At 72.1% G+C, this 57,087-nt stretch carries 52 protein-coding genes and 1 riboswitch (2 of these 53 running past the window's edge); of the genes, 28 read left to right on the top strand and 24 right to left on the bottom strand.

Annotated features, from left to right (window positions below):
* From OHO83_RS33450 to OHO83_RS33440, 3 genes are all read right to left on the bottom strand, one after another.
* Window positions 1-473 carry the 5' portion of an enoyl-CoA hydratase/isomerase family protein gene (locus OHO83_RS33450; RefSeq protein WP_116502821.1) on the bottom strand. Its footprint begins 340 nt before the window's first position, so the window shows 473 of its 813 coding nt (coding positions 1-473); it begins with the start codon at window positions 471-473; the stop codon falls past the left edge of the window.
* A gap of 129 nt (window positions 474-602) precedes the next feature.
* Window positions 603-827, bottom strand: a complete 225-nt coding sequence (locus OHO83_RS33445) for a helix-turn-helix domain-containing protein (RefSeq protein WP_189492003.1) — start codon at window positions 825-827, stop codon at window positions 603-605.
* A gap of 393 nt (window positions 828-1,220) precedes the next feature.
* Window positions 1,221-2,819, bottom strand: coding sequence for an ABC-F family ATP-binding cassette domain-containing protein (locus tag OHO83_RS33440; RefSeq protein WP_116502819.1), 1,599 nt, complete (start codon window positions 2,817-2,819; stop codon window positions 1,221-1,223).
* A gap of 224 nt (window positions 2,820-3,043) precedes the next feature.
* On the opposite strand from OHO83_RS33440, the gene ypfJ reads away from it, so the two are divergent.
* Complete coding sequence (gene ypfJ / locus OHO83_RS33435) at window positions 3,044-3,922, top strand: KPN_02809 family neutral zinc metallopeptidase (RefSeq protein ID WP_329435772.1); 879 nt, start codon at window positions 3,044-3,046, stop codon at window positions 3,920-3,922.
* 90 nt (window positions 3,923-4,012) lie between these two features.
* Window positions 4,013-4,423 carry a VOC family protein gene (locus OHO83_RS33430; protein ID WP_383998780.1) on the top strand — a complete coding sequence of 137 codons (411 nt, stop codon included), beginning with the start codon at window positions 4,013-4,015 and terminating at the stop codon, window positions 4,421-4,423.
* A gap of 15 nt (window positions 4,424-4,438) precedes the next feature.
* Here OHO83_RS33430 and OHO83_RS33425 read toward each other — a convergent pair whose 3' ends face one another.
* The 3 genes from OHO83_RS33425 to OHO83_RS33415 all read right to left on the bottom strand — a co-directional run bounded on the left by OHO83_RS33425 (window position 4,439) and on the right by OHO83_RS33415 (window position 7,909).
* Complete coding sequence (locus OHO83_RS33425; protein WP_266669089.1) at window positions 4,439-5,854, bottom strand: hypothetical protein; 1,416 nt, start codon at window positions 5,852-5,854, stop codon at window positions 4,439-4,441.
* A gap of 180 nt (window positions 5,855-6,034) precedes the next feature.
* Window positions 6,035-7,162 (bottom strand): alpha/beta hydrolase, encoded by a 1,128-nt coding sequence (locus OHO83_RS33420; RefSeq protein WP_329435768.1) that lies wholly within the window; start codon window positions 7,160-7,162, stop codon window positions 6,035-6,037.
* Between the two features lie 69 nt (window positions 7,163-7,231).
* Window positions 7,232-7,909 carry a class II aldolase/adducin family protein gene (locus OHO83_RS33415; protein ID WP_266669093.1) on the bottom strand — a complete coding sequence of 226 codons (678 nt, stop codon included), beginning with the start codon at window positions 7,907-7,909 and terminating at the stop codon, window positions 7,232-7,234.
* A gap of 203 nt (window positions 7,910-8,112) precedes the next feature.
* On the opposite strand from OHO83_RS33415, the gene OHO83_RS33410 reads away from it, so the two are divergent.
* From OHO83_RS33410 to cobI, 10 genes are all read left to right on the top strand, one after another.
* A complete protein-coding gene (locus tag OHO83_RS33410) occupies window positions 8,113-8,856 on the top strand; it encodes a lysozyme (RefSeq protein WP_330280170.1) in 744 nt (247 codons plus the stop codon).
* 189 nt (window positions 8,857-9,045) lie between these two features.
* Window positions 9,046-10,320, top strand: a complete 1,275-nt coding sequence (locus tag OHO83_RS33405; protein WP_266669097.1) for an inorganic phosphate transporter — start codon at window positions 9,046-9,048, stop codon at window positions 10,318-10,320.
* A gap of 15 nt (window positions 10,321-10,335) precedes the next feature.
* Entirely contained in the window at window positions 10,336-10,557 is a 222-nt protein-coding gene (locus OHO83_RS33400) for a hypothetical protein (RefSeq protein WP_100592482.1), read from the top strand.
* 110 nt (window positions 10,558-10,667) lie between these two features.
* Window positions 10,668-10,809, top strand: a riboswitch (cobalamin riboswitch).
* A gap of 111 nt (window positions 10,810-10,920) precedes the next feature.
* Window positions 10,921-11,862 (top strand): cobalamin biosynthesis protein, encoded by a 942-nt coding sequence (locus OHO83_RS33395; protein WP_329435764.1) that lies wholly within the window; start codon window positions 10,921-10,923, stop codon window positions 11,860-11,862.
* Window positions 11,859-13,394: a cobyric acid synthase gene (locus OHO83_RS33390; RefSeq protein WP_266669102.1), complete on the top strand. Its 1,536-nt coding sequence runs from the start codon at window positions 11,859-11,861 to the stop codon at window positions 13,392-13,394. The genes OHO83_RS33395 and OHO83_RS33390 overlap by 4 nt, the downstream gene beginning before the upstream one ends.
* Window positions 13,391-17,071, top strand: a complete 3,681-nt coding sequence (gene cobN / locus OHO83_RS33385) for a cobaltochelatase subunit CobN (RefSeq protein WP_330280169.1) — start codon at window positions 13,391-13,393, stop codon at window positions 17,069-17,071. The genes OHO83_RS33390 and cobN overlap by 4 nt, the downstream gene beginning before the upstream one ends.
* On the top strand, window positions 17,068-19,128 hold the full coding sequence (locus tag OHO83_RS33380) for a putative cobaltochelatase (RefSeq protein ID WP_329435761.1): 2,061 nt from the start codon (window positions 17,068-17,070) through the stop codon (window positions 19,126-19,128). Before cobN ends, OHO83_RS33380 begins: the two co-directional genes overlap by 4 nt.
* The gene (cobO, locus tag OHO83_RS33375; protein WP_266669109.1) at window positions 19,128-19,727 is read left to right on the top strand and encodes a cob(I)yrinic acid a,c-diamide adenosyltransferase; all 600 of its coding nucleotides are present in this window, start codon (window positions 19,128-19,130) and stop codon (window positions 19,725-19,727) included. Before OHO83_RS33380 ends, cobO begins: the two co-directional genes overlap by 1 nt.
* Window positions 19,721-21,115: a cobyrinate a,c-diamide synthase gene (locus OHO83_RS33370; RefSeq protein WP_330280168.1), complete on the top strand. Its 1,395-nt coding sequence runs from the start codon at window positions 19,721-19,723 to the stop codon at window positions 21,113-21,115. The genes cobO and OHO83_RS33370 overlap by 7 nt, the downstream gene beginning before the upstream one ends.
* Window positions 21,112-21,876 (top strand): precorrin-2 C(20)-methyltransferase, encoded by a 765-nt coding sequence (gene cobI, locus OHO83_RS33365; protein ID WP_266669113.1) that lies wholly within the window; start codon window positions 21,112-21,114, stop codon window positions 21,874-21,876. Before OHO83_RS33370 ends, cobI begins: the two co-directional genes overlap by 4 nt.
* Window positions 21,877-21,899: 23 nt before the next feature.
* On the opposite strand, the gene OHO83_RS33360 is transcribed toward cobI, so the two are convergent.
* Window positions 21,900-22,631, bottom strand: a complete 732-nt coding sequence (locus OHO83_RS33360) for a ZIP family metal transporter (protein WP_330280167.1) — start codon at window positions 22,629-22,631, stop codon at window positions 21,900-21,902.
* 160 nt (window positions 22,632-22,791) lie between these two features.
* On the opposite strand from OHO83_RS33360, the gene cobM reads away from it, so the two are divergent.
* From cobM to cobC, 5 genes are read left to right on the top strand one after another with little or no spacing between them, the layout of a single operon-like run.
* Window positions 22,792-23,619 (top strand): precorrin-4 C(11)-methyltransferase, encoded by an 828-nt coding sequence (cobM, locus tag OHO83_RS33355; protein WP_266565728.1) that lies wholly within the window; start codon window positions 22,792-22,794, stop codon window positions 23,617-23,619.
* Entirely contained in the window at window positions 23,616-24,887 is a 1,272-nt protein-coding gene (gene cbiE / locus OHO83_RS33350) for a precorrin-6y C5,15-methyltransferase (decarboxylating) subunit CbiE (protein WP_266669119.1), read from the top strand. The genes cobM and cbiE overlap by 4 nt, the downstream gene beginning before the upstream one ends.
* Window positions 24,888-26,648 carry a precorrin-3B C(17)-methyltransferase gene (cobJ, locus tag OHO83_RS33345; RefSeq protein WP_266669121.1) on the top strand — a complete coding sequence of 587 codons (1,761 nt, stop codon included), beginning with the start codon at window positions 24,888-24,890 and terminating at the stop codon, window positions 26,646-26,648.
* Window positions 26,645-27,577, top strand: coding sequence for a sirohydrochlorin chelatase (locus OHO83_RS33340; protein ID WP_266669123.1), 933 nt, complete (start codon window positions 26,645-26,647; stop codon window positions 27,575-27,577). Before cobJ ends, OHO83_RS33340 begins: the two co-directional genes overlap by 4 nt.
* Entirely contained in the window at window positions 27,567-28,625 is a 1,059-nt protein-coding gene (gene cobC, locus OHO83_RS33335; protein WP_330280166.1) for an Rv2231c family pyridoxal phosphate-dependent protein CobC, read from the top strand. The genes OHO83_RS33340 and cobC overlap by 11 nt, the downstream gene beginning before the upstream one ends.
* Before the next feature lie 75 nt (window positions 28,626-28,700).
* Here the strand turns inward: cobC and OHO83_RS33330 are convergent, their stop codons facing one another.
* Entirely contained in the window at window positions 28,701-29,645 is a 945-nt protein-coding gene (locus OHO83_RS33330; protein ID WP_330280165.1) for an SCO1860 family LAETG-anchored protein, read from the bottom strand.
* Between the two features lie 354 nt (window positions 29,646-29,999).
* Entirely contained in the window at window positions 30,000-31,094 is a 1,095-nt protein-coding gene (locus OHO83_RS33325) for an amidohydrolase family protein (protein WP_329435753.1), read from the bottom strand.
* 110 nt (window positions 31,095-31,204) lie between these two features.
* Between OHO83_RS33325 and OHO83_RS33320 the strand changes: the two genes are divergently transcribed.
* From OHO83_RS33320 to thpD, 5 genes are all read left to right on the top strand, one after another.
* Complete coding sequence (locus OHO83_RS33320) at window positions 31,205-32,314, top strand: pyridoxal-phosphate-dependent aminotransferase family protein (protein WP_329437968.1); 1,110 nt, start codon at window positions 31,205-31,207, stop codon at window positions 32,312-32,314.
* 396 nt (window positions 32,315-32,710) lie between these two features.
* Window positions 32,711-33,205, top strand: a complete 495-nt coding sequence (ectA, locus tag OHO83_RS33315) for a diaminobutyrate acetyltransferase (RefSeq protein ID WP_330280817.1) — start codon at window positions 32,711-32,713, stop codon at window positions 33,203-33,205.
* 106 nt (window positions 33,206-33,311) lie between these two features.
* Window positions 33,312-34,583 carry a diaminobutyrate--2-oxoglutarate transaminase gene (gene ectB / locus OHO83_RS33310; protein ID WP_266669135.1) on the top strand — a complete coding sequence of 424 codons (1,272 nt, stop codon included), beginning with the start codon at window positions 33,312-33,314 and terminating at the stop codon, window positions 34,581-34,583.
* A 58-nt stretch (window positions 34,584-34,641) separates the two neighbouring features.
* Window positions 34,642-35,040: an ectoine synthase gene (locus OHO83_RS33305; RefSeq protein WP_266669138.1), complete on the top strand. Its 399-nt coding sequence runs from the start codon at window positions 34,642-34,644 to the stop codon at window positions 35,038-35,040.
* Between the two features lie 5 nt (window positions 35,041-35,045).
* On the top strand, window positions 35,046-35,939 hold the full coding sequence (gene thpD, locus OHO83_RS33300; protein WP_330280164.1) for an ectoine hydroxylase: 894 nt from the start codon (window positions 35,046-35,048) through the stop codon (window positions 35,937-35,939).
* 76 nt (window positions 35,940-36,015) lie between these two features.
* On the opposite strand, the gene OHO83_RS33295 is transcribed toward thpD, so the two are convergent.
* The gene (locus OHO83_RS33295) at window positions 36,016-37,083 is read right to left on the bottom strand and encodes an alkene reductase (RefSeq protein ID WP_330280163.1); all 1,068 of its coding nucleotides are present in this window, start codon (window positions 37,081-37,083) and stop codon (window positions 36,016-36,018) included.
* 180 nt (window positions 37,084-37,263) lie between these two features.
* On the opposite strand from OHO83_RS33295, the gene OHO83_RS33290 reads away from it, so the two are divergent.
* Window positions 37,264-37,764: a MarR family winged helix-turn-helix transcriptional regulator gene (locus tag OHO83_RS33290; RefSeq protein WP_266669144.1), complete on the top strand. Its 501-nt coding sequence runs from the start codon at window positions 37,264-37,266 to the stop codon at window positions 37,762-37,764.
* Window positions 37,765-37,883: 119 nt separating this feature from the next.
* Here the strand turns inward: OHO83_RS33290 and OHO83_RS33285 are convergent, their stop codons facing one another.
* From OHO83_RS33285 to OHO83_RS33265, 5 genes are all read right to left on the bottom strand, one after another.
* A complete protein-coding gene (locus tag OHO83_RS33285; RefSeq protein WP_330280162.1) occupies window positions 37,884-38,936 on the bottom strand; it encodes an aminotransferase class V-fold PLP-dependent enzyme in 1,053 nt (350 codons plus the stop codon).
* A 113-nt stretch (window positions 38,937-39,049) separates the two neighbouring features.
* A complete protein-coding gene (locus tag OHO83_RS33280) occupies window positions 39,050-39,766 on the bottom strand; it encodes a DsbA family oxidoreductase (RefSeq protein ID WP_266669148.1) in 717 nt (238 codons plus the stop codon).
* Between the two features lie 70 nt (window positions 39,767-39,836).
* On the bottom strand, window positions 39,837-40,313 hold the full coding sequence (locus OHO83_RS33275; protein ID WP_266669150.1) for a GNAT family N-acetyltransferase: 477 nt from the start codon (window positions 40,311-40,313) through the stop codon (window positions 39,837-39,839).
* A 54-nt stretch (window positions 40,314-40,367) separates the two neighbouring features.
* Window positions 40,368-40,976 (bottom strand): DUF1349 domain-containing protein, encoded by a 609-nt coding sequence (locus OHO83_RS33270; protein WP_266669152.1) that lies wholly within the window; start codon window positions 40,974-40,976, stop codon window positions 40,368-40,370.
* Window positions 40,977-41,012: 36 nt separating this feature from the next.
* Entirely contained in the window at window positions 41,013-42,545 is a 1,533-nt protein-coding gene (locus tag OHO83_RS33265; protein WP_330280161.1) for an aldehyde dehydrogenase (NADP(+)), read from the bottom strand.
* Window positions 42,546-42,679: 134 nt separating this feature from the next.
* Between OHO83_RS33265 and OHO83_RS33260 the strand changes: the two genes are divergently transcribed.
* On the top strand, window positions 42,680-43,453 hold the full coding sequence (locus OHO83_RS33260; protein WP_116502788.1) for an IclR family transcriptional regulator: 774 nt from the start codon (window positions 42,680-42,682) through the stop codon (window positions 43,451-43,453).
* A 170-nt stretch (window positions 43,454-43,623) separates the two neighbouring features.
* Window positions 43,624-45,087 (top strand): penicillin-binding transpeptidase domain-containing protein, encoded by a 1,464-nt coding sequence (locus OHO83_RS33255; RefSeq protein ID WP_329435745.1) that lies wholly within the window; start codon window positions 43,624-43,626, stop codon window positions 45,085-45,087.
* Between the two features lie 18 nt (window positions 45,088-45,105).
* Here the strand turns inward: OHO83_RS33255 and OHO83_RS33250 are convergent, their stop codons facing one another.
* The 3 genes from OHO83_RS33250 to OHO83_RS33240 form a co-directional block, all read right to left on the bottom strand.
* Entirely contained in the window at window positions 45,106-45,798 is a 693-nt protein-coding gene (locus OHO83_RS33250; RefSeq protein ID WP_266669159.1) for a hypothetical protein, read from the bottom strand.
* A 28-nt stretch (window positions 45,799-45,826) separates the two neighbouring features.
* A complete protein-coding gene (locus tag OHO83_RS33245) occupies window positions 45,827-47,230 on the bottom strand; it encodes an NCS2 family permease (protein WP_330280160.1) in 1,404 nt (467 codons plus the stop codon).
* Window positions 47,231-47,337: 107 nt separating this feature from the next.
* Window positions 47,338-48,135 (bottom strand): HAD family acid phosphatase, encoded by a 798-nt coding sequence (locus tag OHO83_RS33240; protein WP_266669163.1) that lies wholly within the window; start codon window positions 48,133-48,135, stop codon window positions 47,338-47,340.
* 421 nt (window positions 48,136-48,556) lie between these two features.
* On the opposite strand from OHO83_RS33240, the gene OHO83_RS33235 reads away from it, so the two are divergent.
* Entirely contained in the window at window positions 48,557-48,868 is a 312-nt protein-coding gene (locus OHO83_RS33235) for a hypothetical protein (RefSeq protein WP_329435742.1), read from the top strand.
* A gap of 2 nt (window positions 48,869-48,870) precedes the next feature.
* Here the strand turns inward: OHO83_RS33235 and OHO83_RS33230 are convergent, their stop codons facing one another.
* Window positions 48,871-49,479, bottom strand: a complete 609-nt coding sequence (locus tag OHO83_RS33230; RefSeq protein ID WP_330280159.1) for a TIGR03086 family metal-binding protein — start codon at window positions 49,477-49,479, stop codon at window positions 48,871-48,873.
* Between the two features lie 144 nt (window positions 49,480-49,623).
* On the opposite strand from OHO83_RS33230, the gene OHO83_RS33225 reads away from it, so the two are divergent.
* Window positions 49,624-51,078 carry an MFS transporter gene (locus OHO83_RS33225; RefSeq protein WP_330280158.1) on the top strand — a complete coding sequence of 485 codons (1,455 nt, stop codon included), beginning with the start codon at window positions 49,624-49,626 and terminating at the stop codon, window positions 51,076-51,078.
* Here OHO83_RS33225 and OHO83_RS33220 read toward each other — a convergent pair.
* The 3 genes from OHO83_RS33220 to OHO83_RS33210 all read right to left on the bottom strand — a co-directional run bounded on the left by OHO83_RS33220 (window position 51,053) and on the right by OHO83_RS33210 (window position 54,609).
* Window positions 51,053-52,363 carry a S28 family serine protease gene (locus OHO83_RS33220; protein WP_330280157.1) on the bottom strand — a complete coding sequence of 437 codons (1,311 nt, stop codon included), beginning with the start codon at window positions 52,361-52,363 and terminating at the stop codon, window positions 51,053-51,055. The genes OHO83_RS33225 and OHO83_RS33220 overlap by 26 nt on opposite strands.
* 135 nt (window positions 52,364-52,498) lie before the next feature.
* Entirely contained in the window at window positions 52,499-53,662 is a 1,164-nt protein-coding gene (locus OHO83_RS33215; RefSeq protein ID WP_329435738.1) for a hypothetical protein, read from the bottom strand.
* Window positions 53,659-54,609, bottom strand: a complete 951-nt coding sequence (locus OHO83_RS33210) for a 5-dehydro-4-deoxyglucarate dehydratase (RefSeq protein WP_330280156.1) — start codon at window positions 54,607-54,609, stop codon at window positions 53,659-53,661. Before OHO83_RS33210 ends, OHO83_RS33215 begins: the two co-directional genes overlap by 4 nt.
* Window positions 54,610-54,839: 230 nt before the next feature.
* On the opposite strand from OHO83_RS33210, the gene OHO83_RS33205 reads away from it, so the two are divergent.
* Window positions 54,840-55,649, top strand: a complete 810-nt coding sequence (locus tag OHO83_RS33205; RefSeq protein ID WP_330280155.1) for an NAD-dependent epimerase/dehydratase family protein — start codon at window positions 54,840-54,842, stop codon at window positions 55,647-55,649.
* A 9-nt stretch (window positions 55,650-55,658) separates the two neighbouring features.
* Here the strand turns inward: OHO83_RS33205 and lysA are convergent, their stop codons facing one another.
* Both lysA and OHO83_RS33195 read right to left on the bottom strand, forming a co-directional pair.
* Window positions 55,659-56,999, bottom strand: a complete 1,341-nt coding sequence (lysA, locus tag OHO83_RS33200) for a diaminopimelate decarboxylase (protein ID WP_330280154.1) — start codon at window positions 56,997-56,999, stop codon at window positions 55,659-55,661.
* Window positions 57,000-57,013: 14 nt separating this feature from the next.
* Window positions 57,014-57,087: the end of an SAV_915 family protein gene (locus OHO83_RS33195; RefSeq protein WP_266669181.1), read on the bottom strand. Its footprint extends 229 nt past the window's final position; 74 of the gene's 303 nt are visible here — the last part of the coding sequence; its start codon lies off the right edge, out of view — the gene reads right to left on this strand; the stop codon is at window positions 57,014-57,016.

Here is a 57,087-nt window from a genome sequence, read left to right as displayed (position 1 = left end):
CGCATGGAGAACTGCACGTCCTCGGCGGCGATCCGCAGATCGCAGGCGAGGGCGAGCTGGAAGCCCGCGCCGATCGCGTGTCCCTGCACCGCGGCGACGGTGATGATGTCGCTGCGCCGCCACCAGGTGAACGCCTCCTGGTACTCGGCGATGGTGTCGTCGAGCACGTCGTCGGAGCCGCGCGCCAGGTCGATGAAGGACGGCTCGCCGTCGAAACCCTCGGGCGTGAACGCCTGACGGTCGAGGCCCGCGGAGAACGAGAGTCCCTCCGCGCGCAGTACGACGACGCGCACGCTGCCCGGCAGGGACTTCCCGGCGTCGGCCAACGCCCGCCACAGAGCAGGACTTTGGGCGTTGCGCTTGTCCGGGTTGGTCAGCGTCACCGTGGCGATGGAGCCGTCGACGGTGAGGCGGACCCCGTCCTTGTCGAGTACCGGCGCGAGCGAGCCGGATCCGCTGTCGGGCGAAGCCATGTGTGCCTCCGATGGTGTGCGCAGTCGGACGAGGACGTGTCGACGCCCTCGAAACTACTGCACAGTAACCAACCGGCCGGTCGGCGGACCGACCGGGTGGTCACCATCGAAGCCTGTGCACTGCCCGGGTCAGCCGGCCGCGGTCGCCTTCTTGCCGCGTGTAGCCCCGCCGCGACCTCGCAGCGTGACTCCCGACTCACTGAGCATCCGGTGCACGAACCCATACGAGCGGCCGGTTTCTTCGGCCAGCGCTCGGATGCTCGCACCGGAGTCGTACTTCTTCTTCAGGTCTGCCGCGAGCTTGTCGCGCGCGGCGCCGGTTACCCGGCTGCCCTTCTTCAGAGTCTCGGCCACCCGTGCCTCCTCATGGGAAGTGCGCTCTGGACTTCTCATGATCACCCCTCCCGGGCTTCCTGGCCACCCATTCGGCAAGGTCCGTACGACGAGCTTGTGCGGTCGGGAAGCGGTCGACACGAGCGGAACGGAGGGTTCCGGGCACACCTCGACGAGGCCGGAAACGGCGTTGTCCGCGAAGGGCCAGGTCAGCGCGTTGTCCGTCAACACAAGGGCCCCGGCGCCGGTGCGGCGACGAAATCCGTGTAGGACACACCGCGGTACGAGGAGATCTCACTCAGATGATGGATCACGGATCGGCCGAATGATCCATACCGAGTGGATCAGCCTTTCGATCAAGCCGCGCTGACGGCCGACCGTGATCGTGCGGGCCCGGACGCGGGCGCCGGAGGGTCAGGCGAGGCTGACCAGATCCGCGTAGTCCTGGCCCCAGAGGTCCTCGACGCCGTCGGGCAGCAGGATGATCCGCTCCGGCTGGAGCGCGTCCACGGCGCCCTCGTCGTGGGTGACGAGGACGACGGCGCCCTTGTAGGTGCGCAGCGCGCCGAGGATCTCCTCGCGGCTGGCCGGGTCGAGGTTGTTCGTGGGCTCGTCGAGGAGCAGGACGTTCGCGGACGACACGACGAGCGTGGCGAGCGCGAGGCGGGTCTTCTCACCGCCGGACAGGACACCGGCCGGCTTGTCGACGTCGTCCCCGGAGAACAGGAACGAACCGAGCGTCTTGCGCACCTCGACCAGGTCCAGGTCGGGGGCGGCGGAGCGCATGTTCTCCAGGACCGTGCGCTCCGGGTCGAGGGTCTCGTGCTCCTGCGCGTAGTAGCCGAGCTTGAGGCCGTGGCCCTCGATGATCTCGCCGGTGTCCGGCTTCTCGGCCCCGCCGAGCAGCTTGAGCAGGGTGGTCTTGCCCGCGCCGTTGAGGCCGAGGATGACGACGCGCGAGCCCTTGTCGATGGCCAGGTCGACGTCGGTGAAGATCTCCAGGGAGCCGTACGACTTCGACAGGCCCTCGGCCATCAGCGGCGTCTTGCCGCACGGGGAGGGCTCGGGGAAGCGCAGCTTGGCGACCTTGTCGGAGACGCGGACCGCGTCGAGCCCGGCGAGCAGCCGGTCGGCGCGCTTGGCCATGTTCTGCGCGGCGACGGTCTTGGTCGCCTTGGCGCGCATCTTGTCGGCCTGGGAGTTGAGGGCCGCGGCCTTCTTCTCGGCGTTCTGGCGCTCGCGCTTGCGGCGCTTCTCGTCGGCCTCGCGCTGCTGCTGGTAGAGCTTCCAGCCCATGTTGTAGACGTCGATCTGGGAGCGGTTCGCGTCCAGGTAGAACACCTTGTTGACGACCGTCTCGACGAGGTCGACGTCGTGGGAGATCACGATGAAGCCACCGCGGTACGACTTCAGGTAGTCGCGCAGCCAGACGATGGAGTCGGCGTCGAGGTGGTTCGTGGGCTCGTCGAGGAGCAGGGTGTCCGCGTCGGAGAAGAGGATGCGGGCCAGCTCGATACGGCGGCGCTGTCCGCCGGAGAGCGTGTGCAGGGGCTGGCCGAGCACGCGGTCGGGCAGGTTGAGCGCGGCGGCGATGGTGGCGGCCTCGGCCTCGGCGGCGTATCCGCCCTTGGTGAGGAACTCCGTCTCCTGGCGCTCGTACTGCTTGAGCGCCTTCGCGCGCGTGGCGCCCGTGCCGTTGGCGATGCGCTGCTCGTTGTCACGCATCTTCTGGATCAGGGTGTCGAGGCCGCGCGCGGACAGGATGCGGTCGCGGGCCAGGACGTCGAGGTCGCCGGTGCGGGGGTCCTGCGGCAGGTAGCCGACCTCTCCGGAGCGGGCGATCTGACCTCCGGCCGGGGTGCCCTCACCGGCGAGGCACTTGGTGAGCGTCGTCTTGCCCGCGCCGTTGCGTCCGACCAGGCCGATGCGGTCGCCCTTGGCGATACGGAAGGTGGCGTTCTCGATGAGGATGCGGGCGCCGGCGCGCAGCTCGATGCCGGAAGCGGTGATCACGGACAGACTCCTGAGCAGGGATATGGACGGCGGAAGGGCTACTGAGGGCGATGAGCCGTCTAGTGCATGCGGAGAATGGCCATGGGCCAAGTCTAACGGGGCGATGCAAACAGTTTTCCGCCCTGCCGTTCCCGGGCCGAGGGGCAGACCGCCACGAACTGTTCGATAGTGGGCGATGGGCGGCGGGCCGCCGCCCCTGACGTGCAGCAGAGGGCGGTGCGGCCATGCAGTTCGACGACGACGCCGACCTGGACACCTCCGAGGTCCAGGACAGGCGCCGGGTCCCCGGCGGCCGGCGGACCGTCGGCGGCGGCCTCGCGGGCCTGCTCGCCCTCCTGGTCGGCCTCTTCTTCGGCACGAACGAATTCGGCCTCTCCTCCGGCAGTGGCGAACCCGACACCAGCGTCTCGTCCGCGGCCCAGGTCAGCCAGGACTGCCGTACGGGGCAGGACGCGAACAACAAGGAGGACTGCCGCATCGTGGCGGTCGTCAACAGCGTCCAGGACTACTGGCGTCAGGAGTTCCGCGACCGCGGGGGCACCTACTCCCCCGCACAGACCGTGTTCTTCACCGGCCAGGTCGCCACCGCGTGCGGCACGGCGACCTCGGCGGTCGGGCCCTTCTACTGCCCGGGTGACCGCAAGGTCTATCTGGACCTGGGCTTCTTCGACGAGCTGCGCACCAAGTTCGGCTCCAGCGGCGGTCCCTTCGCGCAGGCCTACGTGGTGGCGCACGAGTACGGGCACCACGTGCAGAACTTGATGGGGACGCTCCAGCGCTCCCAGGACGGGCGTACGGGCCGGAACAGCAACGCGGTGCGGGTCGAGCTCCAGGCGGACTGCTACGCCGGGGTCTGGGCGCACCACGCGACGACGACGCCCGACGACAAGACGGGCAAGCCCCTGATCACGAACCTCACCCAAGCGGACATCCGGGACGGCCTGGACGCGGCGGCCGCCGTCGGCGACGACCGGATCCAGGAGAGGTTCCAGGGCCGGGTGACGCCGGAGACCTGGACGCACGGCTCGGCCCAGCAGCGGCAGCAGTGGTTCTACGAGGGCTACCGCAGCGGCGACATGGCGCGGTGCAACACGTTCCGGTGAGCGGGCCCGCCTCACGGGGCGGATTGTCGGTGCCGGGTGCCAGTCTGGATCGGGCAGCACATTCCGACCGGCGAAGAAGGAGTGAGCACGGTGAGCGGTACGAAGGGGCGCGCGAGTTTCTACCCGTCCTTGCTGTACGCCGACGCGAAGGCCGCGATCGAGCAGCTGACCTCGGCGTTCGGCTTCACCGCCGCGGCCGTGCACGAGGGCGAGGGCGGCTCGGTGATGCACGCCGAGCTGACGTACGGGAACGGCGCGGTGATGCTCGGCTCGAAGGGCCGCGGCGGCCGTTTCGACGAGGCCATGCGGGGAGCGGGACCGACCGGGATCTATGTCGTCGTGGACGATGTCGACGCCCATCACCGCCGCGCCGTCGAGCACGGCGTTCAGATCCTGATGCCCCCGACGGACCAGGACTACGGCTCCCGGGACTACATGGCCAAGGACGCCGAGGGCAACGTGTGGAGCTTCGGGACCTACGCGCCGGAGATACCGGCCTGATCGCGGGGCGCGGTGTCACGCGCCTCCGGTGTGCACCTGGAAGGCGGCCCGGCGGACGGCCTTGGCGAGCGCCGGATCCGGGTGCGCCGCGGCCAGCGCCACGAGGACCTGCACGGTACGCGGATGCCCGGCCGCCCGGACCTCGTCGAGCAGTGCCGGCACGGTGGGCTGCACGGCGGACTCCAGATGGCGCACGAGGAGCTGGGCCTCGCCGTGGTCGGCGACGGCCGCCGCGGTGTCCACCCACAGCCAGGTGGTCTCCTCGCGGGTCAGCACCATGTGGACGTCCTCGGGATCGGCGCCTTCGTACTCGGCGAGCCACAGCAGCGCGTAGGGGCGCAGGGGCGGCTCCTCGGCGACGGATCGGACGACCGGCTCGGCGGGGGCTCCGACGACGCGCAGCGCCTCGAAGGCGAGGCCGCGCAGCAGGGCGTCCTCGCCACGGGCGGCGACGATCAGCTCGGTGACGGCGCTGCCGACGGGACGGGCGGCGAGCCAGGCGCGGTACTCGGCACGGGCCGCGTTCGGGCGCAGCCGTGCGCAGCCTCTGAGCATGTCCTCGGCGGACTGCTCGATGTTGCCCGCCGGGGACTGGGCGGCGACGCAGATCTGCTCCAGCTTGACCCAGACCGCCCAGCTGCCGAGCGGCGTGAGGGTCGCCTGGCCGTCGGCGTAGGTGAGGGCGCCGACGGCGGCGAGGCCGTGCAGGGCCCAGTCGAGGAGCGGGGGGAGGTCGGCGCCGGTGGTGCCGGTCGCGGGTCCGGTGCGCTCGGGCTGCGGACCGTAGGGGATCTCGCAGCGCTCCGTGCGCAGTTCCTCGACGCGCTGGCCGAGCAGGTCGAGGAGCTGCGGGACGGGGACCGGGCCGGCGGAGAGCTGGAGGAGGGAGAGCACCTGGGGCATCGCCTCGACGACCTCGGCGACCGCGGCGGCCTCGAGGCTCTCGCCGGCGGGGTGGGCCAGGGACCAGGCGTCGAAGAGCGCGACCCAGCCGCGCAGCACGGCGGTGTCGTCGCGGTCCCAGGCGCGCAGGCGCCAGCCGGGGCGCGCGCTGTCGCCGTGCACCTCGACGAGGCCCGCGAGGCGTGCGGTGTCCCAGTCGGCGCGGACCTGTCGCGGGGTCAGCTCCAGGTCGGCCGCCGCGCGTTCGGCGGTGGGCGCGGACAGGGCGCCCCTGCCGTCGGGGGCGCCGTGGCCGCTGCCGGGGCTGAGGACGGCGTCGGCCCAGCGGGCCACGCGGACGGCGTCGGCCAGGCCGCGGCGGGCCATGCGGGCCAGCTCCGCCGGTGGTGGGGTGCCCTCCGGCGGGCGGGGCGCCGGGCGGGGCGGGCGAGCCTGGGTCACCACTCCGTCTGCCCGCACGGGGGCGGCGGCGAGGGTGCGCGGGCGGACAAGTCGGAGCCTGGAGTCGCGCGGGATACGGGACGTCACGGGGGCAGTCTTCCGGTTGACGGTCCGAAAACCCAAACGGAATGGTTCCGGGGCTCTTTGCGGGCGTCGCGGGAGGGTCCGCGGACCGGCGCACGCCGGGGGTCTACGCGGGCCTTCCTGCGCATCTGTCCCGTGCGGCCGGCGGGCGGTTCCGGTGGGTCCGCCGGAGCTGCGGCGGAGCTACATGAGGGGGGTGAGGAAGCGGCGCAGCGTCTCCTCGTACGTGTGTGGGTCCGCGTTCCACATGGCTCCGTGCGGGGCGTTGCCGACAGTGTGGAGGGTGACCAAATCGGGTCGCCGGGCGGCCAGTTCGCGGGACAGGGCCCAGGGGGCGATCTCGTCGTCGGGGCCGTGCATGACGAGCGTGGGGACCTTGAGCGTGTCCGGGTGGGCGGCGGTGTCCAGGCGGTCGCCGTGCAGCCCGGTGCGGCCCTGGGCGGCGCGGACCGCGAGCGGCAGCAGGGGGCCGGGGATGCCGCGGGCTCCGGCGAGGGCACGCAGCGTCACGCCCCACGCGAGGACGGGTGAGTCGAGGACGAGTCCGGAGATGCGGTCCCGCAAAGCGGAATGGGCCGCCGCGTGCAGTGCCATGGCGGCGCCGGTCGACCAGCCGTGCACGATGACGCGCTGCGCGCCGTAGCGCACGGCGTAGCGGATCGCGGCGTCCAGGTCGCGCCACTCCGTCTCGCCGAGGTGGCCGAGGCCGTCCGGGGAGCGGGGGGCGCCGAGGTCGCCGCGGTAGGCGAGGTCGAGCACGGGGAAGCGCTGGCGGTGCAGGAAGTCCATGAGGACCATGGGGTGCTCGCGGGTGGTGCCCAGGCCGTGGACGGTGATGACCCAGGTGTCGCGGGCGCCGGGGACGAACCAGGCGGGGAGTGCGCCCAGTTCGCCGGGGATGTCGATGTCTGCGTGGTCGAGGCCGAGCGCCGCCTTGGGGTCACCGATGTGGACCTGGGGCGTGAGCCAGGCCTTGGCACCGGATTCGAGTGAGCCGTGGGTGACGCGCTCCAGGCGTCGCACGACGGCGTGCGCGGCGTGCGGGGCGGACTCGAGGACGGGCCCGACCACGGCGTGGAACCCGTCGCCGCTCAGGCCGTAGGTGCCCGGGCGCAGGGAGGCCAGGTCGCGGGTGAGGGTGATCTGGCCCGCGGCGGTGGCGTGGACGGTCAGGCGTGGCTCGGTGGGGAGCGGCCGGCCCGCGGGCGCCTTGAGGGCGGCATTGCTGGCCAACCGGCCGACCGCGACCGCGGCCGCGCCGGCACCGATGACTGCGGTGACGGCAGCGGCCGTCGCTCTGGCGGTGCGCACCGTCCCAGTGTCCGCGCCCGGGCTCCGACCGGCCAGTGGGGCGCGGCCACGGCGGCGCCGGGTGGCGGTTCAGCCCCGCTGCCCGTAGCCGCGCAGCTTTTCCTCCACCTCGCGCACCTGGTCGCGGGTGAGGAGCGTCGGGGTGTGGTGCGGGTGGGAGCTCGCGGTGAGCCAGACGCGGCACAGCCATTCGAGCTGGGCCGTGCGGTCGTAGGCGGCGGCGAGGGTGTCGCCGTAGGTGAGGGTGCCGTGGTTCTGGAGCAGGCAGCCTGTCCGTTCCTCGAGAGCGTCGAGGACGTTCCCGGCCAACCGCTCGGTGCCGTACGTCGCATACGGGGCAACCCGGACGGGCCCGCCGAGGGCCGCGGCCATGTAGTGGATGAGTGGGAGTTCGGGCACGAGGGTGGAGACGGCGGTGGCGTGGACCGCGTGGGTGTGGACGACCGCGCGGGCGGGCGTGGCGCGGTAGACCGCGAGATGCATCGGGAGTTCGCTGGTCGGGGTCAGGGTCCCGGCCTTCTGCTCGCCGTCGAGGCCGACGGCGACGAGGTCGTCGGGGGTGAGCTCGTCGTAGGGGACCCCGCTGGGCGTGACGAGGACGGTGTCGCCGATCCGCACCGAGACGTTTCCCGAGGTCCCGACGACGAGGCCGTCGGCAACGGTGCGCCGGGCCGTCGCCACGAGCGCGCTCCACGCCCGCGCCCGCTCGTCCGCGCCCTGCTCCGCACCGCCAGGTTCCTCCGCCATGCCCGCATCCTGCCAGCCGTCCGGCGGGCCCGCGCGGGTCGTGAGGCCCGGGCACTTCAGTGCGGAGCCCAGGAGTCCGGAAGCACACGAATAGGCGTGAATACCCGCCTGGAAACGATTGGCCGGGAATGGATGGGCATAGAGGGATCTTCCGGTAGCCTCCGGCGGGATGTGTCATGCACGTCGCCATTTCGGGGGAAAACATGGCTCGTGGTAACAAACCGTCCCGTCGCCGTGCGCACATCGCGACCGCGACATCACTGGCCGCCCTGACGTTCGGGGGGACCGCTCTCGCCCAGACTCCTGCGTCCGCGGCGGGCGGCACCAAGGGACACGACGTCTCGTCGCACCAGAAGAACGTCGACTGGCGGAAGGCCAGGAGCAAGGGCGCACGGTTCGTCTACGTCAAGGCGACCGAGTCCACCACCTACCGCAATCCCTATTTCGGCCAGCAGTACGACGGAGCGCGGAGCGCGGGCATCATCCGCGGCGCGTACCACTTCGCGCTCCCGGACAAGTCGTCCGGCCGGACGCAGGCCTCGTACTTCGTACGCAACGGGGGTGCGTGGCAGGCGGACGGCTGGACGCTGCCGCCGGCGCTCGACATCGAGTACAACCCGTACAGCTCGAAGAAGTGCTACGGCCTGAGCAAGGCGAAGACGGTCTCCTGGATCAGGTCGTTCAGCGACGAGGTGCGCCGCAGGACGGGCCGCCGGCCGGTGATCTACACCAATTACCACTGGTGGAAGACGTGCACGGGCAACAGCGCGGCCTTCGCGGGCAACCATGCGCTGTGGCTCGCCCGCTACGACGAGTCCGCCGGGGCGCTGCCCTCGGGCTGGTCGTACTGGACGTTCTGGCAGTACGACCACAGCGGCGGACTGCCGGGTGACCAGAATCTCTTCAACGGTTCGCGGGCCCAGTTGCGAAGGTTCGCCCGCGGCTAGCGGAGGGCTCGCTTCCGCTTGATTCGGCCACCGTTCCGCTTCGCGGGCGGCCCCGTGCCGCCGCCCCGTTCTCAACGGAATGGCGGCGCTCCGCTTCGAGTCACCACACCGCCCGCCCCAGTTCATCTTCCGTTCACTCAGATTGCCTACGGTCGCCGAGCCACTGACGTCCAACAGAAGCCTGGGTAAATGGAACACATCACGCTTCTCCTCGGGATCGTGATCGTCACCGCTCTCGTGTTCGATTTCACGAACGGTTTCCACGACACAGCCAACGCGATGGCCACCACCATCTCGACCGGCGCCCTCAAGCCCAAGACGGCGGTGGCCATGTCCGCCGTGCTGAACCTCGTCGGAGCCTTCCTCTCCGTGGAGGTCGCCAAGACGATCTCCGGCGGCATCATCAACGAGGACGGTCTCAAGACCGAGGTCATCTTCGCGGCGCTGGTGGGCGCCATCCTCTGGAATCTCCTGACCTGGCTGGTGGGGCTCCCCTCCAGCTCCTCCCACGCTCTCTTCGGCGGCCTCATCGGTGCCGCCGTGATGTCGATGGGCTGGTCGTCGATCGACGGCGGCACCGTCGTCACCAAGATCCTCCTCCCGGCCGTCGCCGCGCCGCTCGTGGCGGGCATCGCCGCGATGCTGGCCACCCGGCTCACGTACCGGATAGGCAGCAAGACCGACCAGAAGGCGACCGCCAAGGGCTACCGCGCCGGGCAGATCGCCTCCGCGGGCCTGGTCTCGCTGGCGCACGGCACGAACGACGCGCAGAAGACGATGGGCATCATCACGCTCGCCCTGATCACGGGCGGCGTCCTGAACCCCGGTGCGAACCCCCCGATGTGGGTCATCGTCTCGGCCGGTACGGCCATCGCGCTCGGCACCTACCTCGGCGGCTGGCGCATCATCCGCACCATGGGCAAGGGCCTCACGGACCTCGCGCCGCAGCAGGGCTTCGCCGCCCAGACCAGCGCCGCGACCGCGATCCTCGCCTCCTCGCACATCGGCTTCTCGCTCTCCACGACGCAGGTCTGCTCCGGCGCCGTGATGGGCTCGGGCCTCGGCCGCAAGGGCGGCGTCGTCCGCTGGTCGACCGCGACCCGCATGTTCATCGCCTGGGGCCTGACCCTGCCGGCCGCCGGTCTGGTCGGTGCGGGCGCCGAGTTCCTCACCAAGCAGGGCTCGTGGGGCGTCGCCGTCACCGCGCTGCTCCTGATCGCCGGCGCGGGCACCATCTGGGCGCTGTCGCGGCGCAACTCGATCGACCACACGAACGTCACGGACGACGACATCGACGGCGCCGACGTCCCGGACGAGCCCGCAGGCGTCGTGACCACCGCGATCGCGGCCGTCACCCCGCCGCCCACCGGCACGGTCGCCGGCCTGGACACCGACGTGAAGACCACCATTCCCGCCTCGCCCGCCCCGCCCTCCGCGGAGCCCGCGCGACCGGCCACGGTCTAAGGAAGCAGCAGCGCTATGCACATCGACTGGGCAGCACTCGGCTCCGTGTTCGGAGTCAGCCTCGTGATCACGGTGGCCCTCGTGGGCCTGTTCACCCTCGGCATCGTCGGCCTCACCAAGCGGGAGTCCGCGGCGGCCCAGGGCAACTCGGCGGCGCTGGCCGTCTCCGGCGCGTACGCCTGCTTCGCCCTGTGCGCGGCGGCCGTCGGGTACGGGATCTTCCTGATCGTCGCCTGACCGGAGGTAACCGGCAGGAGTGCGGGGTGCGGGACGCGAAGGCGTCCCGCACCCCGCTTCGTGTGTGCCTCAGCACACTCTCCCTTCGCAGGTCAACGGCAAGTTGACGGGCGTTCGCGGAGCGTGGTGGACTTCCGGGGCCATCTACGGCAGCAGGAGAGGAAGCCGGTGCGAATCCGGCGCGGTCCCGCCACTGTCACCGGGGAGTGATCCCCGCGAGCCAGGAACTCTCGCCGCCGGTCTCTTCCAACCAGGGCGTGGACACCCTGAGTGAGGACATATCGCCATGCGCGGCTGCCAGTTGCGGGTGCTCCCGCCGAGAACGAGTACAAGGGTTCCGTTCGCCGTAGCGGCGGGCTGACCGTGCGAGCCGAGCGCGTCTTCGCGTACGGCAGCGCCGCCGGACTCCTCGGTGACCTCCTGTTCGGCGATCCGCGCCGCGGGCATCCGGTCGCCGCGTTCGGGCGGGCCGCGGGCGCCGTCGAGCGAGTGCTGTGGAGCGACCACCGCGGGTGGGGCGCGCTGCACACCGCCGTGTGCGCCGGGGGCGCCGCCGTCGCCGGTGGCCTCGCCGCGCGCGCCGTGCGCCGCTCCCCCGCCGCCTCCCTCGCACTGACCGCCGCCGCCACCTGGGCTGTGGTCGGCGGTACGTCGCTGGGGCGCGAGGCGCGCGCCATCGGGGGCGCGCTGGCCGCCGGTGACGTGGACGCGGCACGCGAGCGGCTGCCGCATCTGTGCGGGCGTGACCCGCAGGCCCTGGACGCGGACGGGATCGCGCGGGCCGTCGTCGAGTCCGTAGCCGAGAACACCTCCGACGCCGTCGTGGGCGCGCTCGTGTGGGGCGCCGTCGCCGGGGTCCCCGGGCTCGTCGCCTTCCGCGCCGTGAACACCCTGGACGCCATGGTCGGGCACAAGTCGGCCAGGTACCGCCGTTACGGCTGGGCGTCCGCGCGCCTCGACGACGTGGCCGGCTGGCCGGGGGCGCGGCTGACCGGCGTGCTCGCCGCGGTCGCGGGCGGCCGTCCGCGCGGCGCGCTCACCGCGTGGCGCGAGGACGCGCGGCTGCACCCGAGCCCCAACGCCGGTGTCGTCGAGGCCTCGTTCGCGGGGGCGCTCGGGGTGCGGCTCGGGGGCACGTTGTCGTACGGCGGGCGGGTCGAGAACCGGCCCGTGCTGAACGCGTCGGGCCGGTCCGTGGAGACCGCCGACGTCGAGCGGGCGGCGCGGCTCTCGCGGCGCGTGAGCTGGCTGGCCCTCGGCGTGTGTGTCGCCGGGCGGGCACTGTTGCGGAGGGGGAAGTCGTGAGTGGTGGCGGACTGCTGGTGGCAGGGACCACGTCCGATGCCGGGAAGAGCGTCGTCACCGCCGGCATCTGCCGGTGGCTGGTGCGCCAGGGGGTGAAGGTCGCGCCGTTCAAGGGACAGAACATGTCCCTCAACTCCTTCGTGACGCGCGAGGGCGCCGAGATCGGCCGTGCGCAGGCCATGCAGGCGCAGGCCGCCCGCGTCGAGCCGAGCGCCCTGATGAACCCCGTACTGCTGAAGCCGGGCAGTGACCGGAGCAGCCAGGTGGTGCTCATGGGCAGGCCGGTGGGCGAGTTGAGCGCCCGTGGTTACCACGGGGGGCGGCAGGCCGCGCTCCTGGACACCGTCGTGGGATGCCTGGAGGAACTCCGGGGCAGCTATGACGCCGTGATCTGTGAAGGGGCGGGCTCTCCCGCCGAGATCAACCTGCGCCGCACCGACATCGTCAACATGGGGATCGCGCGGGCCGCGCGGCTGCCCGTGCTCGTGGTCGGCGACATCGACCGCGGCGGCGTCTTCGCGTCGTTCTTCGGCACGACGGCGCTGCTCGCGCCCGAGGACCAGGAGCTGCTGGCCGGCTATCTGGTGAACAAGTTCCGCGGGGACGTCTCCCTGCTCGAGCCCGGCCTCGACATGCTCAAGGACCTGACCGGACGGGCCACGTACGGAGTGCTCCCCTTCCAGCACGGACTCGGCATCGACGAGGAGGACGGGCTGCGCGTGTCGCTGCGCGGCTCCGTGCGCGAGTCACAGACCACGGCGCCCGTCGGCGAGGACGTGCTGCGCGTCGCCGTGTGCGCCGTGCCGCTGATGTCGAACTTCACCGACGTGGACGCGCTGGCCGCGGAGCCGGGCGTCGTCGTGCGGTTCGTCGACCGGGCCGAGGAGCTCGTCGACGCGGACCTGGTCGTCCTGCCGGGAACGCGCGGCACCGTCAAGGCACTTCAGTGGCTGCGCGAGCGCGGCCTCGCCGACGCCCTCGTGCGCCGGGCCGCCGAGGGGCGCCCGGTCCTCGGGATCTGCGGCGGTTACCAGGTGCTCGGCGAGCGCATCGAGGACGACGTCGAGTCCCGCGCGGGCGCCGTGGACGGTCTCGGACTGCTGCCCGTACGGGTGCGGTTCGAGCGTGAGAAGACCCTCGCCCGGCCCGTCGGCGAGGCGCTCGGCGAGCACGTCGAGGGCTACGAGATCCATCACGGGGTCGCCGACGTCAAGGGCGGCGAGGTGTTCATCTCCGATGGCGGAGGACACAGTCTGGACGGGTGCCGCGTCGGCTCCGTCTGGGGCACGCACTGGCACGGCTCGCTGGAGGCGGACGGCTTCCGCCGGGCGTTCCTGCGCGAGGTCGCGGCCGCCGCGGGCCGCCGTTTCGTGCCGGCGCCCGACACGTCGTTCGGCGCGCTGCGCGAGGAGCAGCTCGACCGGCTCGGCGATCTGATCGAAGAACACGCGGACACGGACGCGCTGTGGCGGCTCATCGAGTCCGGCGCTCCGTCAGGACTGCCTTTCATTCCACCGGGAGCGCCCGCATGAGCACAGTGTTGTTGTTGTCGACCGCAGACACCGATCTGCTGGCGGCCCGGGCCTCCGGCGCCCCCTACCGGATCGGGAACCCGACCCGCGTCGACGTGCAGAGCGAACTGCCGGAGCTGCTCGACGGCGTCGACATCGCCGTCGTACGGCTCCTCGGCGGCAAGCGCGCCTGGGAGGACGGGCTCGCGGCGCTGAAGGCGTCCGGCGTGCCGACGGTCCTGCTCGGCGGCGAGAGCGTCCCGGACGCGGAGCTGATGGCCGAGTCGACCGTGCACGCGGGCGCCGTGGCCGAGGCGCTGCGCTACCTCGTCGAGGGCGGACCGGGCAACCTCGTCGAGCTGGCCCGCTTCCTCGTCCAGGACGTGCTGCGGGGCGGGCACGGCCGGGCCGGGAGCACGCAGGAGCGGCACAGCGCCGAACCGCAGAAGATGCCCGAGTACGGGGTGCACGGCCGCCGTGCGCGCGTCGAGGGCCGCCCGACGGTCGGTGTGCTCTTCTACCGCGCCCACGAGCTGTCCGGGAACACCGCGTTCGTGGACACTCTGTGCGACGCGATCGAGGCGCGCGGCGTCAACTCCCTTCCGGTGTACTGCGGTTCGCTGCGCGGCGCCGACTCCGGCCTGTACGAGCTCCTCGGCGAGGCCGACACGCTGGTCGCGACCGTGCTCGCGGCGGGCGGTACACATGCCTCGCAGGCGTCCGCGGGCGGCGACGAGGAGGCCTGGGACATCGGCGCGCTCGCCGACCTCGACATCCCCGTCCTGCAAGGTCTCTGCCTGACGTCGTCGAAGGCGGCCTGGGAGGCGTCGGACGCCGCCCTGTCGCCGATGGACGCGGCCATGCAGGTCGCGATCCCCGAGTTCGACGGCCGGATCGTGACCGTGCCGTTCTCCTTCAAGGAGGAGGGCCCCGACGGCGTCCCCGTGTACACGGCCGACCCCGAGCGGGCCGCGCGCGTCGCGGGGATCGCCGTGCGCCACGCCCGTCTCGGCCACAAGCCGAACGCCGAGAAGAAGCTCGCCGTCGTCTTCACCGCCTACCCGACCAAGCACTCGCGGGTCGGCAACGCGGTCGGTCTCGACACGCCCGCCTCCGCCGTCCGCGTCCTGGACGCGCTGCGCGAGGCCGGTTACGGCGTCGACGGCTACCCGGACAACGGGGACGAGCTGATCCACCGCCTCATCGAGGCGGGCGGCCACGACGTGGAGTGGCTCACCGAGGACCAGCTGGCGTCGGCGCCCGCGCGGGTGCCGCTCGCCGACTACCGCGCCTGGTTCGACAAGCTGGCGCCCGAGCTGCGCGACGGGATGCTGGAGGCGTGGGGCGAGCCGCCGGGCTCCCTCTATGTCGACGGCGACGACATCGTGCTCGCGTCCCTTCAGTTCGGCAACGTCGTCGTGATGATCCAGCCGCCGCGCGGCTTCGGGGAGAACCCCATCGCGATCTACCACGACCCGGACATGCCGCCGTCGCACCACTACATGGCCGCGTACCGCTGGCTGGAGAACAGTTTCGGTGCGGACGCCGTCATCCACATGGGCAAGCACGGCACGATGGAGTGGCTGCCCGGCAAGGGCCTCGGTCTGAGCGGGAGTTGTGCGCCCGACGCGGTCCTCGGCGAGCTGCCGCTGATCTACCCGTTCATCGTGAACGACCCGGGCGAGGGCACGCAGGCCAAGCGCCGCGGGCACGCCACGGTCGTCGACCACCTGGTCCCGCCGATGGCCCGCGCCGACACGTACGGCGACCTGGCAAAGCTGGAGCAGCTCCTCGACGAGTACGCGCTCGTCTCCGACCTGGACCCGACGAAGGCCCCGGCCGTGCGCGCCCAGATCTGGACGCTGGTGAAGGCCGCCGAGCTCCACCACGACCTGCATGTCGACGAGCAGCCGGACGACGGTGACTTCGACGAGTTCGTGATGCACATCGACGGCTATCTGTGCGAGATCAAGGACGTGCAGATCCGTGACGGTCTGCACATCCTGGGCGGCGGTCCGGTCGGCGAGCCGCGCGTGAACCTCGTACTCGCCGTGCTGCGCGCCTCGCAGGTGTGGGGCGGCACGGCGAACGCGCTGCCCGGCCTGCGGGCCTGCCTGGCCGAGCACTTCGGCCTGGTGGAGAAGGAGCTGCTCGGTGAGCCCGGCGCGCCGGTGAAGGTGCCGGACGGGCTGACGGACCTCGTAGACGGTCCCGCCCGCAGCGCCGCCGACGCGATCGACCTCCTGGAGCAGCTGTGCCGGCGCGCGGCCGAGGGCATGGAGGAGCGCGGCTGGGACGCCGCGGCCGTCCCCGCGCTCGTCCGGGACGTCGTCGGGACCGAACTCCCCGACGCCGTCGCGGTGTTGGAGTTCGCGTGCCGTGAGGTCGTGCCCCGGCTCGCGCGCACCACGGACGAGATCGGGCACATCCTGCGTGCGCTCGACGGCGGATACGTGCCCGCGGGGCCGTCCGGGTCGCCGACGCGCGGCCTGGTCAACGTGCTGCCGACGGGCCGCAACTTCTACTCCGTCGACCCGAAGGCGATTCCGTCGCGGCTGAGCTGGGAGGTCGGGCAGGCGCTCGCCGACTCGCTGGTGGCGCGCTACCTCGCCGACACGGGCGAGTACCCCAGGTCGGTCGGCCTGACGGTGTGGGGCACCTCCGCGATGCGTACGCAGGGCGACGACATCGCCGAGATCCTCGCGCTGCTCGGCTGCCGCCCGGTGTGGGACGACGCCTCGCGCCGTGTCACCGGCTTCGAGGTCGTGCCGCCCGCCGAACTCGGGCGCCCGCGCATCGATGTGACGGTCCGTATCTCCGGCTTCTTCCGTGACGCCTTCCCGCACGTCGTCGGTCTGATCGACGACGCCGTGCAGGCCGTCGCCGCGCTCGACGAGAGCCCCGAGCAGAACTATTTGCGGGCACATGTCGAGGAGGACGCCGTCGAGCACGGCGACAGGCGGCGGGCCACGGCCCGGATCTTCGGGTCGAAGCCGGGTGCGTACGGAGCGGGTCTGCTGCCGCTGATCGACGCCCGCAACTGGCAGTCCGACGCGGACCTCGCCGAGGTGTACGCGGTGTGGGGCGGCTACGCGTACGGGCGCGGGCTCGACGGCCGGGCCGCGCGCGGCGACATGGAGACGGCGTTCCGGCGCATCAACGTGGCGGCGAAGAACGTCGACACCCGCGAGCACGACCTCGTCGACGCCGACGACTACTTCCAGTACCACGGCGGCATGGTCGCCATGGTGCGGCATCTGACGGGGGCCTCCCCCGAGGCGTACGTCGGCGACTCCGCCGTGCCCGACCAGGTGAAGACGCGCACGCTCGGCGAGGAGACCCACCGGGTGTTCCGGGCGCGTGTGGTCAACCCGCGCTGGATGGCCGCGATGCGCCGCCACGGCTACAAGGGCGCCTTCGAGATGGCCGCCACCGTCGACTACCTCTTCGGGTACGACGCGACGGCCGGCGTGGTCGACGACTGGATGTACGAGAAGCTGTCGGCCGAGTACGTCTTCGACGCGGAGAACCAGGACTTCATGAAGAAGTCCAACCCGTGGGCCCTGCGCGGCATCACCGAGCGGCTGCTCGAAGCGGCCGAGCGCGGGCTGTGGGCCGAGCCGGACGCGCAGACGCTGGAGCGGCTGCGGGCCACGTATCTGGAACTTGAGGGCGACTTGGAGGGCGACGACCAGTGAGTACCCCCTATCCGTTCACCGCGCTCGTCGGGCAGGACGACCTGCGTCTTGCCCTGCTGCTGAACGCGGTCAGCCCCGCCGTCGGCGGTGTGCTCGTGCGCGGCGAGAAGGGCACGGCCAAGTCGACGGCCGTACGCGCTCTTTCGGCGCTCGTGCCGCAGGTCGAGGTCGTCGCCGGGTGCCGGTTCTCGTGTGCGCCCGGCGCCCCGGACCCGGCGTGCCCGGACGGGCCGCACGAGACCGGACCCGGCACCTCGCGTGCCGCCCGCATGGTCGAGCTGCCCGTCGGCGCGTCCGAGGACCGGCTCGTCGGCGCGCTCGACATCGAGCGGGCGCTCGCCGAGGGCGTCAAGGCCTTCGAGCCGGGACTCCTCGCCGACGCGCACCGCGGGATCCTGTACGTCGACGAAGTGAACCTGCTGCACGACCACTTGGTGGACCTGCTGCTCGACGCGGCCGCGATGGGCGCCTCGTACGTGGAGCGTGAGGGCGTCTCCGTGCGGCATGCCGCGCGCTTCCTGCTGGTCGGCACCATGAACCCCGAAGAGGGCGAGCTGCGGCCGCAGTTGCTCGACCGGTTCGGGCTCACCGTGGAGGTCGCCGCCTCCCGCGAGCCCGACCAGCGCGTCGAGGTCGTCAAGCGGCGCCTCGCCTACGATGACGACCCGGAGGGCTTCGCCGGGAAGTGGGAGCAGGAGGAGTCCGCCGTACGGGCGCGGATCGTCGCGGCCCGTGACCTGCTGCCCTCGGTGCGGCTCGGTGACGCGGCGCTGCGCCAGATCGCCGCGACGTGCGCCGCGTTCGAGGTCGACGGCATGCGCGCGGACATCGTGATGGCGCGTACGGCGACGGCGCTCGCCGCGTGGGCGGGACGCACGGACGTGCTGGCCGAGGATGTGCGGCAGGCCGCGCTCCTGGCGCTGCCGCACCGCAGGCGCCGCAACCCGTTCGACGCGCCGGGGCTCGACGAGGACAAGCTCGACGACACTCTTGAGGAGTTCGGCGGACAGGACGACGAGCCCGATCCTGACGGTGACGGTGACGGCGGTGGGGACGGCCCCGGCGGCGGTGGCGGGCAGCCGCCGCAGGACGCGCCCGAGGGCAACGGCCCCGACACGGGCGGCGACCGGGCCGCCGACATCCCCGCGCAGGGCGAGCCCTCCGACAGCGGCGAGCAGAAGGCTCCCGCGGGCGGCGGCGAGCAGGCGGCCGCACAGGCCTCCGAACCCTTCCGCACGAAGATGCTGAGCGTGCCCGGACTCGGTGAGGGTGCCGCCGGGCGGCGCTCGCGGGCCCGCACGGAACACGGGCGTACGACGGGTGCGCGGCGTCCCCGCGGCGCGCTGACCAAGCTGCACCTGGCGGCGACCGTGCAGGCCGCGGCCCCGCACCAGCGGGCGCGGGGGCGTTCCGGTCCTGGGCTCGTGGTGCGGCGTGACGATCTGCGGCAGGCGACCAGGGAGGGCCGCGAGGGCAACCTCGTGCTGTTCGTGGTCGACGCCTCGGGATCGATGGCGGCGCGGCAGCGGATGAGCGCCGTGAAGGGCGCTGTCCTGTCGCTGCTCCTCGACGCGTACCAGCGGCGGGACAAGGTGGGGCTCGTGACGTTCCGCGGCTCCTCGGCCGATGTGGCGCTCCCGCCGACGTCCTCCGTGGACGCGGCAGCCGTACGGCTGGAGTCGCTGCCCACCGGTGGACGTACGCCGCTGTCCGCGGGGCTCCTCAAGGCGCACGACGTGCTGCGCGTGGAGCGGCTGCGGGACCCGGCACGCCGGCCGCTCGTCGTCGTGGTGACCGACGGGCGTGCGACGGGCGGGCCGGAGCCGGTGGCGCTCGCGGGGCGGGCGGCGCGGCTGCTCGCCGCCGAGGGAACGGCGTCGGTCGTCGTGGACTGCGAGTCGGGTCCGGTGCGGCTCGGGCTCGCCGGTCAGCTGGCGGGCGAGCTGGGCGGGACGGCGGTGACGCTCGACGAGTTGCGGGCCGAGTCGATCGCCGGGCTCGTGAAGGAGGTCCGACAGATGCAGGGGCCGCAGTCGAACAGCAGGAGGGTCGCGTAATGCCTCAGGGACAGCCGAGCGTCGTGCCGGACGACGGACTCACGACGCGGCAGCGGCGCAACCGGCCGCTCGTCGTCGTCCACACCGGCATCGGCAAGGGCAAGTCGACGGCGGCTTTCGGGCTCGCCCTGCGCGCCTGGAACCAGGGCTGGCCGATCGGGGTGTTCCAGTTCGTCAAGTCGGCGAAGTGGAAGGTCGGCGAGGAGAACGCGCTGCGGGTCCTCGGCGCGAGCGGCGAGGGCGGGACCGTCGACTGGCACAAGATGGGTGAGGGCTGGTCCTGGGTCCAGCGCGACGCGCAGATGGACAACGAGGAGAAGGCCCGCGAGGGCTGGGAGCAGGTCAAGCGCGACCTCGCCGCCGAGACGTACCGGCTGTACGTGCTCGACGAGTTCGCCTACCCGATGCACTGGGGCTGGATCGACACGGACGAGGTCATCTCCGTGCTGCGGGACCGGCCCGGGACCCAGCACGTCGTGATCACCGGGCGCAACGCCCCCGAGAAGCTGGTGGACTTCGCGGACCTGGTCACCGACATGTCCAAGGTCAAGCACCCGATGGACGCGGGCCAGAAGGGCCAGAGGGGCATCGAGTGGTGAGTACGTCCGTGCCTCGGCTCGTCATTGCCGCGCCCTCGTCGGGCAGCGGCAAGACGACCGTCGCGACGGGTCTGATGGCGGCGTTCGCCGGGCGCGGGCTCGCCGTGTCGCCGCACAAGGTCGGGCCCGACTACATCGACCCCGGGTACCACGCCCTGGCCACGGGGCGCCCGGGTCGCAATCTCGACGCGTACCTGTGCGGGCCCGAGCTCGTGGCGCCGCTCTTCGCGCACGGGGCGCGGGGGTGCGATCTCGCCGTCGTCGAGGGCGTGATGGGGCTCTTCGACGGGGCCTCCGGTCAGGGGGAGCTGGCGTCGACCGCGCACGTCGCGAAACTCCTTCGCGCGCCGGTCGTGCTGGTTGTCGACGCGTCGTCGCAGGCCCGGTCCGTGGCCGCGCTCGTGCACGGTTTCGCGTCGTTCGATCCTGAGGTGCGGCTCGCCGGGGTGATCCTCAACAAGGTCGGGTCCGACCGGCACGAGGCGATCCTGCGGGAGGCGCTGGACGAGTCGGGGGTGCCGGTGTTCGGCGCCTTGCGCCGGGGTGCGGACGTGGTGACTCCCTCACGGCACCTGGGCCTCGTGCCGGTGGCCGAGCGGGGGGCCGAGGCGGTCGCGGCTGTTGCCGCGATGGCCGAGTTGGTGCGGGTCGGGTGTGACCTGGACGCGCTGTACGCCGTGGCGCGCAGTGCTCCGTCGTCGGCGGGTGCGGCTTGGGAGCCGGACGCGCCGGAATCGCCGGACCGCAGGCGGGGCGGGCCTCGCGTCGCCGTGGCCGGTGGGCCCGCCTTCACCTTCTCCTATGCCGAGCACAGTGAGCTGCTTGCCGCCGCCGGGGCCGAGGTCGTGAACTTCGACCCGCTCCGGGACGAGCAGCTCCCGGACGGCACAGGGGCGTTGGTCATCGGTGGGGGTTTTCCGGAGATGTACGCCTCCGAGCTGTCCGCCAATGAACCGCTGCGCAAGGCCGTCGGTGAGCTCGCCCGGTCCGGGGCGCCCGTCGTCGCCGAGTGTGCGGGGCTGCTGTATCTGGCGCGCTCCCTGGACGGGCAGCCCATGTGCGGGGTCCTGGACGCCGACGCGCGGATGTCGGAGCGGCTGACGCTCGGGTACCGGGACGCCGTGGCCGTGTCCGACAGCGTGCTGGCCGCGAACGGGACGCGGGTGCGCGGCCACGAGTTCCATCGCACCGTCGTCGAGCCCGGGGCCGGCACCACCCCCGCGTGGGGCATCACGCGTCCCGAGCGGCGCGTCGAAGGGTTTGTGCAGGGCGGGGTGCACGCCTCGTATCTGCATGTGCACTGGGCCTCCGTGCCCCAGGCGGCGCGGCGCATCGTCGCGCAGGCAACCGAAGTCGCGCGGGCAACCGAAGGAGTCACCCCGTCATGACCGACACCACCACGCACCGGCTGACCGGCGTCGGCGTGGGTCCCGGTGACCCCGAGCTCGTGACCGTGAAGGGCGTCAACGCCCTGCGCGAGGCCGCCGTCGTCGTCGTACCGGTGATGGCCGCTGCCGACGGGACCGATGGCGGCGAGCCCGGCCGCGCCGAGGCGACCGTCCTGCACTACGTGCCCGCCGACAAGGTCGTCCGCGTCGTCTTCGCGCTCAACGAGCGCTCCGACCGGGCCCGGCGCGAGGCGGCCTGGGACGCGGCCGGCGAGCGGGTCGCGGCGCTCCTGCGGGAGAACGGCTCCGTCGCGTTCGCGACGATCGGCGACCCGAACGTGTACTCCACGTTCACGTATCTCGCCCTGACCGTCGGGGAGCTCGTGCCGGGGACCGTCGTCGAGACCGTGCCGGGCATCACCGCCATGCAGGATCTCGCCGCGCGTTCCGGCGCCGTGCTCACCGAGGGCACCGAGCCGCTGACGCTCGTGCCGGTCACCGCCGGTTCGGCCGTGCTCAAGGAGGCGCTCGCGGGGCCCGGCACCGTCGTCGCGTACAAGTTCGGGCGGCTCGCCGGCGAGGTCGCCGCGGCGCTGCGCGAGACGGGGCGGACGCAGGACGCCGTGTGGGGGTCCGCGCTCGGGCTGCCCGAGGAGTCCATCAGGCCCGCCGCCGAACTGGGTGCCGACGCCGCGCTGCCGTACCTGTCGACGCTGATCGCGCCCGCGCGGCGCGACGGCGGACGGGGCGGCAAACTGTGACCCGCCGGGGGGCGGGACCGGCGCTACTCCCCCGCCGTGCCGATCACCAGCCACATCAGGGCGGCGCCCGCGATCGTGCACAGGAGCGTGGAGCGCGCCGGGTGGTGGTGGCCGGCCTCGGGCAGGATCTCCGCGGCCGCGATGTACAGCAGAACGCCACCGAAGAACCCGAGGTAGCAGGCGAGGGCCTGCGCCGGGATGGTGAACAGCAGCGTCGACGCGGCGCCCACCACCGGGGCGAGCGCGTCCGCGCCGACCATCGCGAGTGCCTTGCGACGGGCGTTCCCATAGGTGCGCGTGATCGTGTACGTGTTGAAGCCGTCGGCGAAGTCGTGCGTGATCACGGCGAGCGCGACGGTGTACCCCATGGTGCTGCTCACCTGGAACGAGGCGCCGATCGCGACGCCGTCCGCGACGCTGTGCCCGACCATCGCGGAGGCGGCGCCGAGGCCGACCTGGGGCACCTGCTCCGCACCCTCCTGCGCCCCGTGCGCGGCCTGGCGCATCGCGAGCAGCCGCTCGACGATGTGGGCGACGAGGAAGCCCGCGACGAACAGGAGCAGCGCGGCGGGCACGCCGTAGATCTCGTTGCCGGCGCCGTGCAGGGCTTCCGGGAGCAGGTCGAAACCGACCACGCCGAGCATCAGGCCGCCGGCGAATCCGAGCACCAAGTGGCGGCGGTCGGTGACGTGGTGGGCGGTCCAGCCGCCGACGAGTGTCATCACGAACGAGCCAAGGGCGACGAGGACGGCCATGGTCCCTTGCTAGCGGATCGGCACCGGCCACGCACGCCCGGGACCGGCTGAGCCGCACCTTCCGACCCGTCCGATACCGCTCCCGTACCTCCGTACGACCGAACCGCGTACGACCGATCTCCGATCGACCCCACGCTGCATCCCCGAGAGGACCCCAGTCATGCCCGAAGCAACCACCGGCAAGGTGACCTTCGTCGGTGCCGGGCCCGGCGCCGCCGATCTGCTCACGTTCCGCGCCGCGCGCGCCATCGCGGACGCCGATGTCGTCATCTGGGCGGCCAGCCTGGTGCAGGAGGAGGTCCTCGACCACGCGCGCGAGGGCGCGGAGATCCTGGACTCGGCGACGATGTCGCTGGAGGACGTCGTCGCCGTGTACGAGCGGGCGCACCGCGACGGTCTGCGGGTCGCGCGCATCCACTCCGGGGACCCGGCGCTGTGGGGCGGCACGCAGGAACAGGTCGACCGGTGCGCGCGGCTCGGCATCGCGACGGAGGTGATCCCGGGTGTCTCGTCGTTCTCGGCGGTGGCCGCGCTCGCGCAGCGCGAGCTGACGATCCCCGAGGTCGCGCAGTCCGTGATCCTGACGCGGCTCGGCGGCGGCAAGACGCCGATGCCTCCCGGCGAGGAAGTACGGGAGTTCGCGCGGCACGGCACGACGATGGCGCTGTTCCTTTCGGCGGCGCGCAGCGGCCAGTTGGTGCGTGAGCTTCTGGAGGGCGGCTACCCGACGTCGACGCCGGTCGTCGTCGCGTACCAGGCGACCTGGCCGGAGGAACTGATCGTGAAGTGCACGATCAGCACGCTGGAGGAGACCGTGAAGCAGCACAAGCTGTGGAAGCACACGCTGTTCCTGGTCGGCCCGGCGCTGGACGCGGAGGGCACGCGTTCGCACCTGTACCACCCGGGCCACTTCCACGGTTTCCGCAAGGCCGACCCCGAGGCGCGGGCGGCGCTGCGGGCCGGGAAATCGGCGCAGGCCCAGTCGTGATCACGGTCTTCGGTACGGGGACGGGGGCGCCGCTGTCCCCGGATCCGGCCCTGTCGTCCGCCGCCGTGGCCGTCGGCGGGCGGCGTCATCTCGACGCGGCCGAGGCGTTGCTGGCTCCCGGGGCGGAGCGGGTCGTGCTCGGGCCGCTGGCTCCGGCGCTGGACGCGGTCGAGCGGTACATCGAGAAGGGCCGGGACGTCGCGGTGCTGGCGTCCGGCGATCCCGGGTTCTTCGGGATCGTGCGGGCCCTCGCCGAGCGGTTCGGACCCGCGGCGCTCGACGTGCGGCCGGGGGTGTCGTCCGTGGCGACGGCGTTCGCGCGCGCCGGCCTTCCGTGGGACGACGCGGCGGTGGTGAGCGCGCACGGCCGTGACCTTCGGACCGCGGTCAACGTGTGCCGCGCGTACCCGAAGACCGCCGTGCTCACGGGTCCCGGCGCGGGCCCTGCCGAGCTGGGCGCCGAACTCACGCACTTCGGCGCCGACCGCGTCCTCGTCGTCGCGTCCCGTCTCGGCGACCCCGAGCACGAGAGTCTTGAGCGGGTCACGCCGTCGGAGGCCGCAGCCCGTGACTGGGGCGACGCGGTGAGCGTGATCCTCTGCCTGGACGAGAAGCGGGTGCTCGCACCGGTGCGCACCCTCGCCGGTCCCGGCCGCCCGCCGGCCCGATGGGCCCTGGACGAGAGCGAGTTCGCACACCGCGACTCGATGATCACCAAGTTCGAGGTGCGGGCGCTCGCGCTCGCGCGGCTCGGGCCGCGCCCGGGCGACCTGGTGTGGGACGTCGGGGCGGGGTCCGGCTCGGTCGCCGTGGAGTGCGCGCGGTTCGGCGCCGCCGCCGTGGCCGTCGAGAGGACCGTGGACGGCGTGGCCCGGATCCGGGACAACGCCGCCGCCCACGGTGTCGACGTACGCGTCGTGCACGGCGCGGCGCCCACCGTCCTGTCCGATCTCGCCGATCCCGACGCGGTGTTCATCGGCGGGGGCGGACGTGAGCTGACCGCGATCGTGACGGCGTGCGCGCGACGCACGCGGCGGTCCGTGGTGGTCTCGGTGGCGGCGGTGGACCGGGTGGGCGCGGTGCGGGACGCACTGGGCGCGGCCGGGTTCGTCAGCGACGGGGTGCTGCTGCAGTCGTCCCGGCTCGCGCCGCTGCCGGGCGACGTGTCGCGGCTCGCCGCGGCCAACCCGGTGTTCCTGGTGTGGGGCGTACGGCCCGATACGCAGGGCGCCACTTCCCTGGACTTCCTTGAGCGAAGGAGTAGTTGAGTGATCGGCCTGATTTCCGCCACGGCGGCTGGGGCGGTGGCCCGCGACCGGCTCGCGTCGGCGTGGCCGTCGCGTACGCGGGTGTACGAGGGTTCCGTGGGGGACGCCGTGCGGCGCGCGTTCACGGAGTGCGAGCAGGTGGTGTGCTTCCTGGCGACAGGGGCCGTGGTCCGGCTCGTCGCGCCGCTGCTGCGGGACAAGCACGTGGACCCGGGCGTGGTGTGCGTCGACGAGGCCGGGCGCTTCGCGGTGTCGCTGCTCGGGGGGCACGAGGGCGGGGCGAACGCGCTCGCGCGTGAGGTGGCCGTCGTTCTGGAGGCCGAGCCGGTGGTGACCACGGCGACGGACGCCGTGGGCGTGCCCGGGCTCGACACGCTCGGCCTGCCCGTGGAGGGCGACGTCGCCGGGGTCACCCGGGCGGTCCTCGACGGTGAACCGGTCGCTCTGCACGCCGAGTCGGCGTACCCGCTGCCCGCGCTTCCGGGGAATGTCGCTCCCGGCCGGGCGGCCGCGCACGCGATCCGCGTCAGCGACCGCGCCGTGGAGCCCGCCGACCGCGAGGTCGTCGTGCGGCCCCCGTCCCTCGTCGTGGGGGTCGGCGCCAGCAAGGGCGCGCCCGCGGACGAGGTGCTCGGGCTCGTGCGCGACGCCCTGCGGGACGCGGGGCTCTCGCCGCTGTCCGTTGCGCGGCTCGCGACCGTCGACGCCAAGGCCGGTGAGCCGGGTATCGTCGCGGCCGCCGAGCAGCTGGGCGTGCCCGTCGTGACGTACGGCGCCGAGACGCTCGCCGCCGTCGCCGTGCCGAACCCGTCCGACGCGCCGCTCGACGCCGTCGGCACGCCCTCCGTGGCGGAGGCCGCCGCGCTGGTCGCCGGCGGTGAACTCCTCGTACCGAAGCGGAAGTCGGTGCGCGCCGACGGGAAGCCCGCGATGGCGACGTGCGCCGTCGTGCGCACCGCGCCGCGTGGCCGGCTCGCCGTCGTCGGACTCGGCCCCGGCGCCCGTGACCTCGTGACTCCGCGCGCCCGCGACGAGCTGCGCGCCGCGTCCGTCCTCGTCGGTCTCGATCAGTACGTCGACCAGATCCGGGACCTGCTGCGGCCCGGCACGCGGATCCTGGAGTCCGGGCTCGGCGCCGAGGAGGAGCGGGCCCGCACGGCGGTCGCCGAGGCCCGCAAGGGGCAGGCCGTCGCCCTGATCGGCAGCGGGGACGCGGGCGTGTACGCGATGGCGTCGCCCGCGCTCGCCGAGGCGTCCGACGACATCGACGTGGTGGGCGTACCGGGCGTGACGGCCGCGCTCGCGGCGGCCGCGATCCTGGGCGCGCCGCTCGGCCACGACCATGTCTCGATCAGCCTGTCCGACCTGCACACTCCGTGGGAGGTCATCGAGCGCCGGGTGCGGGCCGCCGCGGAGGCGGACATCGTGGTCACCTTCTACAACCCGCGCAGCCGGGGCCGTGACTGGCAGCTGCCCAAGGCCCTCGGCATCCTCGCCGGGCACCGCGAGCCGGGTACGCCCGTGGGCGTGGTGCGCAACGCGTCCCGCGTCGACGAGTCGAGCCGGCTGACCACGCTCGGCGAACTCGACCCGGCCTGGGTCGACATGATGACCGTCGTGACCGTCGGCAACACGGCCACGCGGCGGATCGCGGGCCGCATGGTCACCCCGCGCGGCTACCGCTGGCAGCAGCCGGCCGCCACTGCCACTTCCGGCTCTTCCGACACCACCACCGGCACCACCCGTAAGGAGTCCTCGTGACCACCCCGCCCGCTCTGCTCATCGCCGGACACGGCACCCGCGACGAGGCCGGTGCCGAAGCCTTCCGCGACTTCGTCAGGGAGCTCGGCCGCCGCCGTCCCGACCTGCCCGTGGCGGGCGGCTTCATCGAGCTGTCGCCGCCGCCGCTCACGGAGGCGGTGGGCGAGCTCGTGGAGCGCGGGGTGCGCCGGTTCGCGGCGGTGCCGCTGATGCTGGTGTCGGCGGGGCACGCCAAGGGCGACATCCCGGCGGCGCTGGCCCGCGAGAAGGAGCGGCACCCGGGCATCTCGTACACGTACGGGCGTCCGCTGGGTCCGCACCCGTCGCTGCTCCAGGTGCTCGAGCGGCGTCTCGACGAGGCGCTGGGCGGCGGCGCGCGCACGCCGGCGGACCGGGCCGATGTGACGGTGCTGCTGGTGGGCCGAGGTTCGACGGACCCGGACGCCAACGCCGAGGTGCACAAGGCGGCGCGTCTGCTGTGGGAGGGCCGCGGTTACGCGGGCGTGGAGACGGCGTTCGTGTCGCTGGCCGCGCCGGACGTGCCGTCGGGCCTCGACCGGTGCGTGAAGCTCGGTGCGCGGCGCATCGTCGTTCTGCCGTACTTCCTGTTCACGGGGATCCTGCCGGACCGTGTGCGGCAGCAGACGGAGGGCTGGGCCTCGGCCCACCCGGACGTCGAGGTGCTCTCCGCCGACGTGATCGGCCCGGAGCCGGAGCTGATCGACCTGGTCATGGAGCGGTACGAGGAGGCCGTCCGCGGCGATCTGCGGATGAACTGCGACACCTGCGTGTACCGGATCGCGCTGCCGGGGTTCGAGGACAAGGTGGGGCTTCCGCAGCAGCCGCACTTCCACCCGGACGACGACGGCGACCACCACGGCCACGGGCACTCGCACGGTCACGGGCACTCCCACTCGCATGCGCACTGACGACGGTCACGATCTGCGCCACCACGGCGACGCGGAGGTCCGCGGCACGGGTGCGGACCTCACGGATCTCGCGGTGAACGTCCGCGCGGACACTCCCCCGGTGTGGCTGCGCGAGCACATCGCGGACTCGCTCGGCGGGCTCGCCGCGTATCCGGACGGGCGGGCGGCCCGCGAGGCGGTGGCCCGCCGGCACGGGCTTCCCGTGGAGCGAGTGCTGCTCACGGCGGGGGCGGCGGAGGCGTTCGTGCTGCTCGCCCGGGCCCTGAAGGTCCGTCACCCGGCGGTCGTGCACCCGCAGTTCACGGAGCCGGAGGCGGCACTGCGGGACGCGGGGCATGCCGTGGACCGGGTACTGCTGCGCGAGGAGGACGGTTTCCGGCTCGATCCGGCGGCCGTGCCCGAGGACGCGGATCTGGTGGTGATCGGCAATCCGACGAACCCGACGTCGGTCCTGCACCCGGCCGCGCTCATCGCTCAACTGGCCCGCCCTGGGCGGGTGTTGGTGGTGGACGAGGCGTTCATGGACGCGGTCCCCGGGGAGCGGGAGGCCCTCGCGGGCCGGAGCGACGTGCCGGGGCTCGTGGTGCTGCGCAGCCTGACGAAGACGTGGGGTCTTGCGGGGCTGCGGATCGGCTACGTGCTGGCGGAGCCGGACACCGTCGCGCAGCTGGAGCGGGCCCAGCCGCTGTGGCCGGTGTCCACGCCGGCGCTGGCCGCGGCCGAGGCGTGTGTGTCGCCGCGCGCCCTCGCGGAGGCGGCGCACGCGGCGCACCGGATCGCGGCCGACCGGGCCCATCTGGTGGCGGGGCTCGGGGAGTTCGCGGCGGAGGGCGTGTCGGTGGCGGGTCCCGCGGAGGGTCCGTTCGTACTGGTGCGGGCCCCTGGGGCGGCGGCGCTGCGCGCGCGGCTGCGGGAGCGGGGTTTCGCGGTGCGGCGCGGCGACACGTTCCCGGGTCTCGGCACGGACTGGCTGCGTCTCGCGGTGCGGGACAGGGCGACGACGGGCCGGTTCCTGCAGGCCCTCGACCAGGCGCTGACGAGCGCCTGACGGACACTTGCGGGTGGGCGGGAGTCCCCGACTCCCGCCCACCCGCTCCCCTCCGGTCCCCCTCGGGCGCTCGGGTCAGGAGCGCCCGCGCCGGGCGACGGCGACGGCTCCGCCTCCGGCGACCAGCAGCACGATGGCACCGCCCGCGATGTACGGCGTCATCGAGTTCCCCCCGGTCTCCGCGAGGTCCGCCTTGGCGGCGGGCTCGGCGGCGGGCTTGGCGATCGGCTCGGCGGCGCCGCCCTGCGGCTTCACGTCGTCGGCCGGCTTGGCGGGAGGCTTCTGCGCGGGCGCCGCCGTGGGCGTCTCGCAGGCCGCGCCGGCGAGGGTCACCGTGCCCTCCACCTCCCCCACGTTGAGCTTGAGCGGGTTGACGGACACCTTCAGTTCGAGCGCCGAGGCGGCAGCCGTACGGGATGTGGTGTGCGTCTTCGAGAGGTCGAGCCGGACCTCACCCACCCCCGGGACCTTCACCTCGGTGGTGCCGCCCGCCGAGAGGGTCACTTTCTTGCCGAGGACCGTGACGCCGCCCAGGACGTTCGACTCGGCGACGGGCCGCTTGCCCGTCTCGCAGACCGCCTTCGACGTGACCTGGCCGACCTCGATGAGCGAGAGGAGCGGCAGGCCCGGGATGTGGACCTTGGCGTGGGCGAGGTTGCTGTACCCCTCCGCCTTGTGGTCGTCGACGGTGGCCTTCGCCGTGGCCACGTCGGCCCGCAGGACGCTGAACGGACGCCCCCTGTTGACGCCGTCGAGCTTGACGGTGAGGGCGGTCTTGTCGGCACTGGCGGGGGCCTGCACCTCGTTGAGCGTGGCCGTGAGCGGGACGTTCACGGTCTTGTTGAGCAGGGAGACATTCAGGTCGGTGCGCAGGACTACGGCGCTCGACTTGCCGCCGTGGCCGCCCGTCGCGTGCGCGGTGCCCGCCGTGGCGAGCAGCGCCGGGGCGACTGCAAGGGCCGTGGCGGCGGCCGACGCGGCGAGGCGGCGGCCGGGCGTGCGGAAGGTGGTGCTGGGCATGCTGATGGGACCCCCACGAGAGAAATGGAGCCGTCGGTCCCGCCCTGTCATGGGGGACATCGCTGGGCGTGCGCCGTCGGCCTCGATGGAGGGAATCTTTACGCACCGAGAGTGAACGGGCGGCAACCTGACGTGAGTTCACTCCAAAGTGAGGTTTCCGAGCTGGTCTTCGAATCTTTGAGCTCGATTGTTCGCCTGTTCCTCTGTTTTCCCTCTGCTGCCCCTCTGCTGTCACCCGGCTGACCGGTACGTGTCGAACGCGCCGGCCGGCCGCGCGGGCACGCACGGTGGTGTGCAACGAGCGGACGGACCGCGGCGTCACGTTCCGTCAACCCGCGTCCCCTCGTGGCCGGTTCAGCCCACGATGCGGCCGCGCAGCACCACACGCCGGGGCGAGGCCAGCACCCGTACGTCGGCGCGGGGGTCCGACTCGTAGACCACGAGGTCGGCCGAGGCGCCTTCCTCCAGGCCGGGGCGGCCGAGCCAGGCGCGGGCGCCCCACGCCGTCGCGGAGAGCGCGTCCACGGCCGGGAGTCCGGCCTTGAGCAGTTCGGCGACCTCCCCGGCGACCAGTCCGTGCGCGAGCGAGCCGCCGGCGTCGGTGCCGACGTAGACCGGCACCCCCGCGTCGTACGCCGCTCGCACGGTGTCGTAGCGGCGCTCGTACAGACGGTTCAGATGGGCGGACCAGCGGGGGAACTTGCTCTCGCCGGCCGCGGCGATCTGCGGGAACGTGGCGATGTTGACGAGGGTCGGGACGATCGCGACGCCGCGCTCGGCGAACAGCGGGATGGTGTCCTCGGTGAGGCCCGTCGCGTGCTCGATGCAGTCGATGCCCGCCTCGACGAGGTCGCGCAGCGAGTCCTCGGCGAAGCAGTGGGCGGTGACGCGGGCGCCGAGCCGGTGCGCCTGCGCGATGGCGGCCTCGACCTCCTCGCGGGGCCAGCACGCGGTCAGGTCGCCCGCGTCCCGGTCGATCCAGTCGCCGACCAGCTTCACCCAGCCGTCGCCGCGCCGCGCCTCCTGGGCCACATAGGCGACCAGCTCGGGCGGCTCGATCTCGTGCGCGTAGTTGCGGATGTAGCGGCGGGTGCGGGCGATGTGCCGCCCGGCCCGGATGATCCTGGGCAGGTCCTCGCGGTCGTCGATCCAGCGGGTGTCCGAGGGGGAGCCCGCGTCGCGGATCAGGAGCGTGCCGGCCTCGCGGTCGGTGAGGGCCTGCTTCTCGGCGACGTCGGCCGGCACCGGGCCGTGCGTGTCCAGGCCGACGTGGCAGTGCGCGTCGACGAGTCCGGGCATGGCCCACCCGTCGACGGTGGTGATGTCGAGGCCGGGCCCGGCCGGCCGGTCGTACGTCACCCGTCCGCCGACGACCCACAGCTCGTCCCGGACGTCGTCGGGACCGACGAGGACCCGCCCCTTCACGTGCAGCACCGTGCGCTCACTCATGTCGGAAGCCTATGAGGCCGGTGGGTACGCTCGGAACGGCAGCCCGCCGTACGAACTCGTGAACGAAGATCACGGGCGACGTGAGCGAAGAGAGCGAAGAGAGCACGATCGTGACCCACCCTTTTCTTGACCTGGCCCCCCTGAGCGCCGAGCACTTCGCCTCCATCGAGCGGCGCGTGGCCGGGCTGCTCGACACCTCGCAGGACGTCGTGATCATGCAGGGCGAGGCGCTGCTGCCCCTCGAGGGCGCGATCCGCGGCACCGCCCGACCCGGCACCGTGGCCCTGAACATCGTCACGGGCCCCTACGGCCAGACCTTCGGCGACTGGCTGCGGGACAGCGGGGCGACGGTGCACGACCTGGCGGTCCCCTTCCACACCGCCGTGACGGCCGAGCAGGTGCGCGACGCGCTCGCCGAGCACCCCGGGACCGACTTCGTCTCGCTCGTGCACGCGGAGGCCGCGACGGGCAACACGAACCCGGTCGCCGAGATCGGCGAGGTGGTGCGGGAGCACGGCGCGCTCTTCTACCTGGACGCAGTGGCCTCGATCGCCGCCGAGCCGGTCCTTCCCGACGCCTGGGGCGTGGACCTGTGCGTGATCGGCGCGCAGAAGGCCATGGGCGGCCCGGCGGGCGTCTCCGCGGTGTCCGTCAGCGCGCGGGCGTGGGAGCGGATGGAGTCCAACCCGCAGGCGCCGCGGCACTCCTACCTGTCGCTGCTCGACTGGAAGCACCGCTGGATCGACGGCGGGCGCAAGGCGCTGCTGCACGCGCCGGCTCAGCTGGAGATGCTCGCCCTGGAGGCGTGCGTCGAGCGCATCGAGGCGGAGGGCCTCGACGCCCTGATGGCCCGTCACGCCGGTGCGGCCGCGGCCACGCGGGCGGGCGCGCTCGCGCTGGGCGGCGGTATCGAGCCGTACGTGTACGAGGCACGGGACGCGGCGCCGGTGGCGACGACGCTGCGCGCCCCGGCGGGTATCGACGCCTCGGAGCTGGTCGCGCGGGCGCTGGCGGTGGACCCGGTGCTGCCGCTGGTGGCCGGGGGCGGGGCGCTCGCCAAGGAGATGATCCGCGTCAACCACTACGGCCCGCAGGCCACCCGAGGCGTCGTGCAGTCCTCGCTCGCGGCCCTCGGCGGTGCGCTCGCCGAGATGGAGGGGTCCGGCGCGCCGGTGGACCTGGAGGGCGCGCGCAGGGCCGTCGCCGGGGCCTGGGTGTAGCTCCTGTAGTCCCGCGACTTCACAAAGTGAGGCGCCGCCCCCTTCAATGGGAGTGGCGCCTTCTTTTATTTTCCGAGTCAATTCTCGCGCTTTTCTCAGCACAGCTTCCCATATTCTTCTGCCCGCTTTCCGGGGACGTAAACACCAAGATTTCAACAACGGGAAACGGCGTAATCCGGACGCATGTCGCGCAGATTTCGAGCTTGTGACGCACTCCACACCGAGGGTGATTTGCGCACTTCATCCCGGTCAACTCGACACATATCACCCAGATTTTGCGTGCGCGCCCCCGCCTGCGCGATACCACAGAAGCAGCGTTTACGTAACCCCTGCCCGCGATGCATTTCCAGAACTTGCTCGGTAAATTGAATTCACATGACCGCGCAATTCCTGGAAATGCCCGAGAGCTTGCGGATCGACCGGCCCGAGGTGGCCGACGGAGCCGCAATCTGGCGTATCGCCCGCGACTCGAAGGTGCTCGACCTCAACTCCTCGTACAGCTACCTGCTGTGGTGCCGGGACTTCGCCGCCACGTCCGTCGTGGCGCGGGACTCCGCCGGCTCCGTCGCCGGGTTCATCACCGGGTACATCCGGCCCGACGACCCACGCACCCTCGTGGTGTGGCAGGTGGCCGTCGACCACGCGCACCGGGGGCGCGGTCTGGCCGGGGCACTGCTCGACGGGCTCTGGGCGAAGGTCGCCGCCGACCGGGCGACGACCGTGCTCGAGACGACGATCTCGCCCGACAACACGGCCTCGCAGCGCCTGTTCGCCTCGTTCGCGCGCCGCAACGGCGCACAGGTCGCGCAGACGGTGCTGTTCGACGCGGGCCTCTTCCCGGACGACGGGCACGAGCCCGAGGTGCTCCACCGCATCGGGCCGATCGTCTGACCCACGACCGGTCCCCCCTCACTTCTCTGCAGCGCAAGACCGCAGACCGCACCACCGCTCGACCTCTTCCACGCCACCCCCACCCCCATCTCCCAGGAGATTCGCTGTGACCATCACCCAGCCGGACCTGAGCGTCTTCGAGACCCTTGAGTCGGAGGTGCGCAGCTACTGCCGCGGTTGGCCCACCGTCTTCGACCGGGCGCAGGGCAGCCGCATGTTCGACGAGGACGGCCACGAGTACCTCGACTTCTTCGCAGGCGCGGGATCGCTCAACTACGGGCACAACAACCCGGTCCTCAAACGCGCTCTGATCGACTACCTGGAGCGGGACGGCGTCACGCACGGGCTCGACATGTCGACGACGGCGAAGCGCGCCTTCCTGGAGTCGTTCCAGAACATCATCCTGCGCCCGCGTGACCTGCCGTACAAGGTCATGTTCCCCGGCCCGACGGGCACCAACGCCGTCGAGTCGGCGCTGAAGCTGGCCCGCAAGGTCAAGGGCCGCGAGTCGATCGTGTCGTTCACGAACGCCTTCCACGGCATGTCGCTCGGCTCCCTCGCGGTGACCGGCAACGCCTTCAAGCGCGCGGGCGCCGGCATACCGCTGGTGCACGGCACCCCGATGCCGTTCGACAACTACCTCGACGGGCAGACGCCGGACTTCATCTGGTTCGAGCGCCTCCTGGAGGACTCCGGCTCGGGCCTGAACACGCCCGCCGCCGTGATCGTGGAGACCGTGCAGGGCGAGGGCGGCATCAACGTCGCCCGCTCGGAGTGGCTGCGCAAGCTGGCCGATGTCTGCGAGCGCTGGGACATGCTCCTGATCGTCGACGACATCCAGATGGGCTGCGGCCGCACCGGTGCGTTCTTCTCCTTCGAGGAGGCGGGCATCACCCCGGACATCGTGACCGTTTCGAAGTCCATCAGCGGGTACGGGCTCCCCATGTCCCTGTGCCTGTTCAAGCCGGAACTCGACGTCTGGGAGCCGGGCGAGCACAACGGCACGTTCCGCGGCAACAACCCCGCGTTCGTGACGGCCGCCGCCGCCCTGGAGACGTACTGGACCGACGGCCCCGCCATGGAGAAGCAGACGCTCGCCCGCGGCCAGCAGATCGACGAGGCCCTCGGCGCGCTCCGCGACGAGTTTCGCGACGACACCGTCGAGTACCGCGGACGCGGCCTGGTGTGGGGCCTGGAATTCCGCGACAAGGACCGGGCGAACAAGGTCGCCAAGCGCGCCTTCGAGCTCGGTCTGCTCATCGAGACCTCCGGCCCCGAGAGCGAGGTCGTCAAGCTGCTTCCGGCGCTGACGATCACGCCCGAGGAGCTGGAAGAGGGACTGCGCACGCTCACCCGGGCGGTGCGCGAGACCGCCTGATTTCCGCTCAAGCGGGAAGGCACCCCCTCACCACGTAGAACAGAAAGGCAGCAACACCGTGATCGTCCGTTCGTTCAAGGAGATCGAGAACACCGACCGGCACGTGAAGTCGGCGACCGGCACCTGGGAGAGCAAGCGCATCGTCCTTGCCAAGGAGAAGGTCGGCTTCTCACTGCACGAGACGATCCTCTACGCGGGCACGGAGACCGACATGTGGTACGCCAACCACATCGAGGCCGTGCTGTGCGTCGAGGGCGAGGCCGAGCTCACCAACAGGGAGACCGGCGAGAAGCACTGGATCGAGCCGGGCACGATGTACCTCCTGAACGGCCATGAGCGCCACACCCTGCGTCCCAAGACCGACTTCCGCTGCGTGTGCGTGTTCAATCCTCCCGTGACCGGACGGGAGGACCACGACGAGAACGGCGTCTACCCGCTGCTGACCGAGGAGGCCTGATCCCCATGAGCACGGTGACACGTACCGACCTCTACCCGACCCGTGGTGTCGCCGAAGTGGCGACGCCCCGCGTCGACCCCGTCGTCTGGTCGCCGCCGGGCGCGCGCGGTCCGATCCGCGAGTCGGACCTCGCGGGCTTCGAGCGGGACGGCTTCCTCGCGATCGAGGAGCTGATCGGTCCGGACGAGATCGGCACGTACCAGGCCGAGTTGAACCGGCTGATCACGGATCCGGCGATCAAGGCCGACGAGCGTTCCATCGTCGAGCCCACGTCGCAGGACGTGCGGTCCGTCTTCGAGGTCCACAGGATCAGCGAGGTGTTCGCGAACCTGGTGCACGACGAGCGGGTCGTGGGCCGGGCACGGCAGATCCTCGGCTCGGACGTGTACGTCCACCAGTCGCGGATCAACGTGAAGCCGGGCTTCGGGGCGAGCGGCTTCTACTGGCACTCGGACTTCGAGACCTGGCACGCGGAGGACGGCCTGCCGAACATGCGGACCGTGTCCGTCTCGATCGCGCTGACCGAGAACTACGACACCAACGGCGGCTTGATGATCATGCCGGGGTCGCACAAGACGTTCCTGGGCTGCGCGGGCGAGACGCCGCGGGACAACTACAAGAAGTCCCTCCAGATGCAGGACGCGGGCACGCCGTCGGACGAGGCGCTGACCAAGTTCGCCGACCTGCACGGCATCCGCCTGTTCACGGGCAGCGCGGGCTCGGCGACGTGGTTCGACTGCAACGCCATGCACGGCTCCGGGGACAACATCACCCCGTACCCGCGCTCGAACGTCTTCATCGTGTTCAACAGCGTGGAGAACGCCGCGGTGGATCCGTTCGCGGCTCCGGTGCGGCGGCCCGAGTTCATCGGCGCACGGGACTTCACTCCGGTGAAGTGACCTTCGTACACGCGCAGTCGGGGCGGCTTCCGGTCGGGAGCCGCCCCGACTCGCGTATCCGGAGGCGGTCAGGCGGTCAGGCGGTCAGCGCCGGGTAGTCCGTGTAGCCCTTCGCGTCGCCGCCGAAGAACGTGGCCGGGTCCGGGGTGTTGTACGGGCCCTGCGTCTTCAGACGGGCAGGAAGGTCGGGGTTGGCGAGGAACAGCGCCCCGAACGTGATGATGTCGGCGATGCCGTCCTCGATCACGGAGAGGTCGCCGTGCCCGGTGGGCCCGTCGCTGCGGACGTTGATGACGAAGGTGCCCGAGAACTGCTTGCGCAGCGCCAGCGTCAGCTCGCGGATGTCGGAGTTCTCGAGGACGTGCAGGTAGGAGATGCCGAGCGGCTCGATCTCCTTGACCAGCGCGGTGTACACCGGCTCCGGGTCGCTCTCCTCGATGGAGTTGTACGGGTTCCCGGGCGAGATCCGCAGCCCGGTCCGCTCGGCACCGATCTCGGCGACGACGGCCTTGACGACCTCGACGGCGAAACGGATGCGGTTCTCCACGCTGCCGCCCCACTCGTCGTCACGCAGATTGGTGTTGGGCGCGAGGAACTGGTGGATGAGGTAGCCGTTGGCGCCGTGCAGCTCGACGCCGTCGAAGCCGGCCTCGATCGCGTTGCGGGCGGCGGTGGCGTAGTCGGCGACGGTGGCGCGGATCTCGTCGCCGGTCAGTGCCCGCGGCGTGGTGAAGTCCTTCATGCCCTCGTGCGTGAAGCCCTGGCCCGCCGGGGCGACCGGGGACGGGGCGACCGGGCTCTGACCCTCGGGCAGCAGCACCGGGTGGCTGATCCGGCCCGCGTGCATGATCTGCGCGTAGATCGTGCCGCCCTTGGCGTGCACGGCGTCGGTGACCTTACGCCAGGAGGCGATCTGCTCGTCGCTGTGCAGGCCCGGGGTCCATGCGTACCCCTGCCCGACGGCGGACGGCTGGATGCCCTCGGTGATGATCAGGCCGGCCGAGGCGCGCTGCGCGTAGTACTCGGCGGTCAGGTCGGTCGCGGTGCCGCCCTCGCCGGCCCGGCTGCGGGTCATCGGGGCCATGGCGATGCGGTTGGCGAGCTGGACGCCGGAGAGGTCGATCGGGTCGAAAGCGGTGGTCATGGCTACTCCATCCAAGGGCAGGCAAGGCAGTGCCGACAAATATGTGGTCGGCCAAGTAATCGAGCCGTGTGCCACTGTAACCCATTCATTGGCCGACCAAGGTAATCTCTGTGTGAAGAGACCGAACCCCCGTGGAGAGACCGGACTCCACGGCGAGGCCGGAACCGATCAGGAGTCGCCATGACGGACGAGCCACCTTGTAGTGAGCACCTGCCCGAGGCCGCCCGCTGCGGTCCCGTCAGCCATGCGCTCTCCCGCGTGGCGCGGCTGCACCGGATCACCGCGGGCAAGCTGCTGCGCGGGCTGGGCCTCTATCCGGGGCAGGAGTTCCTGATGATGCACCTGTGGGACAAGGGACCCGTGCGTCAGTCGGAGCTCATCAAGGCGGTCGACCTGGACCCGTCCACGGTGACGAAGATGCTCCAGCGGCTCGAACAGGCCGGCCATGTACGCCGGTGCCCCGATCCGCGCGACCGGCGGGCCGTGCTCGTGGAGACCACGGACGCCAGCTGCGGCCTGCTCGGCGACGTGCAGCACAAGTGGGGCGACCTGGAGGACCACACGCTGCGCGGCCTCGACGAGGAGGAACGGACCGAACTCCTGCGACTGCTGGCCAAGGTCGAGGCGAACCTGTGCACCGACCCGGCGAGCTGCCCGGAGGCGGGCCCGGTCGACGAGTGAGCTCACCGCAGCGGGCGGGCCCGCCCCGGCCCCCGCTGCGGGGGGGGCGGCGGGGGCCGGAACGGACCCACGGGCAGAGCGGCTCAGTCTGAATCTCTCAAGCGCTCGGCCCGAACGGCTCAGCCGCCGAGCGCCTCAAGGAGCCGGTCGACGTCGGACTCCGTGTTGTACAGGTGGAACGCCGCCCGCAGATTGCCCGCGCGGTCGGAGACCTCGATGCCGGCCCGGCTCAGTTCCGGCTGCCGTACGCCGAGCCCCGGGACGGAGACCACGGGCGAGCCGGGCGCGGGCACGGGGGCGTGGCCGAGCGTGGCGAGGCCCGCGCGGAAGCGGTCGGCCAGGGCGAGGTCATGCGCGCGGATCACGTCGACGCCGAGTTCCTCGACGAGCGCCAGGGAGTGCCGCGCGCCCGCGTACGAGAACAGGCTGGGGCTCTCGTCGAACCGCCGTGCGGAGTGCGCGAGTTCCTCCACGGGTCCGTAGCAGCTGTCCCACGGGCGCTCGCCCGCGACCCAGCCCGCGAAGATCGCGCCGAGTGAGCCCAGGTCCTCGGGAACGACGAAGAAGGTCACGCCGCGCGGGCACAGGAGCCACTTGAAGGCGACGGCGGACGTGTAGTCCTGTGCGTCCGCGTCGACGGGCAGCCAGCCGGCCGCCTGGGAGCAGTCGATGTAGGTGCGGGCGCCGTGGGCGCGGGCCGCCTCGCGGATCGCGGGCAGCTCGGCGACGCGTCCGTCGGCGGACTGGGCCGCGCTGACGGCGACCAGCGCCGTGCCGGGGCGCACCGCGTCGGCGACCCCTTCCAGGGGCGCGGTGCGGACCTTGAGGTCGCCGCGTACGTGGAAGGGGTTCACGGTGGAGCTGAAGTCGTCCTGCGCGGTGAGGACCTCGGCGCCCGACGGCAGCGAGGCGGCGATGAGTCCGGTGTAGACGGCGACCGAGGCGCCGGCCGCCACCCGGTCGGCGGGTACGCCGGCGATCCGGGCGAACGCGGCGCGGGCCGCCTCGACGTCCGCGAACATGTCGGCGGGCCGGCCGGCCGCGACGGAGGCGACCGCGTCGCTCATGGCCGCCACCGCGCGGGACGGGAGCAGCCCGGTGCTCGCGGTGTTCAGATAGGTGGTGACGGGTGCGAACTCGGCGCGCACGAGCGCGTGATCGAGAGTCTCCATGAGTCCACTGTGCCGCCTCGCCAACTATCGGTCCATTGCGAGTTGTTGAGCAGTATCCCTAAGCGTCTCTTATAAGAGCTGCTCCCGGCGCTGAGTGCTGCTCCCGCGGTGTCTCAGTTCTGCGGGACCGCGCATCCGTCCGGGCCGCACGCCTCGGCGTCGCCGCTGTCGATGACCTGGAGCGGGGAGCGGCCGCCCCACGCCTGCTCCAGGGCCTGGGCGAAGACCTCGGCGGGCTGGGCGCCGGAGACGCCGTACTTGCGGTCGAGGACGAAGAAGGGCACGCCGTTCGCGCCGAGCTCGGCGGCCTCGCGCTCGTCGGCGCGCACGTCGTCGGCGTACCGGGCGGGGTCGGCGAGGACGGCGCGGGCCTCGTCGGCGTCGAGACCGGCCTCGGCGGCGAGGCCGGTCAGATACTCGTCGGCGTCGGCGAAGACGGACCGCTCCTCGGCGAAGTTCGCCCGGTACAGGAGGCCGATCAGCTCGTCCTGGCGGCCCTGCTCCTTCGCGAAGTGGAGGAGGCGGTGCATGTCGAAGGTGTTGCCGTGGTCGCGGCCCTCGGTGAGGTAGGCGAGGCCCTCGGAGGCGGCGTTCTCGCCGAGGTTGCGCTCGGCGGCCTGCGCCTGGTCCTCGGTCATGCCGTACTTCTGCGCGAGCATCGGGATGACGAGTCCGCTGTCGCCCTTGGCGCGCGTCGGGTCGAGCTCGAAGGAGCGGTGGACCACCTCGACGCCGTCACGGTGCGGGAAGGCGGCCAGGGCCTTCTCGAAGCGGGCCTTGCCGACGTAGCACCAGGGGCAGGCTATGTCGGACCAGATCTCGACGCGCATGGGGGTCACTCCAGATTCGTACGGCGCAGGGGGTGCCCTGCGACCCCGTTCAACGCGCGCCCGTGGCGCCTCATTCCCCGGGCCGGGCGGTCAGGTGCAGCCGCATCCGCAGGTGGCTGCCGCCGTCGTCGCCGTATCCCTCGCCGGTCCAGCCCTGGCGGGCGTAGAACGCCTGGGCGCGCGTGTTGTCGCCGTGCACGTCGAGATACGCCTGCTCGACGCCGTCCGCGTGCCACTCCTCGACGCAGGCGGCGTGCAGTTCGGCGCCGACGCCGCGGCGCCAGAGGTCGGGGCTGACGTGGAACTGGAACAGCTTGACCACCTCCTTCGGCTCACCGTCGGGCGTGCGGAAGGAGGCGAGGCCGGCGAGCGCGCCCTCCCGTACGGAGACCAGGACGTGCGAGCGGGGGCGGGTTATCGCCTCCACCCACACCTGCTCCCAGTCGGTGCCGTCGTCCGGCAGACCGTCGGGGTAGTACGTGGCGCGGGCGCGCAGATGCAGGGCGGCGATGGCCGGGGCGTCGGCGGGGACGGCTGTTCTGATCACGCCGGGAAAGACGTCCTCGCCGGCTCCCGGGTTCCCGCGCCCCGAGGAGGGGTGTCAGGAACCGTCGCGCAGACCCTGCGGCCAGCTCGGGCGGAACTCGATGTCCTCGTACGTGACGACGCAGCCGTCGCCGACCGGGGCCTGCGCCATGAAACCGACCAGAGCCGCGCCCGCGGACTCCTCGTCGCCCAGCGAGAAGATCCGGACGAAGGTCCACTTCTCGCCGTCCGGCGAGGCGTGGAAGGCGAACGCCGAACCGGTGCGGCTGATGCGCAGCCACACCGTGCTGCCGCCCACGACGAACGCGTTCGCGTCGTCGGAGCGGCCACGCGTGACGACGGTGCACACGGTCGGCTCGTCGGGCGAGCGCTCCAGGCACAGCTTGGCCCACTCGCGCTCGCCGACGTGCAGATAGAGCACGCCCGCGTCGAAGGCGGCGGTGAAGCCGACCGTGACGCGGGCGAGCAGCTGGAAGTCGCCCTTCGGCGCCCCGAGCAGGCGGGGCGCGTCGGACGCCGGGTCCAGGGCCGTGCCGGTGGGCGGCACGAAGCGGTCCTGGCGGGGTCCGGCCCAGCCGGTGAGCGCCCCGTCCTCGTACGTCCAGTGCCCGTCGGGGCCGTAGGTGCGCAGCGGGAACGGGAGTTCGGGGAGTTCGATGTCCATCGGGTCAGTTTTCCAGGTGACGAGCGGCGAGCGGGTTCAGAGTTCCTGACGGCCTTCGTAGCGTCGCGGCAGGCCCAGCGGGTTGTCGTCGCGCAGCTCCGGCGACAGGAGCGCCTCGGGGGTGTTCTGGTACGCGACCGGGCGCAGCCAGCGCTCGACGGCGGTGCCGCCCACGGACGTCGAGGTGGACGTCGTGGCCGGGTACGGGCCGCCGTGGTGCTGGGCGGGGGCGACGGCGACGCCGGTGGGCCAGCCGTTGACCAGCACACGGCCCGCGAGCGGGGTGAGCTCGGCGAGGATCTCGGCGCCGCGCCCCTGGCCCGCGGCCTCGCCCTCGGACAGGTGGACGGTGGCCGAGAGGTTGCCGGGCAGCCGCGAGAGCACGGAGGTGACCTCGGCCTCGTCCTCGTAGCGGGCGACGACCGTGACCGGGCCGAAGCACTCCTCCAGGAGGAGGTCGTGATCGCCGCCGTCGGTGGCCAGGCGCTGGGCGGGGACGGTGAGGAAGCCGGGGCTGACGGTGTGCTCGCTGCCCGCGCCCGGGGTCACGGGGGCGTCCACGTCGGGGAGTTCCGCGCGCTCGGCGACGCCCGCGACGAAGTTGTCGCGCATACGGTGGTCGAGGAGCACGCCCGCGCCGGTGTCGCTGACGGCGTCGGTGAGGGACTTGACGAGGCGGTCACCGTCGGCGCCGGTGGGCGCGAGGACGAGGCCGGGCTTCACGCAGAACTGGCCGACGCCGAGCGTCATCGAGCCCGCGAGCCCGGCGCCGATCTGCTCGGCGCGCTCGGCAGCGGCCTCGGCCGTGATGACCACGGGGTTGAGGGAGCCGAGTTCGCCGTGGAAGGGGATCGGCACGGGACGGGCGGCCGCCGCGTCGAAGAGGGCGCGTCCGCCCCGTACGGAACCGGTGAATCCGGCGGCCGAGACCAGCGGGTGCCTGACGAGCTCGACGCCCGCCTCGAACCCGTGGACCAGGCCGAGGACGCCCTCCGGGATGCCGTGCCGGGCGGCGGCCCTGCGCAGCACGGAGGCGACCAGTTCGGAGGTGGCGGGGTGGTCGGGGTGCGCCTTGACGACGACGGGACAGCCCGCGGCGAGCGCGCTCGCGGTGTCGCCGCCGGGTACGGAGAAGGCGAACGGGAAGTTCGAGGCCGAGTAGACGGCGACGACGCCCAGCGGCACCTTGTAGCGACGCAGGTCCGGGATCGGCGGGGTGGCCGAGTCGTCGGGGTGGTCGATGACGATGCCCAGGAAGGCACCCTCGTCGACGATGTCCGCGAAGGCGCGCAACTGGTAGCTGGTGCGGGCGAGTTCACCGGTGAGGCGGACGGGACCGAGAGCGGTCTCCGCGTCCGCGGCCTCCACCAGGTGGTCCTTCGAGGCGTCGAGGAGCTCGGCGGCGCTGCGCAGGAAGGCCGCGCGCACGGTGCGGTCCGCGAGGGCTCCTGCGGCGGCGCGAGCGGCGCGGACCGCCTGGTCCACCTCCTGGGCTGTGGCTTCCACCGCAACCTGCTCCCGCTGCTTCCCGGTTCGGGGGTCGACACTCCAGACTGGTGCTGCTGCCACCGCGGGTCCCTCCAGATCTGTGCCGCTCACCTGACGACGAACAGCAGCTGTTCGATATGCTGAACGCTGTCCCTGATGATGAATACGCTACGGACTCAGGACACTAATTCTCGTCGAACGAAGGGGTCAAGGGAATGTCGGCAGGTGAGACGGGCGGCGGGGCGCAGGTCAAGTCCGCGGTACGGACCGTGGAATTGCTCGAATACTTCGCCGGGCGGCCCGGAATGCACTCCCTGGCGGCCGTCCAGGAAGCGGTCGGCTACCCCAAGTCCAGCCTCTACATGCTCCTTCGCACGCTCGTCGAGCTCGGCTGGGTGGAGACGGACGCGACGGGCACGCGGTACGGCATCGGCGTACGCGCCCTGCTCGTCGGTACGTCGTACATCGACGGCGACGAGGTGGTGGCCGCGGCGCGCCCCACCCTCGACCGGCTCTCCGACGACACCACGGAGACGATCCACCTGGCGCGCCTCGACGGCACGAACGTCGTCTATCTGGCCACGCGTCAGTCGCAGCACTATCTGAGGCCCTTCACCCGCGTCGGGCGCCGGCTGCCCGCGCACTCCACGTCCCTCGGCAAGGCGCTCCTCGCGACCCACACCGACGAGCAGGTCCGCAAGATGCTCCCCGAGACGCTCCCGGCGCTCACCGAGCACACCATCACCGACCGCGAGAAGCTCATCGAGGAGCTGCACGCGGTGCGCGAGCAGGGCATCGCGGTGGACCGCGAGGAGAACACGCTGGGCCTTCGCTGCTTCGGCGTCGCGATCCCGTACCGCACGCCGGCGCGCGACGCGATCAGCTGCTCGGTGCCGGTGGCGCGCCTGACCCCCGCGCACGAGCAGATGGTGAAGGACGCGCTGTTCGACGCCCGCGACCGGCTGACCCTGGCCACGCGCAGGCTCTGACGCACAAGCCTTCCGACCGGCGGCCCCGTCTCCCCCGTGCGGCGGGGGCGGGGGCCTCATCACGTGGGGCGCCTTCCGCCGGGCGTGACAAGGATCTCTTGATGAGGATTCACTGAGAAAACGGGCCGGAACGGAACGATTCGCTTCCGTCCGCTCGTCTTCTGTGCGGGATGAACAAGACGATCAGACGCGCCTCGGTCTTCTGTCTGCTCCTCGTGCTCGCTCTGCTGGTGAGGGCGACGTGGGTGCAGTTCTACGACGGCCGGGCCCTCGCGGACAACAAGGACAACCGGCGGAACGTGATGGAGCAGTACGCGTATCCCCTGGGCGACATCATCGTGGGCGGCGAGGCGGTCACCGGTTCGAAGAGAACGGGCGACGGCAGCGACCTCGCGTACAAGCGCACGTACAAGGACGGCGATCTCTATGCGGGTGTGACGGGCTTCAGCTCGCAGGTGTACGGCCAGACACAGCTCGAGGGCATCTACAAGGACATCCTCGACGGGACGGACACCCGGCTCAAGAACCCCGTCGACGCGGTCACCGGCAAGCACACCGAGCCGGGTGACGTGGTCACGACCATCGACCCGTCGGTGCAGAAGGCCGCGTACCGGGCGCTCGGCGACAAGAAGGGCGCGGCCGTCGCGATCGATCCGAAGACAGGGAAGGTGCTCGGCCTCGTCTCGACGCCGTCGTTCGACCCGTCGAAGATCAGCGGCTCGGAGTCGTCCACGGACGGCAAGGCCTGGACGGCGCTGTCGAAGGACAAGGACCAGCCGACGCTGAACCGCGCGATCAAGCAGGCGCTGCCGCCGGGATCCACGTTCAAGCTGGTCGTCGCGGCGGCCGCGCTGGAGGACGGGCTCTACTCGTCGGTGGACGCGAAGACCGACAGCCCGAATCCGTTCCGCCTGCCGGGCACGGCCACCGACCTGAAGAACGAGAGCGCGTCCGCGCCCTGCGAGGACGCCTCGATCCGTACGGCGCTGCAGTACTCCTGCAACAACGTCTTCGGGAAGATCGCCGTCGACCTGGGCCAGGACAAGGTCAGGGCGATGGCCGAGAAGTTCGGCTTCAACGACGCCGAACAGGACATGCCGGTCCGGGCCTCGCAGAGCGTGTACCCGAAGGACATGGACAAGGCGCAGACGGGCCTGTCGGGCATCGGACAGTTCGACGTGACGGCGACGCCGCTGCAGATGGCGATGGTCTCGGCGACGATCGCCAACGGCGGCGAGCAGGCATCCCCGCACATGGTCTCCCAGGTCACCGACGCCGACGGCAACGCCATCAAGAGCTTCGCCGACGGTGACGACACCCGCGTGGTCAGCACGTCGACGGCCTCGCAGCTCCGGTCGGCGATGGAGACGGTCGTGGAACAGGGCACCGGTACGAACGCGAAGATCGCGGGCGCGACGGTGGGCGGCAAGACGGGCACGGCCCAGCACGGCGAGAACAACAGCAAGACGCCGTACGCCTGGTTCACGTCGTACGCGAAGGACGACTCCACCGGCAAGGAGGTCGCGGTGGCGGTCGTGGTGGAGCAGTCGGACGCGGCCCGCTCGGAGGTGAGCGGCAACGGTCTGGCGGCGCCGATCGCGAAGGCGATGATGTCGGCGGCGCTCAAGGGATAGGCGGGCCCGGTGAGGGCCCTAGCGGCGCCGGGCGCGTACCGCCCAGGCCGTCACCGGCGCTCCCACCAGCAGGCCCACCGCGAGACCGACGCCGAAGGCTGTGCCGGTGCTCGCCGCCACCACGACAGCGGCGACGAGGGCCATGGCGCCGCCCATGAGTACGTAGCCACGCCGGCGCCCCGGGAACGTGGGGCGCCGCGGGACCGGCGGCGGTTCGGGTGGCGCGGGCGCCGGGCCGGCGCCGACCGCCTTCTCACGCTTGAACCACGCGTACACGACCCAGCTGCCGCAGGGCTCCCAGCCGTCGCGCGCGAGCCGCTCACCGAGGCGTTCGCCGCCCCCGGTGATCAGCTCGCGCCGGTACTCCCAGCGCCGTGGCCGCTCCGGGTCGCGGTGGGTGACGAAGCGGCCGAGCGGGTCGACCCGCTCGGCCTCCCAGCCCTCGTCGCCGAAGCGGTTCATGAGGTGCTCGTCGACGTACGTGTCGGCGAGCCAGCGCCAGGTCTCCAGGTGCTCGTCGGCTGCGGACGTCCCGGACGGGGCGAGGCGCCGGGCGAACGCGTCGACGGGACCGAACGCGTCCTGCGGGTCCGCTCCCCCGGCCTGCGCCAGATACGCGGCGAGATCGGCGACCGTGGCGGCGACATGGTCCGGCGGAAGCCCGTGCGCCTCGCGCAGCAGCTCCGCGAGGCGGTCGAGATAGCCGGTCACCGCACCACGGTAGATCACCGGACGGTCCCTACCTGACGCCGAGCAGTTGCTCCAGGGGGTCGATCGCGAAGTACACGAGGAAGAGGGCTGAGGCGCCCCAGAGCAGCCAGTGCACCTCACGCGCCTTGCCGACGACGGTCTTGATGACGACGTACGCGAGGAAGCCGACGCCGATACCGTTCGTGATCGAGTACGTGAACGGCATCACGGCGATGGTCAGGAACGCCGGCACCGCGATGTCGTAACGGTCCCAGTCGATGTACTTGACCTGCGTCATCATGAGGAAGCCGACCGCGACGAGGGCGGGGGCGGCCGCCTGGAGCGGCACGATGGTCAGGAGCGGGGAGAGGAACAGGGCGAGCGCGAAGAGGCCGCCCGTGACGAGGTTGGCGAATCCGGTGCGCGCGCCCTCGCCGACACCGGCCGCGGACTCGATGTAGGTGGTCGAGGAGGAGGCGGAGGCCGCGCCGCCCGCGACGGCGGCGGCACCGTCGATGAGCAGCACCCGTCCCAGATGGGGAACTTGACCCGTCTCGTCCAGCAGCCCGGCTTCGGCGGTGATACCCACCACCGTGCCCATCGTGTCGAAGAAGTCCGACAGGATGAGGGTGAAGACGAGCAGGATCACGGTGAGCGCGCCGGTTCTGCCGAACGCGCCGAAGAGGCTGAAGTCGCCGAGCAGCCCGAAGTCGGGTGCGGCGAACACGTCGTCCGGGATCTCGGGCGTGGTCAGGCCCCAACTCTTCACTTCGGCGACGGAGTTGATGATGACGGCCATCACCGTCATCACGACGATGCTGATGAGGATGGCCCCCTTCACCTTGCGCGCGAGCAGGCCGATGGTCAGCAGCACGCCGAGACAGAAGACGAGGACGGGCCAGCCGGACAGGGTGCCCGTGCCGCCGAGCTGCACCGGCACGGTGGACTGCGCGACGTCCGGGATCCTGGTCACGAACCCGGCGTCGACGAAGCCGATGAAGGCGATGAACAGTCCGATGCCGACGCTGATGGCCTGTTTCAGCGGCTGGGGTATCGCGCGCATGACGGCCTCGCGCAGCCCGGTGACGACGAGGACGCAGATCAGCAGGCCCTCCAGGACGATGAGTCCCATCGCGTCCGGCCAGCTCATCAGCGGGGCGATCTGGAAGGCGACGACGGCGTTGAGGCCGAGGCCCGCGGCGAGGGCGAGCGGCAGATTGCCGCCGACGCCCATGATGACCGTCATCACGGCGGCCACGAGGGCGGTGGCGGTGACGAGTTCGGCCCCGTCGAGCTGGTGCCCGAACTTGTCCTTCGCGCTGCCCAGGATGATCGGGTTCAGGACGAGGATGTAGGCCATGGTGAAGAACGTGGCGAATCCGCCGCGCACTTCGCGGGAGTACGTGGATCCACGCGCGGTGATGCGGAAGTAACGGTCCAACGGGGCGAGCATGACGGGCTCCTCGGGTCAGCCGTGCCAAGTGGTGGCTGGATTGTTCCCCCGAGGAGCCCGTTTCAGGTTTTCGCAGTGTTACGGAATGCGGGTGCGGGCGGATGCGCTCACTCGACGAAGTACGTCGGGTTCGGGAACTTGTAGGTCCGGTCGGCGTGGCCGCCCTCGAGGTCCGAGTACTGGTCGCCGAAGTTGGCGACGACGTCGTAGCCGAGGGACTCGATGTGCTTGCGGGTGCCGGACTTGTACTGCACGGTGGTGCAGTTCCAGGCGCTCGCGGTGGCGCAACCGCTCAGGTAGGCGGGCGGGTTGGCCTTGTCCTTGAGGAACATGTGGGCGGCGTCGAGGTTGACGTCGATGCCGACCTTCTTGAGGTTCTCGACGGCCGACGCACGCTGCGCCTCACCCAGCCCGGAGTTGTAGAAGACCTCGACGCCCTTCTTCTGCGCGTACGCGATGAGGTCGGGCGTACCGAACACGGCGGGCCGGTTCGCCTTGGCGACGTACTCCTTCCACGTGGCGTCGTTGTAGACGTAGTTGGTCTTCTTCTCGTAGTCGAGGCTGAGGAGAAGGGTGTCGTCGATGTCGAAGACGACGGCGGGCCTGTCGCCCTTGTGGTGGTGCCCGGCGGCAGCCTTGGCGATCTGCTTCTTCGCACCCGCCTCGATCCGGCCGAGGTCCTGGGCGTACTGGCTGGACGGGGACGCCTGGTAGACACCGTCCGCGTCGAGGGCGGTGCCGTAGTAGGAGTCGATCTCCTTGACGAGCTGCCCGATGTTCGTGGGCTCGGCGGTGGTGTGCTGCGAGGCCTGCCCGGCGGTGGCAACCCCGGTCCCGTACAGGGCGGCACCCGCGAGAACACAGGAGCCGGCGACGGCGGCGGCGATGCGTGAGGTCTTATGCATGACAGGCTTTCTACGCGCGTCACACGGGTGAGCGCGAGACCTTTGCCCGATCGATATCTGATCCACGCTCGACGGGGACCTCCCTGGCGGCACACCGGATACCGAAGCACCGCCTCTGCGCCGACAGCACGGAGACCGCACAGCCCTCGCCTGGGACGACACCTGCCCGGCCGAGCAGACCGGCTCCGACGGCGGGGTCATCACGTAGGACCACGCCCCCACGCCGACGGACCACCGGCCCCGGGGCAGGGACCCGGGCAGGTCTCTCCTCGCCGAGCTCGCCGCGTACACGACGGCCGCGCTCGGCCCCTGCGTTTTCCGGGCCGGCATGCCGACTCGTAAGATTCTTTTCCCTGTCGGCGCCGCCTTTCGATGCGAGACCGTCGACGTCGGCCGTCAGTAATCATCGATGGAAAAGGCAATGACCTCAGCCCTCACCTTCGCCTCCGGGGTCCACGCGCCCTCGCCCGTGCTTCTTGCCGTCTTCGTCCTCGGAGGGCTCGTCGCCCTGTGGTGCGGCGTGAATTGGGCGTTCGACGTGCGGGGGATCACCACCCGGCGGTCCGAGCGCATCCGGCGGAAGAACGCGGACACCTGGGCGGCGATGGGCCGGCTCGACGGGTCGCCCACCATCTTCGCCACAACCGGATATCTCCGCTTCCTGGGTGCCTGCACGGCGTTCGCCGGGCTCGTCCTGCTGGCCGCCTCGTACGCCCTGTGGCATCTCAACTGACCTCAGGCATCCGGCTTCCAGCCCGGGTCCCGGCCGCTCAGGCCCACCGACCGGTCGAGCAGGGTCGCGGAGTCCTCCACCCGGACCACCGGGCCGAAGATGTCGGGGCGTGGGCCCTCGGCGGACTGGAGCAGGAAGGCGTGGGCGGCTTGCAGCGCGGCCTCGTCGGGGGCGTACTCCTGACCCGTGGCCCTCGCCAGGTCCCAGCTGTGCACGACGAGTTCGTCCAGGGCGACCGTCGCGGCCACCGCTCCGGGCAGGTCGACCCCGCCCGCCCGGGTCATCCCCTGCCAGGCCGCCGGGTCGCGCCAGACCTCCGCGAGTTCGTCGAGCGCCTTGGCCAGCGCCTCACGCCAGCCGTCGCTGATGTCGGGCAGCGACGTCGTGGGGCTCGTGTCCGTCGTCGGCCCCAGGTTCTTGCGTCCCGCGTCGCCGAAGGCGACGGTCAGGCCGAGGATGTGCCCCAGCAGGTTGTGCACCGCGTACTCCGGGCACGGGGTCGCCAGGTCCAGCTGGTCCTCGCCCACGCCGTCCGCGAGGCGCGCCACGATCCGCGTCTGCGGGCCGAAGTCCACCATCTGCTGCGCCGTCCGGTCGGTCGTGTCGGTCATGTCGGCTCCTTGGTCCACTCGTGGTCAGGGCTCGCGTTGCGTACTCACCTGTAGACCCCGGCACCGCCCGGAATTCATCGCCGTGCCTGCCTACGGCATCCTCCCGATCCCGCGCCGGGGGCCTTAGGGCCGCGATGACCTGGCATGACGTCCACTTCTACCGCCACACGGGGCGGCTTCCGGCTTCTCCTGGCCGCCATCGTCGTCTCCGGGTTCGGGACCTCCGCCATGTGGCTGGCCGCCGGGATCTGGGTGAAGGATCTGACCGGCTCGGACAGCCTCGCCGCGCTGTGCGCGTTCGCGCTGTGGGCGCCCGCGCTCGCCGGGCCCCTGCTCGGCACGGTCGCCGACCGCACCCGGCGACGGCCGCTCCTCGTCGCCGTGAATCTGGGCCTCGGGCTGCTGCTCCTGTCGCTGATGGCCGTCGACTCCGCCGGGAGCCTGTGGATCCTGTTCGCGGTCCTCGTGGCGTACGGGGCGTGCGGCGTCGTCACCGACGCGGCCGAGGCCGCCCTTGTACCGGCCGTCGTCGGCAGGCAGTCGCTCGGTGACTTCAACGGGCTGCGGACGACGGCCGACGAGGGCATGAAACTGGTCGCGCCGCTCGCGGGGGCGGGCCTCTTCGCGGTGTACGGGGGCGCGGGCGTGGCCCTGCTCGACGCCGCGACCTTCGCCGCCGCGGCCGGGCTGTACGCGCGGCTCCGGATCCGGGAGTCCGTGCCTGACCGCCGGGCCGCGGGGGTGTGGTTCCGCACCGCGGAGGGCGTGCGCGCGCTGTGGCGGCAGGAGCGGCTGCGCCCCCTCGTCCTTGCCGCCGCGGCCGGGCTGTACGCGCGGCTCCGGGTCCGGGAGTCCGTGCCTGACCGCCGGGCCGCGGGGGTGTGGTTCCGCTCCGCGGAGGGCGTGCGCGCGCTGTGGCGGCAGGAGCGGCTGCGCCCCCTCCTCCTTGCCGCCGCGGCCGGGCTGTACGCGCGGCTCCGGGTCCGGGAGTCCGTGCCTGACCGCCGGGCCGCGGGGGTGTGGTTCCGCTCCGCGGAGGGCGTGCGCGCGCTGTGGCGGCAGGAGCGGCTGCGCCCCCTCGTCCTTGCCGCCGCGGCCACCATGCTCCTGGCGGGCCTGAACGGCGCCGCGCTCTACGCGGTCGTCGACGGTGGCCTCGGCCGCTCCCCCTCGTACGCGGGCGTCCTGTACGCCGTGCAGGGCGCCGGTTCGGTCGTGGCCGGGCTCGCCGCGGGTGGGCTGCTGCGGCGGCTCGGCGAGCGCCGGTTCGCGGCGGCGGGCATCGCCCTGTTCGCGGTGGGCGCGGGCCTGCGTGCGCTGCCGTACGACGCGGTGGCGCTCGGGTGCAGCGCCGCGATCGGCATGGGCCTGCCCTGCGTGCTGATCGCGGCGCTCACCGCGGTCCAGCGCGAGACCCCGCACGCGCTCGTCGGCCGCGCCGTGGCGACCGCGCACACGCTGATGTTCGCGCCGAACGCGGTGGCCCTCGCGATGGGCGCGGGCCTCATCGCGGTCGTGGACCACCGCGTCCTGCTGCCGCTGCTCGGCGCGGCCGGACTCGCGGTCGCGTGCGCTACTGCACGCCGGCCCAGCGCTTGACGGTGGCGACGGCCTCGCCCTGCTCGTCCGCGGGCAGCTTGGCGATGGACGCGCCGTGGTTGGAGCCTGGCACGACGTAGCGGTACGAGTCGTGCCTGCTCGGAGTGAACTTCTCGGCGCTCCACGGGTCGTTCTGCCCGTACACGAACATCATCCGCTCGCCCCGCGTCCTGACCCACTTGTCGACGCCGGAGATCGCGGAGCCGTCGTACGTGCCGCGCATCGCGGCGGGCAGAACCGAGTTGGGCTGGTAGATGTCCGGGTAGTGGCGGACGTCCTTGAGGTGCTTGAACTTGAGGTCGGCCCAGCCGAGTTGGGTGGCGGCCTGCCGGTAGTAGGGCCCGGTGCCGTTCGTGCCGAGGGTCTCGTCCTGGTAGACGCTGAAGCCGTGCCCCTTCGACCAGGCGTAGAGCTCGTCGTCGGTGGCCTTCTTGGCGTCGGGCACGGTCGGGCAGTCGTCGATCGTGCCGCTCTGCCAGAAGTTCCACACCTGGTCGAGCACGGCGAACTCATAGGCTCTGTCGGTGGTTCCGAGGGTCTCCTCGAACGTGTCACCGGCCGCCGCCGCGTCGGCCTCGAACTTGGGGATGAGGGCGTCGCGGCGCACCAGCATCTCCCGCTGTACGGCGTTCAGGGCGGCCCGGCACTCGGGCGTGCCGACCGTCCTGAAGAAGTTCTCGTAGCCACTGTCGTCTTTGTTGTCGGCGTCGTTCGGGGCGACGAACGCGACGACGGCGTCGAGGTCCTTCGGGTAGAAGCGCTCGTGGAACGTGGCGGTCATGCCGCCCTTGCTGCCGCCCGTGCCGAGCCACTTGCCCTTCTCGACGGCGCGCAGGGCCTGCGTGACGCGGTGCTCGTCGCTGGACTCCTGCCAGACCGTGAGCTTGGACCAGTCGTCGCCCGCCGCGCCCTTGGGGCGGGACTCGGCGAAGTAGCGGTGCTCGATGGAGACCTGGTTGGCGTCGAGCAGCTTGGTGATCTCTCGGGTGCTGGAGGAGAGGGTGTAGCCGCCGGTGTAGAAGACGGTGGGCTTGGCGGCCGCCTTGTGCCAGAGCGTGAGGCGCTGCGTGAACGTGCCGGCCCCGGGGTTGCTGTGGTCCACCGGCTGCGCGTACGTGAGCGTGTAGAAGGGGTAGCCCTCCTTGTCGGTCACCGAGACGACCGACATGCCCGGGATGGCCGCCAACTGCGCCTGAATGTCCTCCTGTTGGACGACGGCACCGGCCACGTCTCCCTGCGCCGCCGCCGCGGGCACCGTCCCGCCGAGCACCGCCGCGCCCGCCATCACCCCCGCACACAGCAGCGCTGCCCCTCGGCTCCGAACCTGTCCGCGACCCTGACCCCGCCCCTGGTTACGCACGCGCACCTCGTGTCCCCTCCGTAGGAAGCGTCGATTGTGGTGCGCGGATGGTAACCGCTTTCAGGCGAGGTCCGACAGGGCCTCCGCGATCAGTTCCAGGTCGCTGTCCGACGCCAAGCCCGCGTGATAGAGCCGCAGTTCGGTGGCGCCGAGTCCGGCGGCGCGCCGGGCGTCGGCGGCGAGCGTGCGGGGGCTGCCCCCCATCCCGGCGACCACGGTGAGGTTGGCCGCCACCACTCCCCTGCCCTGAGCGGCGAAGGGGGCTGCCAGCTCCGCGCCACCCGTGCACGGGACGACCACGCCGTCCGCGACCGCGAGGATGTGCGCCGGGTCCACGCCCGCGTTCGCGCCGCAGTGGTACGACTCCGGATCGGCGTGCAGCAGGATCCGGAAACCGTCCGGGGCCTGCGCACGGACCGCGGCGACGGCGTCCTCCTGGAGGCCACGGGCGACGCCGTCGCGCCACGCGCGCGTGCCCGCCGCCGCGCGCGCCCCGAGCAGCTTCTCCACTGCCGCCCAGCCGGCGTCCGCAGTGCCGTAGCCGCGCCACAGGGGTTCGAGGGCGCGCCGGACGTCGGCCGCCAGCTCGTCGGCGTCCAGCCCCTGTCGGCCGTATCCGTCGCGGCACGACGGGCAGAAGCAGAGCGACATCAGGTACTGGCCCGCTTCCCCCAGACCGACGCCCGCCGTCTTGTCGTGGGCGTGCAGATGCGCGAGCCCGTACCAGCCGAGGGATTCGAGTTCGGTGCCCTGCGCGCCGGGCCGCACGGCCGCCTCCGCCGCCAGGTCGACGAGGTACGCGCGCGTGGCGGGCTGTGCGATGCAGGGGGCCCACGGGTAGCGGTCGCCGTAGGCGTTGACGACGGAGGTGTCCGGACGTTCCGCGCCCAGGCGGGAGTTGTGGGCGAGGACGACCCAGGTGTGGACGTCGAGCCCGGCGTCGGCGAGTGCCTCGGCGGCCTGCCCGAAGGCGTCTCCGGGGGCCCAGTCCCCCGCCTCGTACGGCCGCAGGTCCCGGCCCCGCCAGCGGTCGCCGGGCGGGTAGAGGACCGCGGCGTGTTCGGCCGTGACGACGCGGTGGCTCGGGTGACGGGGCGTCAGGGCGCGGGTGGAGTGGTAGGCAGAGGCCAGGGTGACCTGCTGGACGCCGAGGCCGGCGATGCGGCCGGCGGCTTCGGGGTCGCCGTTGACGTCCCAGGGGTAGACGAAGGCGGATGCCCTCACGCCCGGCCCCCCGTCTCCGCCAGGAGCGCGCGGCCGCGCTCGACGATGCCGGCGAGCCGCTTGACGTGCTCGTCGGCGGGCTCGTGCAGGGGCGGGCGGACCTCGCCGACGTCGAGGCCGGTGAGCCGGACGCCGGCCTTGACGAGGGAGACGGCGTAGCCGCGGCCCTCGTTGCGGAGTTCGACGAGTGGCCGGTAGAAGCCGTCGAGGAGGCGGTTGGCGGTGGCGTCGTCGCCGGTGCGCAGGGCCGTGTGGAAGGCGAGGGCGATGTCGGGCGCGAAGCAGAACACGGCGGACGAGTAGAGACCGACGCCGATGCCGCGGTAGGCGAGTCCGGTGAGTTCGGCGGTGGGCAGGCCGTTGAAGTAGAGGAAGTCGGTGAGTCCCTCGGCGCGTACGGCGCTGATGGTGCGCTGGAGGAGGTCGAGGTCGCCGAGGCCGTCCTTGAGGCCGAGGATCTTGGGGTGCCGGGCGAGCGCGACGACGGTCGCGGGCGTGAACACCGCGTTGTCGCGCTGGTAGACGATGACCTCCAGGGAGGTCGCGTCGGCCAGCTCCGAGTAGTGGCGCAGCAGACCTTCCTGGCCGGCGACCACGAGATAGGGCGGCATCGCGAGGAGCCCGTCGGCTCCTGCTTCCTCGGCGAGACGCGCGTAGCGCACGGCGAGGGCCGTGCCGTACCCGGCGCCCGCGACGACCGGCACCCGCCCCGCGGTCTCCTCGACGGCCGCGGCCACGCACGCCTGGAACTCCTCGGGGGTCAGGGCGTGGAACTCGCCCGTGCCGCAGCACGCGAAGACCGCGGCGGCGCCGGCCTCGACGCCCTGGCGCACATGGGTGCGGAAGGTGTCGAGGTCGAGGGTGCCGTCGGGCCCGAAGGCGGTGACCGGGAAGAACAGCGGCCCGCTGGGGATGCTGAGTCGAGCGGCGAGAGGGGCTGACGTCACGGGCTCTCCCTTGGCGTGCACGGTTCTGATTTGCGTCTATATTTCTGAACACGCTCACGCTAATCCGCCCCCAGGGCGTGGGTCAAGCACGCTAACTCGCATCCCGGCAGCGGATTTCGAGCCTTCACGGGAGACTTGACTCCGCCCGGCGGCAATCTTTAGCGTGTCCACGGATGTGAATGCCGTGCATGAATGCGGCCATCTGGCTGACTATTCGAGGAGACTCCCGCATGCCCGCTCCCCGCACCGTCCTGCTCACCGGAGCCGCCGGCGGCCTCGGCACCCTGATGCGCGGACTGCTTCCGGCCTACGGCTACGAGCTGCGCCCCCTCGACGCCCGGCCGATCGAGGGCGAGCCGGACGCGATCACGGCCGACCTCGCCGACCGGGACGCCCTGCGCGAGGCCGTGCGCGGCGTCGACGCGATCGTCCATCTCGCGGGCATCTCCCTGGAGTCCACCTTCGACAAGATCCTCAAGGCGAACATCGAAGGGCTCTACAACCTCTACGAGGCCGCGCGCGAGGAAGGCGTGCGCCGCATCGTGTTCGCCTCGTCGAACCACGCGATCGGCTATACACCCCGCCCCGCGGACGGCGACCCCCGCGTGCCCGTCGACACGCTCCGCCGCCCCGACACCTACTACGGCCTGTCGAAGTCGTTCGGCGAGGACCTCGCGCAGTTCTACTGGGACAAGTTCGGCCAGGAGACCGTGTCCGTGCGCATCGGCTCGTGCTTCATGGAGCCGACGAACGTACGGATGATGTCCGTGTGGCTGAGCCCGGGCGACGGCGCGAGGCTCTTCGACGCCGCGATCAGGGCCGAGGGCGTCGGGCACACCGTCGTCTACGGCTCGTCCGACAACACGCGCGTGTGGTGGGACCTGTCCTCCGCGCGGGCGCTCGGTTACGAACCGCAGGACGACTCGGAGCAGTTCGCCGAGAAGCTGCTCGCCGAGTTCGGCGAACTGGACCCGGAGAACCCCGATCACACGCGGATGGGCGGGCACTTCGTGACGAACCCGCCCATCTGGCCTTACTGAGGCCGCGGTTCAGAGCCCTATGTCGCGGCTCCTGAGGTCCTCCGCCGACTCGCGGCGCACCAGGAGCCTGGCCCGTCCGTCCGCCACGGCGACGACGGGCGGCCGTCCCACCAGGTTGTAGCCGGACGCCATCGACAGGTGATAGGCGCCCGCCACGGGCACGGCGAGGAGGTCGCCGGGCCGTACGTCGTCCGGCAGCGGTACGTCCGAGGCGAGGACGTCGCCCGCCTCGCAGTGCCGCCCGACGACCGTGACGGGGCGCGTGGCCGCCGTGGAGCGCCTGCCGACGAGACGGGGCGCGTAGCGGACGCCGTAGAGCGCGGGCCGCGGGTTGTCGCTCATGCCTCCGTCGACGGCGACGAAGACGCGGGCGCCGGTGCGCTTCACGGCGAGCACCCGGTACAGGACCACTCCCGCGCGGGCGACGACGGCGCGGCCCGGCTCGACGGCGAGGCGCGGCACGGGCAGGTCCGACTGGGCGCAGGCGTCGGCGAGTTCGCGGCGCACGCGGCGGGCCAGCTCCGGCACGTCGAGCGGGTGCTCGCCGGGCCGGTGGGCGACCGCGTGGCCGCCGCCGATGTCGAGCTCGGGCAGCGTGATCCCGTGCCGGTCGCGGATTCGGGCCATCAGGCCGACGAGGTGCCGTACGGCGACGACGTACGGCTTCACGGTGTCGATCTGCGAGCCGATGTGGCAGTGCAGCCCCGTCAGTTCGAGCCCCGGCTGCTCGACGAGGCGTGTCACGGCGTGCATCGCGGAGCCGTCGGCGATGGACAGGCCGAACTTCTGGTCGTCCGTGCCGGTGCGGATGGCGGCGTGCCCGCCGGCGGCGACACCTGGCACGACGCGCGCCATGACACGCTGCCGGGTACCCCGGGGGACGTACGCCGCGAGGCGGGCTATCTCGGAGGTCGAGTCGACGACGATCCGCCCCACGCCGTGCCGCAGGGCCGCGCGCAGGTCTTCGGGGCTCTTGGCGTTGCCGTGGAAGACGATCCGCTCGGGCGGCAGGCCGGCGATGACGGCGAGTTCCAGCTCCCCGGCCGAGCACACGTCGAGCCCGAGGCCCTCCTCGTGGACCCAGTGGACCATCGCGCGGCACAGGAACGCCTTGGCCGCGTAGAGGACGTCGGCGCCGGGGAAGGCGCTGCGGTAGGCGCGGCAGCGTTCCCGCACGTCCGTCTCGTCGAGCACATAGACGGGAGTGCCGAACTGCTCTGCCACGTCGGGAAGTTCGACCCCGGAGACGGTCGGGTCGCCGTGCGGTCCCCGCACGGTGGTGGCGGGCCAGACGGAGAGATCGTCGGGCGACTGCGCCGGGACGGCGGTGGCTACGGTCGTGACGGCCATGTCGACGGCCCCCTTCAGCCGCGGTGGCCGGCGGACGCCGCCGCCGGGCGCGGGTCGACGGTGAGCTCGGTGACGCCCACCGGTCCCG

The sequence above is a fragment of the Streptomyces sp. NBC_00569 genome (genome assembly GCF_036345255.1).
GTDB lineage: Bacteria > Actinomycetota > Actinomycetes > Streptomycetales > Streptomycetaceae > Streptomyces.
This window is presented reverse-complemented; position numbering and strand designations above follow the sequence as displayed.

Bases quoted from the DNA above. Each gene is read 5' to 3' on its own strand.
- ypfJ (WP_329435772.1), top strand. From the start codon at position 3,044: ATGCAGTTCGACGACGACGCCGACCTGGACACCTCCGAGGTCCAGGAC.
- OHO83_RS33415 (WP_266669093.1), bottom strand. From the start codon at position 7,909: ATGGCGGAGGAACCTGGCGGTGCGGAGCAGGGCGCGGACGAGCGGGCG.
- OHO83_RS33410 (WP_330280170.1), top strand. From the start codon at position 8,113: ATGGCTCGTGGTAACAAACCGTCCCGTCGCCGTGCGCACATCGCGACC.
- OHO83_RS33405 (WP_266669097.1), top strand. From the start codon at position 9,046: ATGGAACACATCACGCTTCTCCTCGGGATCGTGATCGTCACCGCTCTC.
- OHO83_RS33400 (WP_100592482.1), top strand. From the start codon at position 10,336: ATGCACATCGACTGGGCAGCACTCGGCTCCGTGTTCGGAGTCAGCCTC.
- cobN (WP_330280169.1), top strand. From the start codon at position 13,391: ATGAGCACAGTGTTGTTGTTGTCGACCGCAGACACCGATCTGCTGGCG.
- cobO (WP_266669109.1), top strand. From the start codon at position 19,128: ATGCCTCAGGGACAGCCGAGCGTCGTGCCGGACGACGGACTCACGACG.
- cobI (WP_266669113.1), top strand. From the start codon at position 21,112: ATGACCGACACCACCACGCACCGGCTGACCGGCGTCGGCGTGGGTCCC.
- OHO83_RS33360 (WP_330280167.1), bottom strand. From the start codon at position 22,631: ATGGCCGTCCTCGTCGCCCTTGGCTCGTTCGTGATGACACTCGTCGGC.
- cobM (WP_266565728.1), top strand. From the start codon at position 22,792: ATGCCCGAAGCAACCACCGGCAAGGTGACCTTCGTCGGTGCCGGGCCC.
- cobC (WP_330280166.1), top strand. From the start codon at position 27,567: ATGCGCACTGACGACGGTCACGATCTGCGCCACCACGGCGACGCGGAG.
- OHO83_RS33330 (WP_330280165.1), bottom strand. From the start codon at position 29,645: ATGCCCAGCACCACCTTCCGCACGCCCGGCCGCCGCCTCGCCGCGTCG.
- OHO83_RS33325 (WP_329435753.1), bottom strand. From the start codon at position 31,094: ATGAGTGAGCGCACGGTGCTGCACGTGAAGGGGCGGGTCCTCGTCGGT.
- ectA (WP_330280817.1), top strand. From the start codon at position 32,711: ATGCCCGAGAGCTTGCGGATCGACCGGCCCGAGGTGGCCGACGGAGCC.
- thpD (WP_330280164.1), top strand. From the start codon at position 35,046: ATGAGCACGGTGACACGTACCGACCTCTACCCGACCCGTGGTGTCGCC.
- OHO83_RS33295 (WP_330280163.1), bottom strand. From the start codon at position 37,083: ATGACCACCGCTTTCGACCCGATCGACCTCTCCGGCGTCCAGCTCGCC.
- OHO83_RS33290 (WP_266669144.1), top strand. From the start codon at position 37,264: ATGACGGACGAGCCACCTTGTAGTGAGCACCTGCCCGAGGCCGCCCGC.
- OHO83_RS33285 (WP_330280162.1), bottom strand. From the start codon at position 38,936: ATGGAGACTCTCGATCACGCGCTCGTGCGCGCCGAGTTCGCACCCGTC.
- OHO83_RS33280 (WP_266669148.1), bottom strand. From the start codon at position 39,766: ATGCGCGTCGAGATCTGGTCCGACATAGCCTGCCCCTGGTGCTACGTC.
- OHO83_RS33270 (WP_266669152.1), bottom strand. From the start codon at position 40,976: ATGGACATCGAACTCCCCGAACTCCCGTTCCCGCTGCGCACCTACGGC.
- OHO83_RS33260 (WP_116502788.1), top strand. From the start codon at position 42,680: ATGTCGGCAGGTGAGACGGGCGGCGGGGCGCAGGTCAAGTCCGCGGTA.
- OHO83_RS33255 (WP_329435745.1), top strand. From the start codon at position 43,624: ATGAACAAGACGATCAGACGCGCCTCGGTCTTCTGTCTGCTCCTCGTG.
- OHO83_RS33245 (WP_330280160.1), bottom strand. From the start codon at position 47,230: ATGCTCGCCCCGTTGGACCGTTACTTCCGCATCACCGCGCGTGGATCC.
- OHO83_RS33240 (WP_266669163.1), bottom strand. From the start codon at position 48,135: ATGCATAAGACCTCACGCATCGCCGCCGCCGTCGCCGGCTCCTGTGTT.
- OHO83_RS33235 (WP_329435742.1), top strand. From the start codon at position 48,557: ATGACCTCAGCCCTCACCTTCGCCTCCGGGGTCCACGCGCCCTCGCCC.
- OHO83_RS33230 (WP_330280159.1), bottom strand. From the start codon at position 49,479: ATGACCGACACGACCGACCGGACGGCGCAGCAGATGGTGGACTTCGGC.
- OHO83_RS33225 (WP_330280158.1), top strand. From the start codon at position 49,624: ATGACGTCCACTTCTACCGCCACACGGGGCGGCTTCCGGCTTCTCCTG.
- OHO83_RS33220 (WP_330280157.1), bottom strand. From the start codon at position 52,363: ATGGCGGGCGCGGCGGTGCTCGGCGGGACGGTGCCCGCGGCGGCGGCG.
- OHO83_RS33205 (WP_330280155.1), top strand. From the start codon at position 54,840: ATGCCCGCTCCCCGCACCGTCCTGCTCACCGGAGCCGCCGGCGGCCTC.
- lysA (WP_330280154.1), bottom strand. From the start codon at position 56,999: ATGGCCGTCACGACCGTAGCCACCGCCGTCCCGGCGCAGTCGCCCGAC.